We start from the raw sequence: 56,438 nt of genomic DNA, 5'->3' as shown, positions 1-56,438 counted from the left end.
CCCGACATCGGCGCCAGCACGGCACGCGAAATCAGCCCCGGCAGAACCGAAACGGCCAGGTCGGTGCCTGAATTTGCAGCAGTCTCCATTATGCATATTTATTGGACATGACGGGTCGAACGCAAGTGCATTGCAGCAATATTGCAGCGCAACATCGTCGCACCCAGCAGCGGCTCGGGCTTGGCGATCCGGGCGCCGGCGACTATCACCGGGGCCTGCTCCAGGAACCCTTGCCGTGCCCGCTCTCCCAGACGCTCCCTTGCCCGTAGCCGCGCTCCTCGTTGCCGCCGGCCGAGGCCTGCGCGCCGGAAGCGATGCGCCTAAGCAGTATCGCCTTCTGGACGGGCAGCCGGTGCTGGCCCGCGCGCTCTGGACTTTCCTGGCGCTGCCGGCGGTTTCGCATGTGATGGTGGTCATCGGCGCGGGCGACGAGGCCCGTTACGCCGACGCGACCGCGACCCTCCGCGACGCCCGTCTCCACCCGCCGACGCCGGGAGGGCAGACGCGGCAGGACTCCGTCAGGCTCGGCCTCGAGGCGCTCGCGGCCTCCGGCTTCGACGGCGTCGTGCTGGTGCACGACGCGGCCCGCCCCTTCGCGAGCACGGCCCTCATCGAGGCGGCAGCCGGCGCAGTCGGCCCCGAGAGCATCGCGGCGATCCCAGTGCTGCCGGTGACCGACACGATCAAGCGCATCGATGCCACGGGCACCATCGCCGAGACGCCGCCGCGGGACCGCCTCGTCAGCGTGCAGACGCCGCAGACCTTCCGCTTCGGCGCCCTGCTCGCCGCGCATCGCGCTGCCCTCGCAGCCGGTCAGGCCGGCTTCACCGACGATGCCGCGCTGATGGAATGGGCCGGGCATCCCGTCATGACATTTCCCGGGGAGCCGGCCAATTTGAAGCTCACCTATCCCGAGGACTTCGCCCGTACAGGCGCCGCCACGGCGCCGCTCACGGTGCGCGTCGGCACCGGCTACGACGTCCACGCTTTCACGGGGGGCGATCATGTCTGGCTCGGCGGCGTCAGGATCGCGCATGAACGGGGCGTCCTGGCGCATTCGGACGGAGACGTGGCGCTGCATGCCCTCACCGACGCTCTGCTCGGCGCGCTGGCCGAAGGCGACATCGGCACGCATTTCCCGCCGAGCGACCCGCAATGGAAGGGCGCCTCCTCCGACCGCTTCCTGAGCTTCGCCGCGAGCCGCGTCCGCGAGCGCGGTGGGCGCATCGATTTCCTCGACCTGACCATCGTCTGCGAGGCCCCCAAGATCGGGCCGCATCGCGAGGCCATCCGCCAGGTGATCGCGGGCGCAGCCGGAGTTCGGGTGGGCCAGGTTGCGATCAAGGCCACCACCTCGGAACGGATGGGCTTCACCGGACGTAAAGAGGGGCTGGCGGCACTCGCCACCGCGACGATCCGGCTGCCGGAACAGGAGTAGCTGCCATGTTCGATGCCGAAATCCGCGCGGCCGCCGTAGACGTGCTGACAATCGGCGGCGAGCGCGGCCTGACGGTCGCGACCGTCGAATCCTGCACCGGCGGCCTCGTCAGCGGCGCGCTGACGGCGATTGCGGGATCGTCCAGCGTGGTGCTCGGCGGCCTCGTCACCTATTCCAACGAGGCCAAGACCGCGCTGGCCGGCGTGCCGAAGGCCTTGCTCGACGCCCATGGCGCCGTCAGCGAACCCGTGGCCCGCGCCATGGCCGAGGGCGGGCGCCAAAAGCTCGGCGCCGATCTGGCGGTGTCGATCACCGGGGTGGCCGGGCCGGGCGGCGGCAGCGAGGCCAAGCCGGTCGGGCTCGTCCATTTCGCCTGCGCCGGGCCTTCCGGCACGCTGCATCGCGAGAAGCGCTTCGGCGACCCGGGTCGCGACGAGATTCGCCGCCTCAGCGTTCTGGAAGCGCTCGACCTGCTACGGCACGCCGCGCTGGCGCCGGTTTAAGGCGTCGGCCCGAAAGGCGACGCGCGGTTTTCCGGAAAAGCCGATGCATGCTGCTCAGCGCGGCAGCAGATTGGTGCGCGCGAGATCGACGACCTCGTCGCCGCGTCCGGTCATGACCGCGCGCAGCATCCAGAGCCCGAAGCCTTTGGCCTGTTCGAGTTCGATCGTCGGCGGCATCGACAGTTCCTGCGTCGCGGTGACGACGTCGAGGACGGCAGGCCCGTCATGCGCAAGCACCCGCCGGATCGCGTCCGGAAGATCGCCCGGGTCCTCGACCCGCACCCCCAAAATGCCCATGGCACTGGCCATCGCGGCGAAATCGGGGTTCTGAAGGTTCGTGCCCAGCTCGACGAAGCCGGCAGCCTTCATTTCCAGAGCGACGAAACCGAGAACGCCATTGTTGAAGATCACGGTTTTCACCGGCAGCTTCTCCTGCGTCAGCGTGATCAGGTCACCCATCAGCATGGTGAAGCCGCCATCGCCGGAGAGCGAAACGACCTGCCGTCCGGGCTGCGCGGCCTGGATGCCGATCGCCTGCGGCAGCGCATTGGCCATCGAGCCGTGGACGAGCGAGCCGACGAGGCGACGCCTGCCATTCATCGCCAGATAGCGCGCAGCCCAGATCGTCGGCGTGCCGACATCGAAGGTGAACGCTGCATCCTCGGTCGCGAGATCGCTGACCAGCTTGGCGAGGTATTGCGGATGGATCGGCTTGCGGCCCGGCGTGCCCTTGGCGAGCGCGTCGAGCCCCTGCCGCGATTGCACATGCCGTTCGAGGCAGTCATCGAGATGCGACCTGTCCGACTTCACCGCCAGGCGTGGCAGCAGCGCGTCGATCGTGGCTCGCACGTCGCCCACGATGCCCAGATCGAGCTTGCATCGCCGGCCAAGATTGGCTGGCCGGATATCGACCTGAGCAATGCGGATGCCCGTCGGCAGGAATTGCTTGTAGGGGAAATCCGTCCCGAGCATCAGCAGCGTGTCGCAGGCATGCATGGCCTCGTAGCCAGAGGCAAAGCCGATGAATCCTGTCATGCCGACATCGTAGGGATTGTCGTACTCGACGTATTCCTTGCCGCCGAGGGCATGGACGATCGGGCTCTTGAGCGCCTCCGCCAATGCCATGAGTTGCCCATGCGCCCCCGCGCAGCCGCGTCCGCAGAACAAGGTGACACGCTGGGCCTCGTTGAGAAATTCCGACAGTGCGCCGAGTTCGGTCTCTGCCGGCGTCACCACAGGCACAGGCGGAAGCAGCCCCTTCAAGGGTGAGACCTCGCGCTGCGGGGCCGGGCTGAGGCCGACATTGCCGGGAACGACGATGACCGCGACGCCGCGCTGGCCGACGGCCGCCCGGATCGCATTCTCCAGGACGTAGGGCATCTGCTGCGGGTCGGAGACGAGCTCGCAATAGACGCTGCATTCCTGAAAGAGGTTCTGCGGGTGTGTCTCCTGGAAATAGCCGCCACCGATCTCCGCCGAGGGAATCTGAGCGGCAATGGCAAGCACCGGCGTGCGGCTGCGCTGGGCATCGTAGAGGCCGTTGATCAGGTGGAGATTGCCCGGCCCGCAGGATCCGGCGCAGACGGCGAGCTTGCCGGTGATCTGCGCCTCGCCGGCGGCGGCGAAGGCCGCCACCTCCTCGTGCCTGACATGCACCCAACGGATCGTGCCCGTTTTCCGCAACGCCTCGGTCAGGCCGTTAAGGCTGTCGCCGACCACGCCGTAGATGCGTTCCACGCCGGCGTGCCCGAGGGTCTCGACAATGAGTTCGGCGACGTTTCTGGACATGGCGGCCTCGCTACAAGGGGACTGACGCGAATTCTTCCGGCGGCGGATGATGACGATGACGTATCCATGATGCCGCCTTCAAGCCCGGCAGGCTGCAGCATCATGGTAATACCCGAAGCGGACAAGCGCGTTCGGCAAGGCCTTCAATCAGCATCTTCACCGGCCGCCAGATAGTCGAAGACCACCTCGCCGAGACCCAGCGTCAGGTCGGCGACATAGTGGCTGGCCGAAACGACCTCGCGGACCGGCAGCCGCGCCACGTCGCACATCGCGTGCTCGAAGAGCTGCAGGGCAGCCGGGCCGGACCAGGCGCCCTTCAGGGTCATGTCCTGCATGTAATAACGCACCAACTCGCAGATGCGCGGCGAGCCGTCGACATGCGGGATGATCTTGATCATGAAGGCAGGCTTGGCCATCGCTTTGGCCAGCGGCGCCAGATCGAGCTCACGATGCTTGTAGCCCATGGTGGCGGTGACGCAGAGGACGGAGCCGTAATGCAGGGTGCCGACGAGGGTCTCCTGCTCATGCGTCAACTTCGGCGTCGCCAGCTTCTTCGGAAAGCCCCAGATCTCGCGCCCACCGGCAATGGGTGAATTGTCGTCGAGATACATGGCGTGCACGTAGCCACCCTCCTGCACCTCGCCCGAAGTGGTGGTGAAGCGCACCGGGATGACCTGCCCGGTCTCGGTGTAGTCGCCGAATCCGGTGGAATCCGGCATGCGGATGAATTCATAGGCCACCGTATCGCCGATGACCTCCAGTGGCTCCGGAACCAGCGCCCGCAACCGCTCAGGGTCGGTCCGGTAATTGATGACGACGAATTCGCGGTTGTAGAACTTGTAGGGCGGCCTCGGATAGGCGGGATTGTTCAACGGCATCGCGAAAGCATTGGCCCGCACATCGGCGATCTTCATGAGCCTGTGTCCTCGTTGTTCGGCAGCTGTCGGGAGTATGTCGAGAGAGGGCGACCGGCCGCTACGGGCGGCTCCGCTGCACCAGTTCCGCCAGGTCGAACGTGGCGACGCCATCGGGAGCATCCGCCGGCTGCAGCACCTCGGGATGGCTCAGGGTCAGGGAGGCATCCGCGTAGCCCGATGCCCAGTGCTCCTCCATGGTCGCGCGTGAGAACTCGTAATCCTTGGAGGCGCCTTCATAGCTCTTCGAGCGGTAGATCAGATGGACGATGTTGTAGATCTTCTCGTCGGCCTCGGCGATCAGGCCGAGAATATCGGGATCGGCGGCGACGAGCGCCGATTTCGGGACATGTTTGATGAGATGGCCCAGCGCCCGCCTAAGGCTCTGGCTCTTCCGGAACTGGTCGGTCGCTGCGCGGGTCCGACTCGAGAAGCGAATGTCTTTCAGGCGCGAATCCTGGCCCGCCAGATCGTGGGGAAATGCGCCCTTCGCACTCCAGAGATCGACCTGGAAAGCCAGCGTGTCCTGACGGGGTCGGCTTTCCAGCACCCATTGCAGAGGGGTGTTCGAAACCAGCCCGCCATCCCAGTAGTGCTCGCCATCGATTTCGACCGCCGGGAAGCCCGGCGGCAGGGCGCCGCTGGCCATCACATGCTCCGGAGCGATGATGTGCGTCGTCGTGTCGAAATAGGCGAAATTTCCGGTCCTCACATTCACGGCCCCGACGCTGAAGCGCATTGGGCCGGCGTTGATGCGATCGAAGTCGACCAGCCGTTCGAGCGTCGCCCTGAGGGGGCGGACATCGTAGAAGCTTTCGGCGGATGGGGTGCCCGGCAGCGACAGGAAGGGCGGAACGAGGCGCGGGCTGAAGAAGTCGGGCGCGCCGCCCATCAGCGTGGCGAAGGCCTGCGTCTGGTTGAGCCAGCCATGGGCGAGATCGTTGCTCACGGGAACTGCGCCGATCATCGACGAGATCATGGCGGGGAGCCCCGGAGGTGGCGCGGTCACCGCTTCCCAGAAGGTCCGCAGCGCTTCCACCCGCTTCTCGGGCGGATTGCCGGCGATCAGGGCGGAGTTGATCGCGCCGATCGAAATGCCCGCCACCCAGTCGGGATGCAGGCCGGCCTCTGCCAGCGCCTGATAGACCCCGGCCTGATACGATCCGAGTGCTCCCCCGCCCTGCAGCAACAGCGCGATCCGTTCGAATGGCGGACGGTTGGTCATGGGAAACACCCTGTCGGTGAGAGGAGATGATAGGCTACCCTGTGGCGGAACTCTCAGGCCTGTAACCGTCCGCCACCCCCGTCAAAGACAGCTAAGGCCATCGACCGCCAAAAAGACATCGCTCATGACAGGGATCATGCCGCGGCGGCTGGCGGCGGAGCAAGATCGAGCGCGCCTTGACCGGATACGCGCGATCAAGACATCAGGGCATCGGCCCGAAAAGTGGCGTGCGGTTTTCGGAAAAAGCCGATGCGAGATCAAAGCCCTGGATCATCGGGCCGAATACGATCTTCGGTCCGATGATCTAGGGCCTGCGGGCCTTCAACGCCGCATCGGCCACGCCCAGCTCATTAAAATCTATGGCGCGTCACCATTCATCGTAGAGTTCCGGAGCCCTCCGAGGGATCCTGCGGCAAGCCGAATGTCGCTGCGTTTCCGAGGAAAATCGTACCGCGAGAGCGGGTTATCCCTCTGGCGCGGGTGCGCCCTGGCTCGTCAGAGCAACGAGCCAAGCAGGCTGCGGGCGCGACCGAGCCGATCCGGATCGCTCGCGCCGAGATTGTCGCGGAACTTCGCCAGGATGAAGCGCGGATCGACCGGGCGCTCGATCGCCCCGAGATTGACCTCGACGCGATGGCCAAGGCGCCGGCCGTCATGGCAGGTGACGCTGACCTCGCCGGAATAGACACGCGGAAAGTCCATGCCGGCATCGCCGCGGCAGACGACGCGTCGCGCGAGGTCGAGGGTGGCCGGATCCGCCAACGTCTCCGGATCGAGCTGCCCCAGGCCAAAGCGGCGCGCGACAAGCGCGCGCGCGACGAGGAAAGGCAGGGCGAACTGCGCCTCGCTGACGCTGGCCGGGGCGGCTTTCGCCGCAAACGGCTCCGCCAGCTTGGGCAGGACGGGCGGCGGCACGAGGACCTCGACCGATGCGATGTCCGACGGGCTCAACTCATGCGACGCGGCGAGATGGATCGCGGCCTCGATGCAGCCATGGCTGTAGAAGGCGGCCGGGTACGGCTTCACCGCGACGACCAGCGTCTCCCAATCCCGGCCGAGATTGCGGAGCTTCGCGTCGACCCTGTCGGCATCGGGCAAGCCGCGCGCAAAACTCTCGAACAGCCCGTGGCGCCCCGTCAGCGGTAGCCGGGCTCCCGCGAGACCTTCTGCTGCGAGCAACGCGGCGGTCAGCCCGCTCTGGGCTGCCCAGCCGGCGTGCAGGCTCTTGCCGATGCCGCCGCCCTGAAGGAACTGCATAGACCCCGACGCCGTCGACAGCGCGATCCCGATAGCGGAGAGCAGCCGCGCCCTGTCGAGGCCGAGCAGGCGCCCGGCGGCGATGGCGGCGGCAAAGCAGCCGATCACGCCAGTGGGATGGAAGCCGCTGGCCTGGAACCGTCCGGGCGCGAGCGCTCCGAGCCGGGCCGAAACCTCGACGCCGGCAATATAGGCGGCGAGCAATTCGTCGTCCGAGGCGCCGACATGCTCCGCCACCGCCAACGCCGCCGGCAGGGCCGTGGCGGTGGGATGCAGCACCGCTTCCATATGGGTGTCGTCGAATTCGATCGCATGGATCAGCACGCCGTTGAGGAAGGCGGCATCACGCATCGACCAGAGGTCGGATCGGCCGATGACGCGATGCGTTCCGCTCGCCGCGCCGGCCCGGATCGCCGCGGCGTAGGGGCGGTCCATCCCGCGCGCCACCGCCGCCAGCGCGACGCCGGCGCCGTCGAGAATGAGCAGCCTGGCGCGTTCGATCACCGGCTGCGGGATCGCCTCCGGCGTCAGCGCCAGTGCGAAATCGACCAGCGCGTCTGCGATGCTGTCGTTCCCGGATGACATCCTGCAGGCTCCGTTACGCGCCGCCGCTCATTCCTGGCGCAGGCGGGGGTCGGTCGCGTCGCGCAGCCCGTCGCCGATCATGTTGAGCGCGATCATCACGGCGAGAATGGCGAGGCTCGGCATCACGACGAGCCAGGGCGAATCGAGCATGTTCTCGAAGCCGTCGCGGATCATGCCGCCCCAGGTCGGCGTCGGCGGACGCACGCCCAGCCCGATAAAGCTCAGCGAGGCCTCGGTGCGCACCGCCGTCGCGAGCCAGAGCGTGCCGAGCACCACGACCTCGTCGGCGATGTTCGGCAGGATGTAGCGCAGCATGATGCGCCAGTCGGACATGCCGAAGGAGCGTGCCGCATCGACGAATTCGCGGTTACGGATCGAGAGCGTCGGCGCGCGGGCGATACGGGCGAAGGGCGCAACCGCCGTGAAGGCGATGGCAACGATCAGGTTCACCAGCGTCGGACCCAGCACCGCGACGACGAGCAGGCCCATGACGAGGCTGGGAAAGGAGAGCAGCACATCCATCACCGCCATGATGACGCGGTCGGTGCGGCCGCCGAAATAGCCGGCGATGACACCGAGCAGCCCGCCGACCACCATCGCCAGCAGTATCGAGGTGAAGGCGACGAAGAGCGAGACCCGTGCCCCCCAGATCACGCGCGAGAGCGTGTCGCGGCCGAAGGTATCGTTGCCGAACCAGTGCTCGGCCGAGGGCGCGGCGAGGTTCAGGATGATGTTCTGCTCGTTCGGATCGTAGGGCGAAATCCACGGCGCGAACACTGCGCACAAGATCATCGCGAAGAGGACGACGAGGCCGAAGCTCGCGGCCTTCTGCTTGCGGGCGAAGTGGCCTAGACGGCGCGGGAGCGACGGGCGTGTGGCGACGGTGGCGGCGTTCATTGGTTGCGCACCCTCGGGTCGATCAGGCCATAGGTCAGGTCGGTGATGATGTTGGCGAGCACGATGAACAGCGCATAGATCACCAGCATCGCCTGGAGCGTCGGGTAGTCGCGCTGGTTGAGCGCGGTGACGATCAGCTTGCCGAGGCCGGGACGGTTGAAGACGATCTCGGTCAGCACGGAGTTGCCGATCATCACGCCGAGATAGAGCCCGACCACGGTGACGATCGGCAGCAGCGCATTGCCGAGCGCGTGCACCCGCAGAACCTGGCCCGGCGCAGCGCCCTTGGCCTGGGCGGTGCGAATGTAATCCTGCCCGATCACGGAGAGCATGCTCGAGCGTGTGACGCGCGTGATGTAGGCGACCATGATCAAGCCGAGATTGAGCGCGGGCAGCACCAGCGCCCGCAGCCGCTGGACGGGATCGTCATAGGCGGCCTCGCCGATCACCGGGAAGAGCGGGATGGTGATCGCGAAGGCGAGCAGCAGCAGGATCGCCGAGATGAAGGCCGGGAAGGACAGGCCCAGCAGCGAGAAGAAGCGGACGACATAGTCGGCGGCGCCATTGCGATAGCGCGCCGAGAGCACGCCGAGCGGCACGCCGAAGACCACGCCGATCAGCATCGCGGCCGCGGTCAGCTCGATCGTGTAGGGCAGCACCCGCCAGACTTCGTTCAGCACCGGCTGGTTGCTGATCATCGAGCGGCCGAGATCGCCCTGCATCACCGACCAGAGGAACTCGACATACTGCAGATGCAGCGGCTTGTTCAGGCCTAGCTGCTCGCGCAGGGCCGCCAAGGCCTCCGCGCTCGCGGACTCGCCGAGGATCACATAAGCCGGATCGCCCGGCGCGATCCGCACGATGAAGAAGACGACCGTGAGCACGCCGAGCAGCGACGGGATCGCGAACAGCAGACGCTTCAGCGTGTAGCTCAGCATGGCTTGCCGCCATGGATGCCGGGGCAGCCGGCAAGGATCGCTGCAATCGTGGACATATCTCACCGCTCGCTGGAGAGCCCGAACGCTAGCGGTCCGATGATGTCATCGTCAATATGAAAATTTCACTTGTGTGATGCGATCAGGAATGCCAGCTTTTCTGCTCCGAGGGGCGATGGCTGGACGATGAACAAACCCGCGAGTTTCGAAGCGCGCAGCGTGGCCGATCTCTGGCTCGGCCAGCAGATCCGGCAGGCACGCAAGCGGCTGGGCATGCCGATCGCGAGCCTTGCCAAGCAGTGCGAGCTTTCCGTCGGGCTGATCAGCCAGATCGAGCGCGGCCTGAGCTCGCCCTCTGTGCGGGTGCTGCGGCTGATCGCCGATGCGCTGCAGGTGCCATCGGAGACGCTGCTGAAATTCGGCGAGGCTCCGGCGGCCGACGAGAAGGGCGTGGTCGCCCGCGCCGGCAGCCACCCTTCCCTCAACGCGCCTGAAAAGGGCATCGAGAAGGTGATCGTGACGCCCCAGCCGTCGGCCGGGATCAATGTCTACCGCGCCTTCATCGAGCCAGGCGGCTCGACCGGCGAAGAACTCTTCACGATCGAGCGCGGCGAGCAGGTCGGCCTCGTGTTGCAGGGCCAGCTCGAACTCTGGCTCGACGACAAGGCCTTCTTCCTGAATCCCGGCGACAGCTTCCGCTACCACAGCAAGGTGCCGCATCGCTGGCGCAATCCCGGCTCCGCACGAGCCGAGGTCATCTGGGTGGTGGCCGCCGTGCCGCTCGGCGAATGACGCTTGCAGGACATTTACAGCCCGACAATCAACAACAGGGGACACCACCGATGACTCTACGTTCCTCCCTCGCCGCGCTCGGTCTCGCCACGGCGCTGGCCGGTCTGCCGCTTTCGCAGGCCCTCGCGAACGGCCCTACCCTCAATGTCGGCATGGCCGCCTCCGATCTCGGCACGCTGGATCCGCATCGCGGCGCGGCGACCCAGGAAAAGATCGTGCTGGCCTGGATGTTCAACGGGCTGGTGCGCCTGAAGCCCGGCTCGGTCAGCCTCGACTCGATCGAGCCCGACCTGGCAGAGAGCTGGACCATCTCCGACGACAAGAAGACCTGGACTTTCAAGCTGCGCCAGGGCGTCAAGTTCCACGGCGATTTCGGCGAGATGACCGCCGACGACGTGGTATTCTCGCTCAAGCGCGCCGCCGATCCGAAGCAATCGGTCTTCTCGGCCGATTTCGCCAACATCGACACGGTCGAGGCGGTCGATCCTCAGACTGTAAAGATCACGCTGAAGAACCCTTCGGCCTCGTTGCTCTATGCGCTGGTCGATTTCCAGGGCGGCTACATCGTCAGCAAGAAGGCTGTCGAAGAGTACGGCGCCGACTTCAAGCTGAAGGCGGTCGGCACCGGCCCCTTCGCCTTCTCCGACTACAAGGCCAGCCAGTCGGTCACCCTCACGGCACATGAGGGCTATTTCCGCGGCACGCCGAAGATCGGCCAGATCGTCTATCGCTACATCCGCTCTGATGCGAGCCGCGACCTCGCCTACACCTCCGGCGAGATCGACCTCGTCTATGGCCGCCAGGACCAGAAATGGGCCGAGCGCATGCAGACGGTGAAGGACACGGTCCTCGACGTCATCGAGCCGGCCTATCAGGGCGCCGCCTATCTCAACATGTCGCAGAAGCCTCTGGACGACCTGCGCGTGCGCCAGGCCATCGCCCATGCGATCGACGTCAAGCAGGTCGTCGCCTACAAGGGCGCCCTCGTCTCGAACCCGCCGAAGACCATCTTCCCGGCCGCGACGCTGGGGGCGGATCTCGACGCCAAGCTGCCGGCCTATGATCCCGAGAAGGCCAAGGCGCTGCTGAAGGAGGCCGGCTTCGAGAAGGGCCTGAAGCTCAGGGTCATCGCCAGCCAGAACATCACCAGCCTCGGCCCGGCGCAGATCGTACAGGCCCAGCTCAAGAAGGTCGGCATCGAGATCGAAATGGATGTGGTCGAACACGCGACCTACCACCAGCAGATCCGCCAGAACCTCAGCGCCATCGTCGTCTATGGCGCGGCGCGCTTCCCGGTGGCCGGCAACTACCTAAAGGAGTTCTATCACTCCCGCAGCACGGTCGGCACGCCGACGGCCGTGACCAACTTCTCCCATTGCAATGCGGGCGACGCCGATATCGACGCCGCCGCCAACGAGGTCGACCAGGCGCGCCAGATCGCGCTCTGGAAGGCGGCGCAGGAGAAGATCGTGGCGCAGCTCTGCGCCGTGCCGCTCTTCGAGCAGAAGCTGATCTGGGGCCGCCGCAAGGGGCTGGACTACGGCTACAAGCTCGACGGCTCGCTCTCCTACGGCCCGCTCATCACCGAGCAGACCACGCTGACGAAGTAAGCCGCATGCGCAGCCCCCTCACCTCGCTCGAAGGCCGCAGCTTCGACATCGTCGTCGTGGGTGGTGGCATCAACGGTGCGGCCACCGCCCAGGCGGCCGCGGCCGAAGGCTACAGCGTCGCCTTGTTCGAGAAAGGCGATTTCGGCTCGGGCGCCACCGCGCGCTCGAGCCGGCTGCTGCATTGCGGGCTGCGCTACCTCGTGCCCGGCGGGCCACTGACCACCTTCCTGCGCCATCCCGATCGCCTCCTGAAAGCCGTCATGACGGTGCGCCGGTCGATGGCGGCGCGCAGCGACTTCGTGAAGACGCAACCGGAGCGGGTAAAGCCGATCCGGATGCACTATCCGATCTATGCCGACGGCCCCTATGCGCCTTGGCAGGTCGACAGCGCCTTCCTGCTGCTGCGCAGCCTCGGCGAAGGGGGCGTTCCGCTCGATTACGAGCGGGTTTCGGCCGCGCAGGCCCGCGCCGAACAGCCCTTCATTCCGTGGCTGCGCGACCAGGAGAAGCTGCGCGCAGTCGCTTGCTATACCGAATACCAGATCGACTGGCCCGAGCGGGTCGCGATCGACATGATGCTCGATCTCGAGCGCCTCGGCGGCTTCGCCCGCAACTATTCGCCCGTCATCGGGCTCGCCCGCGACACGGCTGGCTGGAACGTCACCGTGGCGGATGCCGAGACCGGCGAGAAGGCGCAGATTCGAGCCGCCGTCGTGCTCAACCTCGCCGGCGTCTGGGTCGATCGCGTCAATGCGCTGATGCCGCAGCCTGTGTCGCGGAAGATCACCGGCACCAAGGGCGCGCATATCGTGCTGCGCCTGCCGCCGGAGTGCCGCGGTCATGGTGTCGCCGGCGTCAACCGGGTCGGGCGCCCGTTCTACTGCATGCCTTGGCGCGACCTGCATTTCTTCGGGCCGACCGAGACGCTCTACGAGGGTGATCCGGACAACGTCTTCGTCGACGATGCGGATCTCGATTTCCTGCTGGCCGAGAGCAGCCACCTGCTGCCCGGCTTTGCCATCCGGCACAGCGACATCGTCTCGACCTGGGCCGGCATCCGGCCTCTAACCTTCGCGGCAGACCAGCCCATGGGCGCCCGCGCGCGCATGATCGGAGATGCGGCGAGCGAAGGCGCACCCGGGTTGGTGACGCTGTCGAACGGCTCGCTCGGCGCGCATCGCGCCACCGGCCGGGACGTGCTTGCGGCCGCAGCGCGCCATGTCCGGCCGTCGCATCCGCCCGCCCCGCTGTCACGCACCATGGCGCCTGCGCCCGACCGGCAGAACAGCCCGCGTCTCGACCCGGAGCACCCGGTGACCCGTGCCGACATCGTCGAGGCCGTGACCCGCGAACAGGCCCGCAATCTCGGCGATGTCCTGTCGCGCCGCACCGGCCTCGCCTGGTCGGGCGATCTCGGCCTCGCGGCGGCCCGCCCGGTCGCCCAGGCGATGGCGCCGCTGCTCGGCTGGGACGAGGCGCGCATCGCAAGCGAGGTCGCGGCCTATGAGGAAAGCATGGCCCATCTTCATGGCGTGCCGCCAGTCGCGCTGGCTCCCTCGGAGCCCGTGACGGGCTGACGCATGCCATGGTCATGGAGACGGATGTCGCGATCCTGGGCGCCGGCCTCGTCGGCGCCTCTGCCGCCCTCGCCATACGCCGCCGCGGCCTATCCGTCGCGCTGATCGAGCGCGACTATGGCGGCTCGCGCGCCAGCGGCGTGAATTTCGGCGGCGTGCGACGGCAGGGTCGCTCTGTGGCGCAGCTTCATCTTTCGGCGCGCGCGCATCCGGTCTGGACCGATCTTGAGCGCCATATCGGCATCGACGGCGAGTTCGTGCCTTCGGGCCATCTCAAGCTCGCCCGCAGCGCGGCCGACCTCGTCTCGCTCGCGGCGTATGCCCAGCGCGTCGAGGCCTTCGGGCTCGGACTCCAGATCCTCGAAGGTCCGGCGTTCCGCGCCCGCTTCCCCGATTTCGGCCCGGAGATCATCGGCGGTTCGCTCTGTCCCGGCGACGGCCACGCAAATCCGCGGCTCGTCGCGGCCGGCTATGCCACTGCTGCACGCATGGCGGGCGCGGAGCTCATCGAGCAATGCCGTATCTCGCAGTTCGCTCATTCCGGCAGCCGCTTTCGCCTGCACGCCGATGACGGGCGCGAGATCCGCGCCCCGGTCATGATCAACGCCGCAGGCGCATGGGGCAGCGAGGTCGCCGCCGCCTTCGACGACACGCTGCCGATGCGCATAGACTATCCGACCATTCTCGTCACCGAGCCCCTGCCGCCGCTGCTCTCGGTCAGCCTCGGCATCGAGGGCGGCGGCTTCTACGGCCGGCAGGTCGAACGCGGCAATCTCGTGATGGGTGGCGGTTTCGGCCACGACGGCGGCAATGACACGGCCAGGCCGGATGGCGAGGCGCTCGCGCGCATCGGCAGCCGTGGAGCCGCGATCCTGCCGGCGATGCGCGGTGCCCAGATCATTCGCGTCTGGGCCGGCATCGAGGGCTATACGCCAGACAAGAGCCCCTTCATCGGGGAGAGCTCGACGCTGCCCGGCCTCTTCCACGCCTTCGGCTTCAGCGGCGGCGGCTTCCAGATCGCCCCGGCCGTCGGGTTGATTCTCGCCGAGCTCGTCTGCGACGGCGCAAGCCCGACTCCACTCGACGCCTTCCGCCCCGACCGTTTCGCCAACACCGCCTTACCATGACGCAAAGGACCGATCCGTGAGCCTCGTCATCATTCGCAAATCCGCACCTGCCGAAATCTGGATCCAGGCACTGGCGGAGCGGGCGCCCGAACTCATCGTTCATGTCTGGCCGGAGACCGGCCCGGTCGACGAGGTGGAATACGTGCTGAGCTGGGCAGCGGACCCCGGCGTGATCGCCGGCTTCCCCAATCTGAAGGCGATCTTCTCGCTGGGCGCCGGCGTCGATCACGTCCTGAGCGATGCGACGGTGCCGTCCGATCTGCCCGTGATCCGCATGATCGACGAGTCGCTGACACGCCGGATGGTCCAGTACGTCGTCCATGCGGTGCTGAGCCGTCATCGCCGCGTCGAGGAGATGCGCGCCAACCAGGCGCAGGGGCTGTGGAAGCGCCCGGCCTTCCCCGATCTGCGCGTCGGCATCATGGGGCTAGGCGAGATCGGTCGCGCCTGCGCGCAGCAATGCCTGGCGCTCGGCTATCAGGTCAGCGGCTGGAGCCGGCGCGGCGAGCCGCTCGCCGGCGTCGAGGTCCATGGCGGCGAACAGGGCCTGCCGATGTTCCTCTCGCGCAGCGACGTGCTGGTCTGCCTGCTGCCGCAGACGCGTGAGACCGCCGGCATCCTCAGCCGCGACACGCTCGGTCAGCTGCCCAAGGGGGCCTATCTCGTCAATGCCGGGCGCGGCGAGCATCTGGTCGATGACGACCTTCTGGCCCTGATCGCCGAAGGCCACCTCTCCGGCGCCATGCTCGACGCCTTTCGCAAGGAGCCGCTGCCCTCGGATAATCCGTTCTGGACCGCGCCCGGAGTGACGGTCACGCCGCATATCGCCGGCTGGACCGAGCCGTCTACCGCCGCGCGGCATGTCGTCGAGGCGATCGCCGCCCTTCGCGCCGGCCAGCAGCCGCGCGGCGTCGTCCATCGCGCGCGCGGCTACTGAGGCGATGCCGGGCGACCCGATGGCGCTAGTAGACGTCGGCCTGGTAGCGCCCCGTTTTCCGAAGCAAGGCGACATAGGCAACGGCGTCCTCGCTGGAACGGCCGCCATGTTCTGCGATGACATCGACCAGCGCCCGTTCGACGTCCTTGGCCATGCGCCTGGCATCGCCGCAGACATAGAAATGCGCACCCTGTTCCAGCCATGCCCAGAGCTCGTTTCCGCGCTCGCGCATACGGTCCTGCACGTAGACCTTCTCCCCGGCATCGCGTGACCAGGCGAGCGTAAGGTTGCTGAGGAAGCCTGCGTCCTTCATCGCCTGCAGCTCCTCCTCGTAGAAGAAGTCGCTGGCGCGGCGCTGATGGCCGAAGAAGAGCCAGTTTTTGCCCGGCGCCTTCGTCGCTCTTCGATCGTGCAGGAAGGCGCGGAACGGGGCTATGCCGGTGCCGGGGCCGCACATGATGACCGGCGTCTCCGGTTTTTCCGGCAAGCCGAAGCCATGCGCGCGCTGGACATAGACCTTGACCTTGTCGCCGGGGTTGACGCGCTCGGCGAGATAAGTCGAGGCAACCCCCCAGCGTAGGCGCGAGCCGATCCTGTAGCGCACCGTGTCCACCGTCAGCGAGATCCGGCCGGGCATGGCATTGCAGGAAGACGAGATCGAATAGAGCCGTGGCTGCAGCTCGTCGAGCGCCTCGACGAAGGCCTCGGGCGAGAGCCGCGCACCGCCGAACTTGTGCAACGCGCCGAGCACGTCGAGCCGGTCGAGATCGCCATCCGGGTCCTCGCCCGCCGCGAGACGCTTGGCTTTCTGGCGTGTCTCCCCGCCCGTGACATAGGAGATGAGCTGGAACAGTGCATCCGGTGCCGGGCCGAGCGCGCGGTCGGCGAGCAGCGCCTCCCGCAGGGACTTGCCGCCAACATCGGCGTCGGGCCGCGCACCCAGCAGGGCGACGACGGCATCGACGAGGCGGGTATCGTTCTGCGCGACGATACCGAAGGCATCGCCGACGACATAGTCGAGCCCGCTTTCCGTCAGGTCGAACTCGACATGGTAGGTTTCCTTTTCCGAGCCCTCGCCGTTCAGTTTCCTACGCGAGAGGAAGGTGGCCAGCGCCGGATTCTCGCGCGACCGGCCGGCGGGGCCAGCCGGTGCAGGTGCCGTAACTTCGGGCGTTGCAGCCGCCGGCGCACTGCCGGCCTCCTCCGTCAGCGTCTTCAGCATGCGCAGCGTGTCCTTGCCGCCCGGCGCGCAAAGATTGAGCCTCGCTTCCCCGCCCTCGGCGATCGCGGCCGAATAGGTCTCGCAGACATAGCCACACTGGCCGCAATCCTGCTGCGCCATGGCGGCGAAGAGCTTTCGCTTCAGCGGCTTCCCCTCGGCGAGTCTCATGCGCTCGCCGATGTCCATCGCCGGATCGTGCCAGGGCGCGCCATCATCAGCCTCGCCCAGCATCGCGGCGCTTTCGGCGGGGGAGAGAGCGGTGACGCCGGCATTGTCGAGCGAGAGCAGCCCCGCGAAGAAGCCGTTGAGCCAGGAGCGCTGCTCCTCGCTGAAGGGCGCCGCCTCCGGCAGAACCTGGACGAGCGGGTTCGCGGTCTGGACGGTCATGCGGCCTCTCCGATGGCGTCGACCAAAGCCTTCAGCTCCGTGATCTCGTGCCGGCGGGCAAAGGCGGCGAACGTCTCCTCGGGGCTGTCGCGATGCGTCTGCCAGGTGCGCAGGATGGTCTCGACGAGCGCAGGCGCATCCTCCGCCTTCACATTGGCCTGGAAGTCCCGCGCCATCCCCCCGTCGACGCCGTAGCCGCCGCCGACCAGGAGATGATAGCCCGGCACGGTGTCGCCCTCCTCGTTGACCGGAACCTTGGCGCCGATCAGCCCGACATCGCCGATGTAATGCTGTGCGCAGGAGTGGTGGCAGCCTGTCAGGTGGATGTTGACCGGCGTCTCCAGCGTGAGCCGCCCGTCGCAATGGGCGGCAATGGCGAGCGCGTCTTCCTTGGTATGGGCCGCGGCGAACTTGCAGCCCGTCGCACCGGTGCAGGCGACCAGACCGGCACTCAGTACCGATGTCCGGGCCGAGAGGCCGCAAGCCTCCAGATTGGCCAGAACGTCGTCGACCTTTGCGTCGGGCACGCCGGAAACGAGCAGGTTCTGCCAGACGGTGAGGCGGATGTCGCCGTCGCCGCATTGGTTGGCGATCGCGGCCAGAACCCGCATCTGCGCGACCGTGAGCTTGCCGACCGGCAGCGCGACGCCGACCCAGTTCAGGCCCGGCTGCACCTGGGCATGCACGCCGATATGGGCAAGCCGGTCATAGCTTGGGCGCGGCTTGACGAAGGCTCCCTCGACGCGGACCAGCCGACGGCCGAGCTTCTCCTCGACGGCTGCGAGGAACTTATCGAAGCCCCAGGCGTCGAGCACGTATTTGAGCCGGGCCTTGCTGCGGCTGGTGCGGTCGCCGTTGGCGCTGAAGACGCGGACGATCGCATCGGCGACAGCGACCGCATCGCTCGGCGCGACGACGATCCCGGTGTCGCGGGCAAGGTCGCGGTGCCCTGTGATGCCGCCGAGCGCGAGCCGGTACCAGATGCCGGGCTCTATCGCAGCCCCTTCGAACGAAGCCCCCTCGCCGATCTCGACCGCCTGAAAGCCAATGTCGTTGGTATCCTCCAGGGTCGCGATCGAGCCGGCGCCGTCGAAGGCGACGTTGAACTTGCGCGGCAGGCCATAAAGCGAGCGGTCGTTGAGGATGTGGTGGTGCCAGGCCCGTGCGTGTGGCCGCGTGTCGAGCAGCTCGAGCGGGTCGATGCCGGCCGCGGCCGAGCCGGTGACGTTGCGGATGTTGTCGGCGCCGGAGCCCTTCGCGGTGAGGCCGAGATCGGCGAGGCCTTCGAGCAGGAGCGGCGCATTCTCGGCCGTGATCTCGCGGACCTGCAGGTTGGCGCGGGTGGTGACGTGGCTGTAGCCGCCAGCATACCGCTCGGCGAGATCGGCGACGCCCTCGAACTGCCAGGCCTTGAGGATGCCGTTCGGTATGCGCAGCCGGCACATGTAGCTGTCCTGCGCCGGGGCGACATAGAACAGGCCGTGATAGCGCCAGCGGAAATTGTCCTCGGGCTTGGGATAGATGCCCGATGAAGCCTGCTCCTTGAAGCGGGCATAGGCATCGAATGGGTGCTCCGCCTGCTTCCATTTCTCCTGGTCGACCAGCTTGCCGCCGCTGGCGACGGTACGCGCCTGCGCCTCGGCATGCTCCTTGTCCGGGCCGGAGGGCGCGGCGCTGCCATTGCCGCCGGGGTTGCCGAGCGGGCCCAGGCCGCGCGCGGCGCGAGCCGACTGCAGGCCGCTCATGAAGCCTTCCAGGTAGCGCTTCTGGTCGGGGGTGAAATCGCTGCTCATTGCCGCGCCCGCATCACGCTGCCTCGACGAAGCGGTGCCGCTCGTAGAGGAATTTCAGGACGGCTTCGCGCGCCGCGATATAGCTGCGGTCGGAGACCAGTTCGAGGCGCTTGCGCGGGCGCGCCAGTTTGAGATCCAGAACCTCGCCGATGCGGGCGGAGGGGCCATTGGTCATCATCACGATGCGGTCGGAGAGCAGCACCGCCTCGTCGACGTCATGGGTGATCATGATCATGGTGTTGCCCAGCGCGGCGTGGATCTGCATCACCGAGTCCTGCAGATGCGCACGGGTCAGCGCGTCGAGCGCTCCGAAAGGCTCGTCCAGCAGCAGGATTTTCGGTTCCATCGCGAGGCCGCGGGCGATGCCGACGCGCTGCTTCATGCCGCCCGATATCTCCGCGGGGCGCTTGTCCTTGGCGTGGCCCATCTGGACGAGGTCGAGGTTGTGCATGATCCAGTCATGCCGCTCGGCGCGCGACTTCGACCGGCCGAAAACCTTGTTCACGGCGAGCGCCACATTGTCGTAGACGGAGAGCCATGGCAGCAGCGAATGGTTCTGGAAGACCACGGCGCGGTCCGGCCCCGGCGAATTGACCTCCTTGCCCTCGAGCAGGATGCCGCCGGTGGTGGCTGGGGTGAGCCCCGCGATGATGTTGAGCAGGGTCGACTTGCCGCAGCCGGAATGGCCGATGATCGAGACGAATTCGCCCTTGTCGATCACGAGGCTGATGTCCTTGAGCACCTCCGTGCTCGCGCTGCCGCGCCGGAAGCGCTTGTCGACATGATCGATCTTGAGATAGCCCATCGCTCGCTCCTCAGCCTTGCGCCGTGCCACGGGTGACGACGCTGCCGATACCGGCGACGAGACGGTCGAGCACGAAGCCGACCACGCCGATATAGACGAGCGCCACGATGATGTCGGAGAGGCGCGAGGAGTTCCACGCGTCCCAGATGAAGAAGCCGATGCCGACGCCGCCGGTCAGCATCTCGGCCGCGACGATGGCGAGCCAGGACAGCCCGACGCCGATCCGAAGCCCCGTGAAGATGTAGGGTGCCGCGGAGGGCACCATGATCTTGAAGAAGAACTCGATCTGGTTGAGCCGCAGCACCTTGGCGACGTTGCGATAATCCTGCGGGATGTTGCGGATGCCGACCGCCGTGTTGATGATCACCGGCCAGATCGCGGTGATGAAGATCACGAAGATCGCCGAGGGCTGGCTGTCGCGGAAGGCGGCCAGCGAAAGCGGCAGCCAGGCCAGCGGCGGCACGGTGCGCAGCACCTGGAAGACCGGATCCAGCCCCCGCATCGCCCAGACCGACTGGCCGATCAGCGCACCGAGCAGGACGCCGACCACCGCCGCGAGGCTGAAGCCGATGGCGACGCGCTGGAGGGAGACCAGGATGCGCCAGCCGAGCCCGATATCCTGCGAGCCCGCCCAATAGAACGGTTCGACGATGAGGTCCTTCGCCTCTTCCCAGATTCTGGTTGGCGGCGGCAGCGACGACTGCGGCCCCGAGGCCGCGATCTGCCAGAACAGCAGGATCAGCGCGACCGTGATCAACGGCGGAACGACGTTCTGCAGCACCGGCTTCAGCCAGGCCGAGAGCAGCGCCGGAAGCGACTTGGCCTCCGCCTGCGGCAGGCTGACGACTTGCGCGGTCGCGGCCGGCAGTGCGACGACCTTCGCCTGGGCCTCCTTCAAGGCGGCCTGACCCATCCCGTTATTCCTTTCGATGGTTTCGATGCTGGTGATGCTCATGCCGCGGTCTCCTGGCGGGAGCCCAGTCCGATGCGCCGGATCTCCGGTAGGCAGGAACCGCAATTCGTGCCGGCCCTGAGCTGTCGGCCGATATCGTCGGTGCTGACCGCCTGGCCCGAGGCGAAGGCGGCGCGAATGGCGTTCAGGCCCACCCCGAAGCAGGCGCAAACCACCGGCCCTGCATCGGTCGCGCCGTCGAGCCGGTACCCTGCCAGCAGGGCGAGCCGGTTCTCGGGAGCGAAGTCGGGATCGGCGAAGGCGCGTTTGACGGTGTCCCAAAGCGGCGCTCGTTCGGCCGGACCGAAGAACAGCGCCGCGACCAGCTTGCCACCCTGCGTCGCGGCACAGCGATAGATGCCGCCTTCGCAGTCGATCATCTCGACCAGCCCGTCCTCGCCGAAGACTGTGCGGCAATGCGCCATCAGATGCTCGGCCGAGGCATTGCTCGCAAAGAGCTTGCCGTGCCCGCCCTCGACGGCCACGGAAGCCCACCAGCTCTCGACGGGAAGCGCGACCGCAGCGCGCGAGAGCACGAAGCCGCGCGACGCATATGCGACCGGGAGGATGCGCGAGGGCGTCGCCTTCATCTCGGGCTGGCCGGAATAGGGATCGCAGAGCGGCTGCACCGCCGCACCGATGCGAGCATGCGAGGCCGTCTCGCCCGACCAGTGGATCGGAGCGAAGAGAGCGCCCTCCTGGATGCCGGGATCGAGCGCGACCTTCAGCACGACCGCGCCATGGCCGTTCTCGACGCGGGCGAAACTGCCCTCGCTCAGGCCGTAACGGGTGGCGTCGGCCGGATTCACATAGACCGAGGGCTCGCTGACATGGGCGCCGAGCCTGGGGCTCAGGCCTGTACGGGTCATCGTGTGCCATTGGTCGCGGACGCGCCCGGTGTTGAGCAGCAGCGGAAACGTCTCGCTGACGGCCGCAGCGAGCGCCGGGATCGCCAGCGGCATCAAGGCCGCGCGGCGGTCCGCCGTGTAAAAGCCGCCATCGGCGAAAAGGCGCGGCGTGCCGAGCGGCCGCCCCGCCGGGACTGGCCATTGCACCGGACCCAGCGCGTCATATGCGGCGGGGCCGAGTGTGGAATGGCCGCCGATGTCGAAATCGCGGCTGCCCTCGTTCTCAAAGGCCGAGAGCGTGGCATGCTCGGCATAGATGTCGGCCGGGCCGGAATAGTCGAAGGCGGTGGTGAAGCCGAGACGCTTGGCGACCTCGCAGACGATCCACCAATCCGGCTTCACCTCGCCGGGCAGCGGCAGGAAGGCGCGCTGGCGCGAGATGCGGCGCTCGGAATTGGTGACCGTGCCGTCCTTCTCGCCCCAGGCTGCGGCTGGCAGGATGAAGTCCGGCTCACCTCGCAGCGTGTCGTTGGAGAGGACGTTCTCGGAAACGACGAAGAGGTCGAGCCTTTTCAATGCCGCCAGGACCTGATCGGCGCGCGGCAGCGACACGGCCGGGTTGGTCGCCATCACCCAGAGCGCGCGGATGGTCCTGCCGGCCACGGCATCGAGCATCGCGACCGCCTTCAGGCCCTCTTGCCTGGCCATGTTCGGTGCCTGCCAGAACCGCCCGACGCGGTCGATCTCGGCCGGCGAGTAGCCCATATGGGCGGCCAGCATGTTGGCGAGGCCACCGACCTCGCGCCCGCCCATGGCGTTGGGTTGGCCCGTCAGGGAGAAAGGCCCACCGCCGGGCCGGCCGATGCGGCCGGTAGCGAGATGGCAGTGCAGGATAGACGCGACCTTGTCCGTCCCCTGGGCCGACTGGTTTACGCCCTGGCTCCAGGCCGTGACCACGGCTGGCGTCGAGGCCCACAGCACGTAGAAGGCGGCTATAGCGGGCATGCTCAGGCCAGTGCGGATGGCGACGGTAGCAAGGTCCGGCGCTATGGCACGCGCATTGGCCAGCGTCTCCTCGAAGCCTGCCGTGTGGTTGGCGAGATAGCTCGCGTCGATCAGGTCGCGCTCGGCGAGGTCGACGAGCAGGCCGGCGAAGAGCGTGCTGTCCGAGCCCGGCTTCAGGGCCAAGACAAGATCGGCATCCTCGGCGGTCGCGGTGACGCGCGGGTCGATGACCACGACCTTGGCGCCACGCTCGGCCCGATTCTGCTGGATGCGGCGGAACAGGATCGGATGGCACCATGCAGTATTGGAGCCGACCAGCACGATCAGGTCGGCGCAGTCCAGATCCTCATAGCTCCCCGGCACTGTATCGGAACCGAAGACGCGGCGCTGGCCGGCGACGGTCGAGGACATGCAGAGCCGCGAATTGGTGTCGACATGGGCTGAGCCGATGAAGCCCTTCATCAGCTTGTTGGCGACGTAATAGTCCTCGGTCAGGAGCTGGCCGGAAAGGTAGAAGGCGACGGCGCCCGGGCCGTGCTCGCGGATCGTGCCTCTCAAACCCGCCGCGACCGCATTGAGCGCCACATCCCACGACACGCGGTCATAACCCCCTGCCGCGTTGCGCTTCATCGGATGGAGAACGCGGTTTCCCAAGCCCAGAGTCTCGCCGAGAGCCGAACCTTTCGAGCACAGGCGGCCGAGATTGGCAGGATGCGTCGGATCGCCCGCGATCGCCGCGCCACCTGCGCCGTCCGGCTTCGCCAGCACGCCGCAGCCCACCCCGCAATAGGGGCAGGTCGTGCGGACGGTGCCGGCGAGTGGGGAGTCGTGGCGCATGGTCAGGCGGCCTCCCTGACGCAATAGGCCTCGCCGAACGGCAGATCGGCGCGAATCGCGGTGATGTCCTGGCCGGAGCGGATCAGGCCGAGATAGAAAAGCGCCCCGCTCGTCTCACCGACGAGGATGCAGCCAGCGAGACGCCCCTCGCGCAGCACGAACTTTCGGTAGATGCCAGCGGCGCGATCGCGCAGTACGACGATTTCGTTCCCCGCGCCGGGCTCGAAATCGCCGGCTGAGAAGACACCGACGCCGGAAACCTTGAGGTTGGTCGAAAGCAACGAACCGACATAGCTCGCCTCCTTGCCGGCGAGCCGGGCAGCGAGCACGCGCGCCTGCTCATACGCGGGCTCGACCAACCCGTAGACCTGGCCGCGGTGCTCGGCGCATTCGCCGATGGCGAAGATCGAGGGATCGTCGCTCGCCATGCCGTCATCGACCAGGACACCGCGGTTGACCGCGACGCCGGCCGCCTTGGCGAGCCCGGCATTCGGGCGCACGCCCATGGCAATGACGACGAGATCGGCCGGCACCACGGAACGATCCGCGAGCTCGACGCCCTCGACCTTGCCGTTGCCGACGAAGCCCGTGGTCGCGGCGTTGAGCCGGATCGTGATGTTGCGCCTGCCCATCTCCGCAGCGAGCAGCGCCGCGCCTTCGGCGTCGACCTGGCGCTCCATCAGCCGGTCGACGAGATGCAGCACGGTGACCTTGCCGCCGGCCTTTGCGAGGCCATAGGCCGCCTCAAGCCCGAGCAGGCCGCCGCCGATCACCACGATCCTCGAACCGCGCTCGGCATGGGCGCGCAGCAGGTCGACATCGGCCGTATCGCGAAAGGTGGCGACGCCGGGGAGATCAATGCCGGGGAAAGGCGGCTTTAGAGGGCTCGAGCCGGTCGCAAGGATGAGCTTGGCGTAGGGCAGGCTCAGCCCGTCCTCCAACGTGATCGTCTTCGCCGCGCGGTCGATAGCGGAGACGGCGCGGCCATAGAGCGTCGAGACGCCGCGTGCCTGCCACCACGCGGCGGGCTTCAGCTCGATATCGGGCACGGCGATTTCGCCGGCGAGCAGCGGCGAGAGCAGCACGCGGTTATAGGCGAGCCTTGGCTCGGCGCCAATCACCGCGATGGAGTAACGCCCGAGGGCGCGCTGGCTGAGCTCGTCGACCAGCCGCGTCGCCGCCATTCCCTTTCCGACAATGATCAGCGGCTCGGCCATGGCTCAGGCGACCCGCTTGATCTTGAGGGCCTTGAGGTAGTCCAGCGGCGCGGCCGGGTCGAACTTCACGCCGTCGAAGAAGGTCTCGACGCCGCGGGAGTCGGCCGTCGGCGCGTTTGTGACGCCGAGCGTCTTGGCGGCCTCCCGCCAGAGGTCGGCGCGGTTGGTCTTGTCGACCAGCGCCTTGATGTCGATCGTCGGCTCGAACTTGCCCCAGCGGATGTTCTCGGTAACGAACCAGGTATCGAGCGACTTCCAGGGATAGGAGGATGAACCGCCCTCGCCCCAGAACTTCATCTGGAGATCGGTGCCCTTCGCCTCGCGGCCGTTGCCATAGTTGATGTCGCCGAGCAGGCGCTTGTTGATGTCGCCCACAGGCACGTTGAACCACTGCCGCCTGCCGACGATCTCGGCAAGCTCCTGGCGGTTCTCCCGCTTGTCGGCCCATGCCTGAGCTTCCATCACGGCCATCAGGATGGCCTGCGTCGCCTTGGGATTGGCATCGACGAAGTCGGCCCGCATGCCGAGGATCTTCTCGGGATGGCGTGACCAGAGTTCGCCCGTCGTCAGCGCGGTGTAGCCGATGTTCTGGTTGACGAGCTGCTCGTTCCAGGGCTCGCCGACACAGAAGCAGTCCATGTTGCCGACCTTCATGTTCGCCACCATCTGCGGCGGCGGCACGACGATGACCTTGATATCGGTGTCGGGATCGATTCCGCCGGCGGCAAGCCAATAGCGGATCCAGAGATCGTGGGTGCCGCCCGGGAAGGTCATGGCGGCGGTCAGTTCCTTGCCGGCGGCCTTCTTGCGTTCGAAGGCCTGCTTCAGCGGCGAGGCGTCCTTCTGGACGTTGAGGTCCTTGTACTCGTTCGAGACCGAGATCGCCTGCCCGTCCTCGTTGAGGTTGAGCAGCGTATACATCGGCAGAGGCTGGCTGTTCTGCATCACCTTGCCGGTGGTGTAGAGATGCGTCTTGGGTCGCAGGATGTGGCCGCCGTCGATGCCGTTGGCCTTGAAGCCGAGCGCCATGTTGTCGCGCGTCGCGCCCCAGCTCGCCTGCTTGGCAATATCCATGTCGGGCAGGCCATGCTTGGCGTAGAAGCCCTTCTCCTTGGCGATGATCAGCGGCGAGGCGTCCGTCAGTGCGATGTAGCCGAGGCGCGTGCCCTTGACCTCGGGGCCGGCGCCTTGCGCGAAGGCGCCGGAGGGCAAGGCAGCCTTCGCCGCGGCAAGCAGCGCAGCCGCACCGGACAATTGCAGGAGGTGTCGGCGGCTGGCAGCGGCCGGCGCGGATGCGGCCACCTTGATCCCGGTCTTGGAGGTATGCGTCATCGATCGCCTCTCGGTTACTGAAAAGCCACTCGCCTGGACCCAGACCCGAACGCAAAAAACGCCACGCGAAAGACGCCTTGGCAGGCGCATTCGACAGCGGCGTTGCTGTATCGTCCGGATCGGGGAGCACGCGGGCAGCGTTGGCCGCGTCACGGAATGCCTTACAAGGACTGTGCCAATCGCTTCGGGCGCGCGCCTTGCCTTGAATTGCAACAGATTACGAGTTGGAGACGATCCGACGGTGAGCGCAATCATCTTGCTGCAGTGCGCAATCTCGGCGCAGATGCCTAGTTTTTAATCTCCGCTTCGCTTGCGGCGAGAATGCCCTCGAAAGAGGCGGGCAGGAAAACGCCACGGGCGATGTCGCGCATAAGCGCGGTCGTGACGATCTGGCCGGCGCGTTCCATGCCGGCCAGCACCCAGTCGGCATCATCAGGGTCGGGGCGCAGGGCCTCCCGGTCGAACCGGATAAACCGCTCGATCGATCGAGGCGGCCGATCGGCGCCCTGGATCAGATCACCATGCAGGATGCGCTCGATGAGCCCTGCCGGGAGCGCCAGGCGGTCCGGCGCGGAGAGGTGATGCGCCATGCGCGAAAAATTCTCCGGACGGCAGGCCCAGGCGCTGGCCTTCAGGATCGCGGCGCCAAGCTTGGAGACGGCGGCCGGGCGCTTCTGCACATCGTCGGCCCGCCAGGCCAGGACCTTGTCATGGCAGTTGCGGCGCAGGTCGACGCTGGCATGGACCATTGCGCCGACGCCAGCCGCGACGGCGGCCGAATTCCAAGGCGCCCCCGCGCAGAAGCCGTCGATTCGCCCGCTGGCGAGCGCCTCGACAGTCTGGGGAGGCGGTACCACCTCGAACCGGATGTCCTCTCCGAGCTTGAGCCCCCCTTTCTCCAGCCATTCGGCAAGCATGTAGATATGCATCGAGAAGCCGAACACCGCGGCGAAGGTCAGCGGCGGCAGGCCGGCAGCCCTGCGGCGCGCGACCATGGCGGCAAGCGCGCGGCACGAGACCGCGGTATCGGCCAGGTCTCCCTCGGCCAGTCGCGACAGCTCCTCGAAGCGCCGCAGCGAGACGGTGATCGCGGCGCCATCCCGGTTGAGCGCCAGTGGCGCCGCCACGGGGGCTTTGACGCCGCCTATGCCCAGCGTCGCAGCGATGGCGGCCGGGCCGAGCATATGGGCGGCGTCGAACAGGCGCACGTTCAGCTTGTCGCGCAGGTTCGACCATGAAACCTCGCGAACCAGCTCCAGATCGAGCCCTTCGGCTTCGGCGAAGCCCTCGTCCTTTGCCAGCACGACCAGCGCGCAATCGACCAGCGGCATGAAGCCGACCCGCAGGTGCAGCGTCGTCATTCGAGCATCTCCGCGGCGGTGATGAGAGAGCGGGCGATGTCGACGAGCTTGCGCTTCTCGTTCATCGCCGTACGGCGCATCAATGCGTAGGCCTCGTCTTCGGAGAGACCTTTCAGCCGCATGACAATGCCCTTGGCGCGGTCGATCGTCTTGCGGTCCTCAAGCTGCGAGCGGGCCTCGTCGAGTTCCTCGCGCAGCTTCCGGAAGGCATTGAAGCGGCTGATGCAGGTCTGCAGGATCGCCTTCATCCTCTCCTTCTTCAGCCCGTCGACGATGTAGGCGGAGACACCCGCCTCGACCGCGGCCTCGATCGAGGCCGAGTCCGACTGGTCGACGAACATGGTGATCGGCCGGCGGACATGCCTGCTGACGAGGAACATGTCGGCCAGCGCGTCGCGACTGGGATCCTCGAGGTCGATCACCACGACGTCAGGGTCATGGGCCTCGATGGCGGCAACCAGGCCCGTCGTCGCGGAGACGCGGATCAGCTGCTGGTAGCCGGCCTCCCGCAGGCCTTCCTCGATGATCGCCGCCCGAACCTGGTTCGCGTCGACGATGAGGATCCGCAGATTTGGCACCATGCCGGTCAAGCGCTTTCCCGTGTGGGGTTGAGGAGCGCTAATTCACGAAGCGTGCCAAAGCGCGAACGACTTTGGACGGTGGCGTTGAAACGCCTTTGCCGTCTTTGCGAAGAGCGTCAACGGCGAAGCAATCCAGGGGCGGCAGCGGTCTACAGCCCCATGGTTGCTTCACGGAGCTCGCACAGCAAATGACGGCAACGCGATCCGGCTTGAAGGGCAAATGCTTTCGCGAGCGTCAGGTCTCTGCCAGCCGCGCCGTGCCGTAAATGCCGTCGGCACGGCGCTCGAAGGCTTCGGCGAACTTGCGGAAGGCTTTGTCGAACATCGTTCCCATCAGCAACCCGAGCATGCGGCTGGCAAACTCGTATGAAATGAAGAAGCCGATCTCGCAGCCGCCGCCCGGCAGCGCCTTGAAGGTCCAGCGGTTCTCGAGATAGCGGAACGGCCCGTCGACATACTCGACCAGGATCTTCAGGCTCTTCGGATCGAGCGTGACGCGGCTGCTGAAGGTCTCGCGGATCGCCTTGTAGCCGACCGTCATGTCCGCCAGCAGCACCTCGCCGCCCTCCTCGCGCGGTGTCCTGCGCCGCACGGTCAGCCCTTCGCAGAGCGGCAGGAACTGTGGGTACTTCTCGACATCGGCGACGAGGGCGAACATCTGCTCAGGGCTGTGCTTCACCCGGCGGGCATTGTTGAACATCGGCATGCGGGCGAGCGGCCTCAGTTGCCGGACTTTGCGGCCCGCGCCGCACGCAGCCGCGCGAAATCCTCGCCGGCATGATGCGAGGAGCGGGTCAGTGGCGTCGAGGACACCATCAGGAAGCCCTTCACATAGGCGATCTGCTCGAAGCCCTTGAACTCCTCGGGCGTGACGAAGCGGATCACCGCGTGGTGCTTGCGCGACGGCGCGAGATATTGGCCGATGGTGATGAAATCCACATCCGCCGAGCGCAGGTCGTCCATCAACTGCAGGATCTCGTTCCGCTCCTCGCCGAGCCCGACCATGATGCCCGACTTGGTGAAGATGGCCGGGTCGAGTTCCTTGACCCGCTGCAGCAGCCGCAACGAATGGAAGTAGCGCGCGCCGGGACGCACCTTGAGATATTTGCCGGGCACCGTCTCGAGATTGTGGTTGAAGACGTCGGGCTTGGCCGCGACCACCACCTCGAGCGCTCCGGGCTTGCGCAGGAAGTCCGGCGTCAGGATCTCGATCGTCGTCTTCGGCGAGGTGGCGCGGATGGCGCGGATCACCTGGGCGAAATGCTCGGCGCCGCCGTCCTTCAGATCGTCGCGGTCGACCGAGGTGATGACGACATGCTCGAGGCCGAGCTTGGCGACGGCATCCGCGATCTTGCGCGGCTCCTCATGGTCGAGCGGCTGCGGCACGCCGGTCTTCACGTTGCAGAAGGCGCAGGCCCGCGTGCAGGTATCGCCCATGATCATGAAGGTGGCGTGCTTCTTCTCCCAGCACTCGCCGAGATTCGGGCAGCCGGCCTCCTCGCAGACCGTGACCAGCTTCTCGGCCTTCACGATCTTCTGGGTCTCGGCCCATTTCGGCGAGCCCGGCGCCTTGACACGGATCCAGTCCGGCTTGCGCAGGATCGGGTTCTCCGGTCGCTTCTGCTTCTCGGGATGGCGCAGCTCGGCCGGCGCCGAGGAGCTTTGCGCCTTCGGGTTGCCGACATTGGGGCGCGGGTCGCGGTTGAGCAGATCGAGGACGAGGGCCATGGGTCTTTCCATCGCGGCGGCTCCAGGGCCGCCGCACGCTTCTAGCTAATCTCCCCGACGCAGCGGGGCAACCTCGGGCGCCGCTCCCTGCCGTCGCACGCGACATGCGTCCGGCTCAGGTCACGTCATTTGCGCCCGCGCGCGGCGTTCCAGATCACGATGACGATGACGGCGCCCGCTATCGCGGCCGCGAGCGTCCGCCAAAACCCGAATATCCGGATATCCAGCAGTTCCGCCACGCGGCTGCCCAGAAATGAGCCCGCGACGCCGACAAGCATGTTGGTGAAGAGACCATGGTCCGACGAGGTGATCTTCTCGGCGATCCAGCCGGCGAGCATGCCGATGAAGATCGTGGCGAAGAAGCCGTAGCCCGGCTGAGCCATGGTGGCGGCAAAGTTTTCCATCGTCATTCCCCCGAAGCCGGCGCGGATGCGCGCCGGCAAAACCGCCGATGCGCCTGGGAGGTTCCGCTTTCAGCACCCCAGCATCGCCCTAGGCTTTGACGCCCAGGATGGCCGGCGCCCTTACCACCTCAGGCGTTCAGAACCTTGCCATAGGCGTCGAGCACGCTCTCCTTCATCACCTCCGACAGGGTGGGATGCGGGAAGACCGTGTGCATCAGCTCTTCCTCGGTGGTCTCGAGGTTCATCGCCACGACGAAGCCCTGGATCAACTCGGTGACCTCGGGCCCGACCAGATGGGCGCCCAGCAGCTTGCCAGTCTTGGCATCGAAGATCGTCTTGGCCAGACCCTGGTCCTCGCCGAGCGCCACCGCCTTGCCGTTGGCGACGAAGGGGAAGCGGCCGACCTTGAGCTCGTGGCCCGCCGCCTTCGCCTTGGCCTCGGTCAGGCCGACGCTGGCGATCTGCGGGTGGCAATAGGTGCAGCCCGGGATCATGTTCTTGTCCATCGGGTGCGGATGCAGCCCCTTGATGGCCTCGACGCAGATCACGCCCTCATGCTCGGCCTTGTGGGCCAGCATCGGCGGGCCGGCGACGTCGCCGATGGCATAGATGCCCTTGACGTTGGTGCGGCAGAGCCCGTCGATCGCGATGAAGCCGCGATCGGTCTTCACACCGACCGCCTCGAGACCGATGTTCTCGACATTGGCGACGACGCCGACGGCCGAGATCATGCGATCGGCGGTGATCGTCTGCTTGGTGCCCTTCTCATCCTCGATATGGGCGGTGATCGAATCCGCCGATTTCTCGACCTTGGTGACCTTGGCGCCGGTCAGGATCTTCATGCCCTGCTTCTCGAAGGCCTTTCGCGCGAAGGCGCCGATCTCGGCGTCCTCGACCGGGACGACCTGCGGCAGCACCTCGACCACGGTGACCTCGACGCCCATCGTCCGGTAGAAAGACGCAAATTCGATACCGATGGCGCCCGAGCCCATGACGAGCAGGGACTTCGGCATCTTCTCGGGCTTCATCGCCTCGAAATAGGTCCAGATCAGCTTGCCGTCCGGCTCCAGCCCCGGCAGCGCGCGCGGCCGGGCGCCTGTCGCGACCATGATGTGGTCGGCGGTATAGGTGCCCTCGCCCTTGGCGGTCTTCGGCGGCGGCACCTGCGGCTGCTGGGCCGGCTTCTTCGTCGGCGCGACCTTGATCGTGCCGGGCTTGGTCAGCACCGCCTCGCCCCAGATCACGTCGACCTTGTTCTTCTTCATCAGGAACTGGACGCCGTTGTTCATCCGCGCCGCGATGCCGCGCGAGCGCTTCACGATGGCTTCCAGATCGGCCTTGAACGAGCCTTCCAGCACCAGCCCGTAATCCTTGGCGTGCTGGCCGTAATGCAGGATCTCGGCCGACCGCAGGAGCGCCTTGGTCGGTATGCAGCCCCAGTTCGAGCAGATGCCGGCGAGATGCTCGCGCTCGACGATGGCGGTCTTGAAACCGAGCTGCGCTGCACGGATCGCCGCAACGTAGCCGCCGGGGCCGGAGCCGATGACGATGATGTCGTAGTCAGCCATGATCGCCTCCTCAGACCAGCATTGCCATGGGCTTCTCGATATAGCCCTTGAAGGCCGCGAGCAGTTCGGCACCGAGCGCGCCGTCAACGGCACGGTGGTCGGTGGAGAGCGTCACCGACATCACCGTGGCGATCGCCAGCGCGCCGTTCTTGACGACCGGGCGCTGCTCGCCCGCGCCGACGGCCAGGATCGTCGCATGCGGCGGATTGATGATCGCAGCGAAGTCCTTGACGCCGAACATGCCGAGATTGGAGACGGCTGTCGTGCCGCCCTGATACTCCTCGGGCTTCAGCTTGCGGGCCTTGGCGCGGGCGGCCATGTCCTTCATCTCATTGGAGATCTGGCTCAGCGTCTTGTGGCAGGCGTCGCGCACGATCGGCGTGATCAGCCCGCCCGGGATCGACACCGCGACGCCGACATCGGCGTGCTTGTGCTTCAGCATCGCGCCGTCGGTCCAGGAGACGTTGGCGTCCGGCACGGCCTTCAGCGCCAGGGCCAGCGCCTTGATCACCATGTCGTTGACCGAAAGCTTGTAGGCCGGCTTGCCGTCCTTCTCGGGAGCCGCGGCATTGAGCTCGGCGCGCAGCTTGAGCAGCGCATCGAGCTCGCAATCCACCGTGACGTAGAAATGCGGGACGCTCTGCTTGGCCTCGGTCAGGCGGCGCGCGATGGTCTTGCGCATGCCGTCATGCGGGATCTCCTCATAGGAGCCCGGCTCGAACAGCTTCTTGACCTGCTCGTCCGACGGGCCCGAGGCCAGCGGCGCGCCGGCGGGCTTGGCAACGGCGGGGCCGCTCGCAACAGGCGCCGGGGCGGCCTTGGCGCCGCCGCCGGCCTTCGCGGTCTCGATATCCTTCTCGACGATGCGGCCATGCGGGCCGGAACCCTTGATTGCGGAGAGATCGAGCCCGGCCTCCTTGGCGAGGCGACGGGCCAGCGGCGAGGCGAAGGGGCGGTCCCCGGAAGCCTCCGCAGCCCTCGGCGCAGCAGCGGGAGCGCTCTCCTGCTTGGGCGTCTCGGCCTTGGGAGCGTCGGACTTCGTGGCCTCGGCCTTGGGAGCGGCCGCCGCCTTCGGAGTGGCTGCGGCGGGGGCGGAGACGCTCTTAGCATCCTCCCCTTCGGCCGCGATCACGCCGATCACCTCGTTCACAGCGACATCCGCCGTGCCCTCGGGCACGACGATCTTGGCGAGGATGCCCTCGTCGACGGCCTCGACCTCCATCGTCGCCTTGTCGGTCTCGATCTCGGCGATGACGTCGCCCGCCTTGACGGCGTCACCCTCCTTCTTGAGCCACTTGGCCAGGTTGCCCTTTTCCATGGTGGGCGAGAGCGCGGGCATCAGGATGTTCACGGGCATGGGTGGAGGCTCGCTTTTTCAAGGGCGATGAGCAGCGCGCGGCGGGCGATGCCCATGCCGAAGCTGATAGAGACGAAGACGAAGGCGACGTAGTCGAGACGGTCGAGCGCGGAGCCGGCCAGCGTGGTGCCGTACATCAGTTCCGGCGCGAAGGCCTGCATGGTTTCGGGCACCAGCGATAGCACGCCGCTGCCGGCCAGCACGAAGGCGGTCAGGTCGATGCGGTGCAGACGCAGGCGTGCCCGCGCCAGATGCCTGGGCGTCAGTGGCCGGGGCGCGAGACGCTCCCGCGGCCGAAAATAGCGGACGGCGCCAAACGCTCCGGCGCTGGCCAGACCAACCGAAGCGACCATGGCTCCGATCGTCATCGCCGCCATGGCGTCAGGCCTTGTAGCAAACGGCCTTGGCCGCCGCGACGACCTCGCCGATATTCGGCAGGGCGAGCTTCTCGAGGTTGGCCGCGTAGGGCATCGGCACGTCCTTGCCGGTGACGCGGGCCACCGGCGCGTCGAGATAGTCGAACGCCGCTTCCATGATGCGCATACCGATCTCGGCAGTGATGCCGGACTGCGGGAAGCCTTCCTCCACAGCGACGCAGCGATGCGTCTTCTGCACCGAGGCGACGACCGTCTCGATGTCCATCGGCCGGATCGTCCGCAGGTCGATGACCTCGGCCTCGATGCCCTCCTTGGCCAGCGCCTCGGCAGCGCCGAGCGCATAGGTCATGCCGATGCCGAAGGAGACGATGGTGACGTCGGTCCCCGGCCGGACGACCTTGGCCTTGCCGATCGGGATCAGGAAATCGTCGCCCTTCGGCACGTCGAAGGAGCGGCCGTAGAGGATCTCGTTCTCGAGGAAGATCACCGGATTGGGGTCGCGGATCGCGCTCTTCAAGAGCCCCTTCGCGTCGGAGGCGCTGTAGGGCATCACCACCTTGAGGCCGGGCACGTTCGAGTACCAGGCGGCATAGTCGTGGCTGTGCTGGGCACCGACGCGGGCGGCGGCACCGTTCGGGCCGCGGAACACGATCGGGCAGCCCATCTGGCCGCCGGACATGTAGAGCGTCTTGGCGGCGGAGTTGATGATCTGGTCGATCGCCTGCATGGCGAAGTTGAAGGTCATGAACTCGACGATGGGCTTGAGCCCCGCCAGCGCCGCGCCGACGCCGATGCCGGCGAAGCCGTGCTCGGTGATCGGGGTGTCGATGACGCGCTTGGGCCCGAATTCCTGCAGCAGGCCCTGCGTGACCTTGTAGGCGCCCTGGTATTCAGCCACCTCTTCACCCATCACGAAGACATCGCCGCTGCGCCGCATCTCCTCGGCCATCGCGTCGCGCAGCGCCTCGCGAACCGTCATCTGGACGACCTCGGCACCAGCCGGGAATTCGGAGGAGGCGTCATAGGCCTTCGGCTGCGGCGGCGCAGCGACGGCCGATTCCGCCTTCGGAGCGGCCGCGACCTTGGGTGCCTCGCCGACGGCGGCGGGCGGCGCCGACTGTGCGACCTTGGGGTCGCTCTCTGCCGGCTTCGCCTCGGCAGGAGCCTTGCCACCGCCGCTCGCCGCAGCGGAGACGTCCTCACCCTCAGCCGCAATCACGCCGATCGGCGTATTGACCGCGACGTTCTCGGTGCCGTCGGCGACCAGGATCTTGGCGAGCACGCCCTCGTCCACCGCCTCGACCTCCATCGTCGCCTTGTCGGTCTCGATCTCGGCGATGATGTCGCCGGCCTTGACCTGATCGCCTTCCTTCTTCAGCCACTTGGCCAGTTTTCCTTCCTCCATGGTCGGAGAAAGGGCAGGCATGAGAATGTCGATCGGCATGAACGCACCCGGATTCTGAGACGCGGGGAAAGGACGAGGCGGCAGGCGCGGGCGTCAGCCCTGCGCCGGCTCCAGCAGAATGTCGGTGAACAGTTCGGACGGATCCGGCTCGGGATCATGCGTCGCGAATTCGGCCGCATCGTTGACGATCTCGCGGACCTTGGCGTCGATCGCCTTGAGTTCCTCTTCGCCGATCTTGAAGTCGCGGGTCAGGCGGCCCCTCACCTGCTCGATCGGATCGTGCTCCTCGCGCATGCGCTGAACCTCGTCCTTGGAGCGGTACTTCGCCGGGTCGGACATCGAATGGCCGCGATAGCGATAGGTCTGCATCTCGAGGATGTAAGGCCCCTTGCCGGAGCGCGCGTGCTCGATCGCGCGGGCGCCGGCATCGCGCACGGCGCGGACATCCATGCCGTCGACCTGCTCGCCCGGAATCCCGAAGGAGACGCCACGGCGCGAGAAATCGGTCTGCGCCGAGGCGCGGTTCACCGCCGTGCCCATGGCGTAGCGGTTGTTCTCGATCACGAACACGACCGGCAGCTTCCAGAGCTGGGCCATGTTGAAGCTCTCATAGACCTGGCCCTGATTGGCTGCGCCGTCGCCGAAATAGGCGAGCGAGACCCGCCCATCCTCGCGGTACCAGTTGGCGAAGCCGAGCCCCGTGCCGAGCGAAACCTGGGCGCCGACGATGCCGTGGCCGCCATAGAAGTTCTTCTCGCGGGAGAACATGTGCATCGACCCGCCCTTGCCGCGGGAATAGCCGCCCTGCCGGCCGGTCAGTTCCGCCATCACGCCGCGCGATTCCATCCCGCAGGCGAGCATGTGGCCGTGGTCGCGATAGCCGGTGATGACCTGATCGCCGTCCTTCGACGCCATCTGCATGCCGACGACGACGGCTTCCTGCCCGATATAGAGGTGGCAGAACCCGCCGATCAGGCCCATGCCGTACATCTGGCCCGCCTTCTCCTCGAAGCGCCGGATCAGCAGCATCTCGCGATAAGCTTGGAGATCCTCGTCCTTGCTGAAGACCGGAATGTTGCTGGGCGCAGGCCCCGCCGCCTTCTCTGCCCCGGCCTTTGCGGAGCGTGGCTTTGCCGGCTTGGCAGCAGCCTTGGCTTGAGCGGGAGCTTTCGTCTTGCGCGCGGCAACGGCCATCGGCTGTCCTCCAAGATCATTCGACCTTGGTTGTAGAGGATCGCAAAACCCTTGGCGAGGCAGCTATCTCGCATTGCAACATGATTTAAGATGCTGACAATGCTGACATTTATCAAATCAACTGAATTCCAGTTAATCGATACGTCCGTGACTATTTCGGGGTATTTTTCAGCCCTTCAGCGCCCCATCAGAATGAGGTCGTTGCGGTGCAGCCGGCCCAGGCTGTGGCGCGCGCGCTCCTCGAGCACGTCGCGGTCGACGGCCTCGTCGCGCACCAACGAGAGCCGCTGCTCCCAGACCTTGCGCTCGGCGGTCAGCTCCGCCAGCTCAACCTCCATCTCGCGCAGAGAGTCCTGCAGGGTGTCGCGCGCCTCAAGCCCCCGCGCGCCGTGCTGCGCGTGGAACATGAAATAGCTCACGGCCGCGCCCGACACGAGGTAGAGCGCAAGCGCGATGAGGACGGATCTGACGCCGCGGCGGATGACCATGGCCGAACGCTATGACGGCTTGGTTTATCGTCGGTTAACGTCCGCAGCCGACCGCCGCTTCCTCAGCTTTCCCCACGCACACGCGTGGCAACGGTTGACCGCCACGCGGCACCTCCTTATTCAGCGCGGCAGTGAGGGCGGGTAGCTCAGTGGTAGAGCACGTGACTTTTAATCATGTGGTCGTGGGTTCGATCCCCACCCCGCTCACCAGAAATCCCCGAAAAATCACAGCCTGAAGCAACAAGCCGCATTCGCGGCGCTCTTCGTCGCTGACGACGCGGAGGCCCGGCCATCTCCGGTCGCCAAGAGTCCGCCGGACGCACCATCAATGCGCCGGAAGAATCGGGACGGCGCGGGATCAGCCGAGACGGCGCACGGGCGCGCGCCCGGCTGGCGGATAGGCAGACGCCGGCGCCCGGTACTTTCGGACGCCATAGAAGCCCATCTCACCGACACCGACCACCGGCCAGCCGGGGTCGGCATAGGCTCGAAGCTCCTCGCAGCGGTGGCGGGCACGCTCGGCCGGAGTCGTGGCGTCCGCGCAATGCGAGACCTGAGAGCGCTGCCAGAAAGCCTCCGCAGGCGATGACAAGGCTGCGGCCGCGACCGCGAAGACCAGCACGGACAGGGATTTTGCGACGCAGCCGGGCTTCACCGAAAACTCCCTTGCCTCGGACGGACCTTTCGCAGAATCGCGCAGCAAACACTTGAGGAAGCCTTAAGTCACACTCGCGTCCCGCGCATCGCGGAACCGAACGGCGCGCCGTGGGTAGTTATTTCGGGCGCATGGCGGGGAGGATTAGCGATGCGGACGACGATCGAACACGCAGGTCGCGCCGGCGAGCGCGACCACGCGCATATCGTCATCGAGACCGTCGAGGATTATGAACTCGCTACACGGCGGATCGCAGCCCTCGACAAGTCGATACGGGGCACATCCGAGGACTGCGAACTCGAGGCCCTGCTGGAAGCCGTGAAGCAATGGGATCGCAGGCACGACGACGCCACCGGCTGGAAGGATCGACCGTGAAGGAACCGATCATCGTCCACTCCGAAGAGGATTACGAGCGCGCCCAGCGGCGGGTCCGGGAACTGGAAGCAGCCGAGGCAACCGCCGACAAGGAGCGGGAGTTGCAGGCGCTGGCCGAGGCGATGCTTGCCTTCGAACTCCGACGCGACAGCGCCGAGGAATGAGCGACGAGGTCGGCAACGCCGCATAGGTGCGAGACCGGCCTCACATGTCGTTGCTGGCGTTGAGCTGTTCCGGTCGCATACCCTCGTCGGCCGGCGGACGAACCGCGCCCGGCTGGGCTGCTGCCCAGGCCGCTACGATCTCGGACAAGGCCTGCTCGCGGGTCAGGCCGGGGCTGGCGTCGCGGCGGTGTCGGTCGAGCGCGGCGAGTTCCGTTTCGGGAAGGACGATCGTGATGGTGGTTCCAGGCATTGGCGCGCTCCTTTGGCGGCGCGGCTGCACGCGATGATAGCGCAGATCGGCGGCCCTGCGAAGAAACACCGCGGGTCAGGCGCCCGTTCCATGCGATGTCGCGGCGGCAGCACCCTGTCGCGCAAGACGACGGGCATGCTGCCGCCGCGGAAGTCGCCTCGGCGCACTGGCGTTCCGGCATCGGACTATGGATCGCGCGTGTTTTCGCCGCGCAACGTGAAACAAATGCGGCAGTTCGACGTTTAGCCTCCAAGCCGCTGTGATGCGGATACTTTAGGAGGACATCATGTTCAAACGTCATATTGCAGCGACAACGCTTGGCTTTGCTCTACTGACCGCGACCGCCATCGCCCAGACCGCGCCTTCCCCGACGGCGCCTGCTGCGCCGGCAGCTCCCGCCTCTCCCACCGTGACCCCGGCTCCGGCGCCGGCCAAGGCTCCCGAGAACAACCTGGCCGGCCAGGGCAAGTGGCGCGCCTCGAAGCTGATGGGCGTCGATATCTACGGTCCCGACGACAAGAAGGTCGGAGACGTGACCGAGGTGCTATTCGACAAGACCGGCAAGGTCGAAATGGTGACCGTCGGCGTCGGCGGCTTCCTCGGCATCGGCTCGAAGGATGTCGCGATCCCCTTTGAGCAAGTGACCTGGAGTGACCAGCCGATGGCAGCAGCCGCTCCCGCCCCGGCGACCACGGGCACCGGCACATCGGGAACGAGCGGCGGCATGGCCACCGCTCCGGCCGCGTCGGCGCCCAAGGCCCCGGCGATGTATCCGGACCACGGCAAGATCACGATGACGAAGGACCAGCTGACTGCCGCGCCGGCGGTGACCTATTCGGGCAGCTGATCGCCTTATACCGCATCGAGTGCGTAGCGCAACGTTGCGTCGATAGCGGTGCGGCCCGCCCTTCCGGGGCGGGCCGTTCCACATTCGGGGCCGAGACCTATTCCACCCCGGAAGCTTCCACCAGAAGGCGCGGCACGATTTCCGGCAGGTCGTCGGCTATCAGGCCGGCGCCGGCCTCCTCTCCGGCCCGGCCGTGCAGCCAGACGGCGGCGCAAGCGGCCTCGAGGGCTGGAACTCCCTGCGCCATCAAACCAGCGATCAGCCCGCCGAGCACGTCGCCGGAGCCGGCGGTCGCGAGTGCGGCCGAGCCGGTGGTGTTGATGGCCGCGCGGCCCTGCGGCGAGGCGATGACGCTGTCCGCCCCCTTGAGCACGACGACCGCCCCGGAACGAATCGCGGCGCGGCGCGCCCGCTCAAGCTTAGACGGCGCATCCATGATCGTCGCCATGCCACTGAAAAGGCGCGCGAACTCGCCTTCATGCGGGGTCAAAACGAGCGCCGCGCCGCGCTGCGCCACGCGGCGCCGCAATCCGCTGACGCGCGCACCCAGCAAGGTCAGCGCATCCGCATCGAGCACGGCCGGGACGCTGGTGCGCAGCACCGCCCTCACCGCCTCGCCCGCCGCACCATCCAGCCCGAGCGCCGGGCCGATCAGCACGCTAGACAGCCTTGGCTCCGCCAGCAGACGCGCCAGCGCCTCCGGATCGGCGACTGCCCGCTGCATCAGCGCATCGGGGCCGCGTGCGGCATGAGCCGCCAGCGCTTCCGGCCGGCAGGCGATGGTGACCAGCCCCGCGCCGATCCGAAGCGCGGCTCGCGCACCGAGCCGCGGCGCACCGACCCCAGCCAGCCCACCCGCGACCACGAGTACGGCACCGCGCCGGTATTTGTGGGCATCGACGGCATGGGCCGGCCAGTGCCCGCGCCAGAGCGCCGGCGCGTTGCGAAAGCTCGTCGGCGGATGCTCCCCGGTAAAGATGAGTTCCGGCGCGATGCCGATATCGGCAAGCGTGATGACGCCGCACAGGCTGCGTCCAGGCTGAAGCAGGTGTCCTGGCTTCAGCCGGAAGAAGGTAACGGTTTCGGCCGCGCGCACGACCTCGCCCACAGCCTGACCGCTATCGCCGCTGAGACCGCTCGGGACGTCGACCGCGACGACCGGCCTGCCGGCGGCGTTGACCGCGGCGGCCATCGCCGCGGCCGCGCCGTCCAGCGGCCGGCTCAGCCCGGCACCGAACAGCGCATCGACCACGATGTCCTGTGCTTCCGGCCGCGCATCAACTAAAGGGGCGATCGGGCCGGTCCAGAGCTGCGCCATCGCGGCCGCATCGCCGGCAAGGCTGGAGCGCTCGCCTGCCAGCGCCAGGGTGACCCGCAGGCCCCGCCGCGCAAGCAGGCGCGCCGCGACGAAGCCATCACCGCCATTGTTCCCCGGGCCGCAGAGCACGAGGACGCTGGCGCCGGAGGGCGCTCGCCGGCAGACGGCATCCGCCACCGCCCGGCCGGCCCGCTCCATCAGGAGGTTGCCCGGCGTGCCTGCCGCAATCGCCGCCTGGTCCGCCGCCGCCATGCCGCTAACGTCGAGCAAGGCGAGATCGGTGTGTGCTGTTCCGCTCATCCGCTCATCATCGGAGAGCCGTCGCATCCCGGCAAGCGCCCTGCCTGAATGCGGAAATGATCGATATTTAGGCAGATGATTATTTTATGATCTGTTTCTTGCCTTATGATCAGGCGGCCGGCACGGTGCTGCCGCATAGCGGGCGGAATGCGCCGATGCTATGAGCAGTCCAAGGATGTTGAGTGCTGCTCCAAGAGGCTGCCCTGGCCCCAGGCCTAGCAGGCCGGGAGGGGCGGCATGTCGGGTCCCGGTGGTGGTCCGGAACCCGGTTAGCACGCAAAGGAGGCCGGTCGGCGCATGAAGAAGATCGAAGCGATCATCAAGCCGTTCAAGCTGGACGAGGTGAAGGAGGCGCTTCAGGAGGTCGGCCTGCAAGGCATCACCGTTCTCGAAGCCAAGGGCTTCGGGCGGCAGAAGGGCCACACCGAGCTCTATCGCGGCGCTGAATACGTCGTCGACTTCCTGCCGAAGGTGAAGATCGAGATCGTGCTCGCCGACGAGATGGTCGACAGCGCCATCGAGGCGATCATGAAGGCGGCCCAGACCGGGCGCATCGGCGATGGCAAGATTTTTGTATCGAGTGTCGAGGGGGCGATCCGCATCCGCACCGGGGAAACCGGCGCGGACGCGATCTGAGGGCGCAATCCCGACCCGCGAGTTCAGCGGCCCGGCGGCCATGAGGGCCGCCCGGACCGCGAAAGTTTGAGAAACGACCTTTAGAGGAATGCTGAGATGAAGAACGCCAAGGATGTTCTGCAGGCGATCAAGGACAACGACGTCAAGTATGTCGACTTCCGCTTCACCGACCCGCGCGGCAAGTGGCAGCATGTGACGTTCGACATTACGATGATCGATGAGGACATCTTCGCCGAGGGCACGATGTTCGACGGCTCCTCGATCGCCGGCTGGAAGGCGATCAACGAGTCCGACATGCTGCTGATGCCCGACCCGACCACGGCCGTGATGGACCCGTTCTTCTCGGCCGCGACGATGGTCATCACCTGCGACGTGCTCGAGCCAGCCACAGGCGAGCCCTACAACCGCGACCCGCGCGGCATCGCCAAGAAGGCCGAGGCCTATCTCAAGTCGACCGGCATCGGCGACACCTGCTATGTCGGCCCGGAAGCAGAGTTCTTCGTCTTCGACGACGTGAAGATCGCGGCCGACCCGTACCACACCGCCTTCAAGCTCGATAACGTCGAGCTGCCGACCAACGGCTACGCCGATTACGAGGGCGGCAACCTCGGCCACCGCATCGCGACCAAGGGCGGCTATTTCCCGGTCCCGCCGCAGGACTCGGCGCAGGACATGCGCGGCGAGATGCTGGCTGCCATGGCCGCCATGGGCGCCAAGGTCGAGAAGCACCACCACGAGGTCGCTTCCGCCCAGCACGAGCTCGGCCTGAAGTTCGACACCCTGACCCACATGGCCGACACCATGCAGGTCTACAAGTACGCGATCCACAACGTCGCCCAGAGCTACGGCAAGACCGCGACCTTCATGCCGAAGCCGATCTATGGCGACAACGGCTCGGGCATGCACGTCCACCAGTCGATCTGGAAGGGCGGCAAGCCGATCATGGCCGGCAACAAGTATGCCGACCTGTCGCAGGAGTGCCTGTGGTACATTGGCGGCATCATCAAGCACGCCAAGGCCCTGAACGCCTTCACCAACCCGTCGACGAACTCCTACAAGCGCCTCGTCCCGGGCTATGAGGCTCCGGTGCTTCTGGCCTATTCGGCCCGCAACCGCTCGGCCTCCTGCCGTATTCCGTGGACGACCTCGCCCAAGGCCAAGCGCGTCGAGGTCCGCTTCCCCGATCCGATGGCGAACCCCTATCTCGCCTTCTCGGCCCTGCTGATGGCCGGCCTCGACGGCATCGTGAACAAGATCGATCCGGGCCCGGCGATGGACAAGGATCTCTACGACCTGCCGCCGCGCGAACTGAAGAAGATCCCGACCGTCTGCGGCTCGCTTCGCGAGGCCCTGGACGCCCTCAAGAAGGACAACGCCTTCCTCAAGGCCGGGGGCGTCTTCAACGACGATTTCATCGAGAGCTATATCGAGCTCAAGATGCAGGATGTGGCGCGCTTCGAAATGACGCCGCACCCGGTCGAGTTCGCGATGTACTACTCCTACTGAGGGTTTGTGGCCGGCCCGCAAAGGACCGGCCACGAGCTTCCTCCCGACCGCAAGCTGGCGGTCCACCTGAAACACCGGGGCGGAAACGCCCCGGTTTTTTGTTGGACGCAGCTCGGCTCAGACGAAACGATTGTGGCCGAACGTCACGCTGCCCGCAGTGGTCGCCAGCACGTTTCCATACTCGGTCGTGCCGACGCGGTTGAAGGTCGTGCCCGTGAAGGCACTGGGCACGATGCCGCCGACGCTGCAGGCGCGGACAACATTGCCCGAAACGACGATGGACCGGTCCGAGCCCATCACGGCATCATTCGACACGCCGATGCCGATGGCCGCGCCGCGGACGAGGTTGCCGGTCAGCACGAGATCGCGCGCTCCCGTATTCACGCCGGCCTGGATGCCCACGCGGGCGACACCTTCGATCAGGTTGCCGGATACGACGCAGTCCTGCTCGACGGTGATGCCGTTGCCGATCGTCGAGGGCGGATAGTAGCCCGCGTCCGGAATCGGATTGTTCAGGACATTCGAGATTCTGTTGCCTTCGATGACCACGCTTCGAGCGGTTCCGTCGCTGAACTGGCCGGAATTGGCGACGTTGATGCCGTTTCCAACCGTATCGAGGCAATTGTTCGAGACGACGCAGCCGGTCAGATCAATCCCAGCCCCCGGCGCCTCGACGAAGATGGCGACCTCGCGGGTATTATAGATGTTGTTGTTGCAGATATTGTAGAGTCCGCCGCCATTGCAGCGCACGGCCGAATACTTGGTGGCGAAGATCTTGTTGTCAGTCACCGTCACCCCGATCGCCCGGAAGATCGCGACGCCGTTGCCGTTCTGACCGGTTCCTCCTGCGGCGCTCTCGATGCCGTTGATCAGATTGCCGGAGATCGTCGAGCTGTCGCCGGTGACGGAATCGCGCCAGACCGCTATGCCGTTGTTCGACATGTTCGCGAGCGAACTCGCGAGGACGCTGATCTTCGCATTTTCACTCCAGATGCCGACCGAGTGCGCGGAGAGGCTGCTACCGCGAACGAGCACTTCGGCACCGCTGGAGACATAGATCCCGATCCCCGGGGAATTGACGATGGCGCAGTTCTCGAACGCCACGTTCTTTGCGCCCGAGGCGACTGCGATGAAAGCCGGCCTCTGCGAGACATAGTCGGTCAGAGGACGATTCTGGCCGTCGAAGATCAGGCCGTCGAAACGCACGTCGGTCTGCCCCTCGATCCTGAAGAAGATATCGGAGCCAGTGAACCGCAGGATGACAGAGCCCGGCACCGCGCGGGCCTGAAGCGGCCTGCCGCCTCCATTGGTCGTGAGGATGGTCGTCGTTCCGGAATCATAGGTTCCAGGCTGAAAGAACAACGGGCGCCCCTGACTGCGGGCTGCGTCCAGCACTGTCTGAAGGCCGGTGAAAGCCGTCCACCCGGCACTCGCGGCAGCGGTGCGGGCGACGACGACATCATCGAAAACGGCATAGGAAGGCATCAGCTCATTCTCCGTGAGAACATAACACGAACATTCCTATGTTAGGTTTTTAATCCTGTCAATGCCTTTACCTCCCTTCACCGATTGCTGAGGTTTGGCGATTAGCGTCCGCGCCGCGCACACAAGGAGCAGACCGTGGACCTGCAAGCGAGCCGACAGCCGTCGCTCTTGATCGACCGCGTGACGGGGCGCGTCGAAGCGAGGCGCACCATCGACAGGGCGTTGATCGCCCTTCTGAATCTCTATGCGACCGCGTCTCAACCGATGCGGCAACGGGGCCTCTACAAGCTCTGTCGCCTGATCGGATCGACGGCATGGCAGGGGGCGATGGCGCGGATCGACATCGACCCCGATGCGGCGGTGACCTTCCCGGCCGACGACCCCTACTGGAATCGGATGCTACTGACGCAGTACGATCACGAGCCTGAGCTCGCTCGCTTCTTGCGCGGCATCGCGGATCTGGACTACGGTTTCGTCGATTGCGGGGCCAATATCGGCTACTGGTCGGTCTTTGCTGCGTCCGACCGCGGAGGCCGCAAGCCGGTTCTCGCAATCGAGGCGTCCAGGCCCACCTACGACATTCTGGCGCGCAACATCGCACCCCAGGCGGATCGCGTCATCTCCCTGCACCGCGCCGTTCTCGATCGTTCGGGAATCGACGTCGTCCTGACGGATGCCGCTCACGAGGCACGCGGCATCGCCGAGGACGGGGCGCCCTCTTCAGGCGCGACCGTGGAATCGATCGCGATCGACGACCTGCTGGCCAGGCATGGCTGGTCGGAGCGCCGGCTCGTGGTCAAGCTCGATGTAGAGGGTGTAGAGCGTCAGGCCCTCTCCGGAATGGAGCGGGCCCTGAACAATGATGCTCTCGTGATCTATGAAGATCACGGAGCGGATGAGTCCCATGCGCTCACGCGGCACGTGCTCGTCGATCGGGAGCTCCAGGTCCACCTGCTGCTGGATGACGGGACGGTACCGATCACGGGCGTCGAACAGCTGATTGAGTACAAGCGCGATCGGACCAAAGGCTACAACCTGACCGCCATGAGAAACAATTCTCAATGGCAGGGCACCTTCAGGGCCTGACCTCACCGACGCGCACCGACTTTTCGAGCAGGCTCCGATAGGCGGCGATGCTGCGCTCGATGTGCCGACCGGTGGTCAGCGGATCGGCCCAGTAGCGACGGTACGCGGCAGCCCCCATCGTGCCAGCCACGGCATCGTTCTTGAGATGGCGGAGCGCCGCGGTCAGCCCCGCGGTGTCGCCGCCTTCGACCAGGATCCCGTCCTCTCCATCGACGATCCAGCTCGCCGGACCGGTGGTGCGCGAGAGGATGACCGGCACGCCGAGCGAACGCGCCTCCGCGATGACGAGAGGGCCCGGCTCATACCAGAGCGAGGGCAGCACGAGGCAGCGAGCCTGCGCGATCTCCTCGAAAACGCGCTCGGCCGGAACCCAATCGCGGACCTCCGCCTGTGGGTTGATATGCGCGATCTCCGCAGCCAGCGGCCCTTCACCGACGAAGCGCACCGGCATGTCGGCATCGCGCGCCGCCCTGGCCAGAACATCGCCGGCTTTCTCCTGTGTGAACCGGCCCAGGAACAACGCATGCCGGTTCTTCGCGACATCCGTCGGCGCGCGCTTCTGCGCCTCCATCATGTTCTCGACCACCACATGGCGCGCCTGCTTCGGCAGGAAGGGCTCGGCGAAGCGGCGGGCAAAATCGCTGACATGAAGGAAGAGCGGCGCCTTGAGCTTGCTCATCGCGTCGTCGGAGCGCCATTGCCGGGCGACGCGGACGAGCTTGTGAACGTAGGAGGTGCGGTCGCAATTGGCGGCGATACAGCCGACCGACATCGGCGTCTGCCGGCAGGGCGCATTGCTTTTGAAGTCGAAATACCCGCCCGTCGGACAGAACGAGAAATAGTCGTGCATCGTGATCGCCACAGGCAAGCCGCTTTCGCCGGCGGCTGCGATCGCGGCCGGGCTGAAGGCCTTGGTCCACTGATGCAGATGCACGATCGTTTCCGCTCGTGGCTGCCGCGCCAGCAGCGCGGCCAGGAAGGCATGGGCCGCAGCATTCCAAACACCCTGTCGGGCGGCCGCAAGCTTGCCCCCGACCTTCCAGATTTCTTCTCCGGCGAACAGTTCCACGCTGATGCGGGGATGCTCCAGTCGTTCCGAAACAGGCCCGATGGCGCAGGCGAAGACGACGTCGATGCCCGCTTCCGCGAGGCCGCGCGCGCTTTCGATCGCCACCTTGGCCGCCCCGCCATTCACGGAACCGAAATCACTGATGATGATGCAGCGCATCGCAAGAAACCCTTCCGCAGGTCTCTGCGTAGGGCAAAAAGGTTGATATTCTCCGAGATGAGGCCGGGCGCCGGCCGTCGCCGCAGTTCGCCTCAAGTCAGCACAGCGCCTTGCCGGATGGCGATTCTGTGCGCCCGCGTTCCACCACCGATTTTTCAGCGAGTGACCGCGCCGGGCAAACCCTTCAGCGCGTGCTCAGCACCAGGAGGCCCGCGGCCGCGGTCAGGCCGGCCAGGAGCCACAAGAGCCAACGCGAAGGCTGCAGCAGGGACGCATCGAGGCGCTGGCGCGGTGCCAGTTCCTCATGCCCGAATGCCTCGCCCGCAAGCCGGGCGGTACGCTCCAGGCTCGCAGCCCTCACTCTCGGTACGGAACGTATGGAAGTCACGGCGCCCTCCCCCCATTTGCGGTGATCCTAGCAGGCTGCAGCGCGCTGCCCAGCCCCTCCGAATCGCCAATTCCAGCCTCGATCCAGCCTTGTTAATGCCGCCTGAACGATCCGGTTCCCTCTCTCCTTTTCATCCCTTCGGGTGACGGCGGAATGACGCAAGGCGCAGGAGCCGGTTTCCTCCCGGCATCCGGGCCTGTAGGAAGGGGCGCAACGCGCAGGGACTTGCCTTCTGCGCTATCATCTGCAGTCGCGAATCATGGGACGCACGGACACGATGTCGGACAGCGGCGATCTATTTGGGACGGAACCGGAGCGGCCAGTGTCGACCGCCGCTCGGCCCGCCGTGCCGCGCCCGGCGCTCGGCGCTGCCGAGGCTCCCGGCAGCGTCCGTCCGGCCCAGTCCGCGGCGCCGACGCCCCCGCGCAACGGCACGCTGTCGGAGGCCGGCTACGATGCCTCGGCCATCGAGGTACTGGAGGGGCTGGAGCCGGTCCGGCGCCGTCCCGGCATGTATATCGGCGGCACCGACGAGCGCGCGCTGCACCACCTCTTCGCCGAGGTGATCGACAACGCCATGGACGAGGCCGTCGCCGGCCATGCGAGCTTCATCGATGTCGAGCTGCTGGAAGACGGCTCGATCGCGGTGACCGACAATGGCCGCGGCATCCCGGTGGATCCTCATCCGAAATTCCCCGGCAAATCGGCGCTCGAAGTCATCATGACGACGTTGCATGCCGGCGGAAAATTCGACTCGAAGGCCTATGAGACTTCGGGCGGCCTGCACGGCGTCGGCGTCTCCGTCGTGAACGCGCTGTCGGACCGGCTCGAGGTCGAGGTCGCGCGGGGCAAGACGCTCTACCGCCAGGTTTTTTCGCGCGGCCTGCCACAGGGCCCGTTGGAGACGGTCGGCCCGGTGGCCAACCGGCGCGGCACTCGCGTTCGCTTCCACCCTGACGCGCAGATCTTTGGCGAGGGCGCGCATTTCATCCCGGCGCGCCTGTTCCGCATGGCCCGCTCGAAGGCCTATCTCTTCGGCGGCGTCGAGATCCGCTGGCATTGCGCCCCATCGCTGCTGAAGCCCGAGGGCGACGTCGCGGCCGAGGCCGTGTTCCGCTTCCCTGGTGGTCTGCGCGACTATCTCGGCCGCGAGATCGAGGGCAAGGACCTCGTCGCCGAGCCGATCTTCGCCGGCAAAATCACCAGGGACGGCAGCCACGGCTCGCTGGAATGGGCAATCGCCTGGCTTGCGACCGGCGAGGACGGCTTCGCCTCCTCCTACTGCAACACGATCCCGACGCCGGAAGGCGGCACGCACGAGCAGGGGCTGCGCATCGCCCTGCTCAGGGGCCTGCGTGACCATGCCGAGCGCATCGGCCAGTCGAAGCGCATGGCGCAGGTCACCTCCGACGACGTGATGGCGACCTGCGCGGCCATGCTCTCCGTCTTCATCCGCGAGCCGGAGTTCCAGGGGCAGACCAAGGACAAGCTCGCGACCCAGGAGGCCTCGCGCATCGTCGAGAACGCTGTGCGCGACGCCTTCGACCACTGGCTCGCACAGGCGCCGCAGCAGGCACTGAAGCTGCTCGACTGGTCGGTGGACCGCGCGGAGGAGCGCCTACGCCGCCGTCTTGAAAAGGAAGTCTCGCGCAAGACCGCGACGCGCAAGCTGAGGCTGCCCGGCAAGCTCGCCGACTGCAGCTCGGCCGGCGCCGCCGGCTCGGAGCTCTTCATCGTCGAGGGCGATTCGGCCGGCGGCTCGGCCAAGCAGGCGCGCAACCGCCAGACGCAGGCCATCCTCCCCTTACGCGGCAAGATTCTCAATGTCGCCAATGCGACCCGCGAGAAGCTGAATGCCAACCAGCAGCTTGCCGACCTGATCCTGGCGCTGGGCTGCGGCATCGGCAGCCAGTTCCGCGAGGATGACCTGCGCTACGAGAAGGTCATCGTGATGACCGACGCCGATGTCGACGGCGCCCATATCGCCTCGCTGCTGGTGACCTTCTTCTGGCGGCAGATGCCGCGCCTGATCGAGAAGGGCCATCTCTATCTCGCCGTGCCCCCGCTCTACCGGCTCCAGCACGGTGGCAAGTCGGTCTACGCCCGCAACGACGCCCATAAGGACGAGCTTATCGCCAGCATCTTCAAGGGCAAGAAGCCGGAGATCAGCCGCTTCAAGGGCCTGGGAGAAATGATGCCGGCCCAGCTCAAGGAAACCACGATGGACCCGAGCAAGCGCATTCTGCTCAAGGTCATGGTCGACCACGAGACGCGCGAGGAAACCGCCGACACCGTCGAACGCCTGATGGGCAACAAGCCGGAAGCGCGCTTCATCTTCATCCAGGAGCGCGCCGCCTTCGCGGGCGAGCTGATCGACCTGTGAGGCGACGCGGCCGCCGGGCAGTGACGGCGGAGCCCCGCATCTTTGGGGGGTTGGACGCCAAAGATGCCGGGCTGCCAGCGAACCGGGCCACAGGCATGGTCGATCCATGCCACACGCACCTCACCATTCCGAGCACCGGTCCCGCCTGCATGACTACTCTCCCTGCCCCGGCAGCCTTTTCCGCTCCGGGCCGCTGATCGCATGGGGCAGCCTGCTCCCCCTCCATCTCGACGCGACGGCGATCTGGCGGCGCCCGGCTGGGACGATATCGGGATCTTCCACGCCATCGCCGAAAGCGGGTCGCTGGCCTTGGCAGCGCTCCGGCTCGGCCTGAGCGAGGCGACGATCGCGCGCCGTCTCAAGGCCTTCGAGCGCGCACTCGGCGTGTTGCTGTTCCGGCGCGGCGCCAATCGCCTCGTGCTGACGGCGACCGGGGCCGAGCTCGCGCAGGAGGCCGGCAGGGTCGCGGCCGCAGCCGAGCGTTTCGCCAGCCGGGCGAAGTCGGCGCGCACGGCCGCCGACGCGCCGGTCAGGATCACGGCGACGACATCGATCAGCCTGTTCCTCACCAAATATGCCGCCACGATCTCAGCCGATGCGGGCGGCGTCGAGATCGTCATCATCAGCACGCGCGACCGGCTCGATCTCGGAAGGGGCGACGCCGACATCGCCCTGCGCATGTCGAGAATCCCGGATGAGCCGGGCTATTTCGGCCAGAAGGTCGGGCGGCTCGTCCAGGCGCTCTATGCCCGCCGCGACGTCGACCCCGCGACCGCGCCGGTCATTTCGGTCAGCCGCGAGACCTCCTCGCGCATCGACGAGCATATACTCGCCTATGCCGCCGGCCGGCCGATCGCGGCCCGCGTCGGCGATTCAGCCGCGCGCTACGAGAGCATCCGCTCGGCGGGCACGGTCTCGATGGCGCCCTGCTTCATGGCCGATGCCGACGGGACGCTGCTTCGGCTGCAGCCGCCGCCGGACAGGACGGCGGACGAGATCTTCCTGGTGACGCATGAGGTGTCGCGCCAGCGGCCGGCCGTCATCGCCGTCATGGCGGCGCTTCGGAAGGTGTTTCGCGAGAACCGCGCCAAGCTCGAAGGGCAATCCGCTTGACGGGTTGGCGGCAAGATCGGCCCGTCGACCCCAAAAGGTCTGGCCTGCGCTGATTTTGCGGATACGTTCACCGTCATCCTGAACCAGCCGCTCACCGGCGCAGTTCCGGGATGACAGCGTGATCGCGGCGGAATCATCGCGATCCGGTGCCTGGCCGCAACGCTTCGCTAACCATCTTTTTACGGATATGGCCGCATCTTGTCGGGGGTGGGGCGACGGCGCCCCTTCTGATGCGGGAACGCCCGATGCGGCTCATCGATCTGTTCTGGAAGAGCAACCGCGGCAGCATGGTGGCCGGCATCGCCAAGGCCGGCGCGGCGATCGCGCTGCTTTCAGTCGTCGCCGCAAACCTTATCTCGAACCAGCTTGACCGAGACCGCCTGGCCGAAGTTGCCTCGGCGGCGGCAACGGGCAAGGCCGTCGATCCGATGGTGACCGGTTCGCTGCGCAAGGCCGCGAGCGAGACGAAGCTCGACCCCTGCGCCCTGCCCCGCTAGCGATTGGTTCATCCGGCCTCAGCTCAACCAGGCCAGCAATTCGCGCGTGACAGCCTCCGGCGCTTCGAGCGTCGAGAGATGGCCGCAGCCGGGGATGGTGACGAGCCGCGCCTGCGCCCCGATGCCCCGGGCGATCTCCTGCGCCTCCGCCGGCGGCGTGATCTCATCCTCCTCGCCGACCAGCACCAGCGTCGGAACAGCTATGCCGGCCAGCCCCTGCCGCGAATCCGGGCGCCCCATGATCGCGTGCTGCTGGCGCACGAATCCGTCCGCGCCGATCCGCTCCGCCATGGCGCGCACGCAAAGCCGCAGTGGCTCGTCGGCGAGCCGCTGTGGAGCGACGAGCTTCTGCCAGAGCAGCGTGGTCACATTATCGAAGGCGCCCTTCTGCGCCAGCGCGATCATCTGCTCGCGCGGGGCGTTCGTCTCCGCCGTCGCGGGCTTTGCGCTGGTGTCGAGCAGGGCGAGACGCGTCACGCGCTCCGGCGCCTGCCGCATCACCTCGAAGGCGACATAGCCCCCCATCGACAAGCCGCAGAGCGCAAAACGATCTGGCGCGGCCGCGAGCAGGCGCCGGACGATGGCCGGGAGGCTCTCGTCGCGATCGTGCTCGGCTACCAGGATAGGGCGGCCGGAGGCGAGTGCCGGCCATTGCGGAGCGTAAAGCGCGGCGTCGCAGCTTAGCCCCGGAAGCAGGACAAGGGGTTCATGCATGAGGCGGATGGCTCCTGAAGGCCCTAGTTTATTGACTTTGCCGTGCTTTTTCTGCAATGCACACGGGTCCGAAGGCGCGCAGGAATGAGAAGTCGCGCCAGCGTCGCGGTTGAGTAGGTCATCCCGCCACGTGTCACCGACCCAGAAGAAGCGCAACCATCGATGTCATTCGCCGAACTCGGCCTGAGTGAAAAGGTTCTGACAGCCGTCACGACCGCAGGCTACAACAACCCCACGCCGATCCAGGCACAGGCCATTCCGCATGTGCTCGCCCGTAAGGACGTCCTGGGCATCGCCCAGACCGGAACAGGCAAGACCGCGGCCTTTACGCTGCCGATGCTGACGATCCTCGAGACCGGCCGCGCCAGGGCCCGGATGCCGCGCACACTGATCCTGGAGCCGACGCGCGAACTCGCGGCCCAGGTCGAGGAGAACTTCACCCGCTACGGCGTCAACCAGAAGCTCTCGGTCGCTCTGCTGATCGGCGGCGTCTCCTTCGGCGACCAGGATGCCAAGATCACCCGCGGCGTCGATGTGCTGATCGCCACGCCCGGCCGCCTGCTCGACCATGTCGAGCGCGGCAAGCTGCTGCTCACCGGCGTCGAGCTACTCGTCATCGACGAGGCCGACCGCATGCTGGACATGGGCTTCATCCCGGACATCGAGCGGGTCTGCAAGCTCGTCCCCTTCACCCGCCAGACGCTGTTCTTCACCGCGACGATGCCGCCCGAGATCACGCGCATCAGCGAGCAGTTCCTGCACAATCCGGTCCGCGTCGAGGTTTCGCGCCCGGCCACCGCCGCGACGACCATCACGCAGCGGCTGATCGCCTCCAACAGCCAGGACTTCGAGAAGCGCGACACGCTGCGCCGGCTGATCAAGGAGGCCAAGGACCTGCAGAACGCGATCGTCTTCTGCAACCGCAAGCGCGACGTCGCGACGCTGCACAAATCCCTGCAGAAGCACGGCTTCCCGGCGGTCTCGCTGCATGGCGACATGGACCAGTACGCCCGTATGGCGGCGCTGGAATCCTTCCGCACCGGCGAGAACCCGATCCTGGTCGCCAGCGACGTGGCGGCGCGCGGGCTCGACATTCCCGCCGTCAGCCACGTCTTCAACTACGATGTACCGACCCATGCCGAGGATTACGTCCACCGCATCGGCCGCACCGGCCGCGCCGGCCGCGAGGGCGCATCCTTCACCATCGTGACGCGCCATGACGAGAAGCTCGTCGCGGCGATCGAGAAGCTGACCGGCCAGGCCATCACCTGGCAGGAAGGCAGCGGCCTCGATGATCTCCCCCCCGGCGCGCCGCGCGAGGAACGTTCGGGTGGCCGTGGGCGTGGCGACGACCGACGCTCCGGCCGCGCAGGCGGCCGAGGCCGCCCCGAGCGTGGCCCGCGCTCCGAGCCGGAGACGGCGCCGCGCCCGATCCGGGTCGAACGACCGGCCTCGGAAGATGATTCCGCACAGCGCCGGCGTCGTCCCGCTGCGGACGGCCCGACGCGCACGAAGATCCGTGGCGAGGCGACTCCCGCCGCCGGGGCCGCACCGGTCACACAGGCTCCAAAGCCGGAGCGTACGCCGGAACCGCGCACCGCCAGGCCGGAACCGAGGCGCCGGGACGATGATGACGGGCCGAAGGTCAAGGGGCTCGGCGACCATGTGCCCGCCTTCCTGCTCCGCCCTGTACGCGTTGGATAAGCGCGCATTATCAACGGCATTTTAACCAGCATGGCCTAGGGTCAGCAGCGCGGGCGGGGTGAGCGAACCTCGGCCGTGGAGGGGCGCATGCCGCCGTCGAGACGGACAGGATGTCCCGCTTCGATTTTTAATCGGAGCTATCATGGCCGGCGGCCGTGAGGATGCTCGCGTTCGGACTATCGATGGCATGAGCGAGCACGAGGCGCCCACCCTTCCATCAGGCGATCTCGCCGAACGCGTGGTCGCAGCCATGCGCGAGCATGGCTCGCCGAGTTATCCGCGTGCCTTCGAGGTCTGGTACGCCCATCTGAGCGGCGAAATGCCGGCCGTCAGCATGGCGATGAACGCCATCATCACGGGGGGCGACGGCAAGATCGACGCTGCCGACATCGACAGCCTCTACGATCGCTTCATCGGAACCGAGCGCCTCGCGCGCCATGCCGAGCGCACGAGCCTGCAGGTGTTGGGCGAGATCGACGGGCTCATGGCGCTCGTCGACAAGGCGCTCGATTCGAGCGAGCGCTATCATGGTCGCCTCAGCGCGATGTCCGAGGACGTGCCGCCGCCGGCCGACCGGCAGAAACTGCGCGAATGGGTCGAGGCACTGGTGCTGTCGACTCGCGAGGAAGTGACGCGCAAGACCAAGCTCGAGGCGCAGCTCCGCGACAGCTCCAACGAGATCCGCAACCTGCGCGAGGCGCTGGAATCGACGCGCGCCGAGGCTCTCACCGATCCGCTGACCGGTCTCGCCAATCGCCGCCATTTCGAGGAGATGCTGCAGAAATCGATCGATCAGGCGACGCTCCGGCGCGAGCCCTTCGCGTTGGTCATGGCGGATATCGACTTCTTTAAGCAGTTCAACGACGCCCATGGCCATCTCACGGGCGACCAGGTGCTGCGCCTCGTCGCGCGCACCATGAAGGACAAGTTCAAGGACAAGGCCATCATCACCCGCTTCGGCGGCGAGGAATTCGCGATCATCCTGCCCGATGCCGATCTGATTGCCGGCAAGTTCGGCGCCGAGACGGTTCGACAGGCTCTGCTGACGCGCGAATTGGTCAAGCGCTCGACCAACGAGAATCTCGGCCGCATCACCATTTCGCTCGGCGTCGCGAGCTACGCGCGCGGCGATACGGCTGCCTCGATGACGGACCGCGCCGACCAGGCGCTGATGCTGGCCAAGCGTACCGGCCGCAACCGAACCGTCACCGAGGACGCAATCGAGACGACGACCCGCGTCGCCTGAGCGCTCGCCGTCGTTGCGAGAAGCGCAAGCGACGAAGCAATCCAGCGCGCCGAACGGTTCAACCCGGTCCTACCTGGATTGCTTCGCTGCGCTCGCAATGACGTTTTTGTCCAGCCACGCCGGACGGCCGCCTCAATGCGCCGCCACCGCTTCCGCATGCGGCTTGATCTCGACCGATTCGCCGCAGCCGCAGGCCGAGACCTGGTTCGGGTTGTTGAAGACGAAAGTTGAGGAGAAGCGGTCGCTCTTGAAGTCGAGCTCGGTCCCGAGCAGGAACAGCACCGCCTTGGCGTCGACGATCACCGTCGCATCCTTCTCGGTGACGACCTCGTCGCCCTTGCGGACCTCGCGCGCGATCTCGAAAGTGTATTCCATCCCGGCGCAGCCGCCCTTCTTGACGCCGACGCGCAGGCCCAGCGCAGGCTCCAGCCCCGCCGACTTCGCGATGATCTCGTGAATGCGGGCCGCGGCCGCGTCCGTGAGCGAGACGACCTTCAGGCCGGGTATCGAAAACATGTCCGTCCCTCCTCGATCGGGTTCAAGGCCCGATGAAGCAAGATTGCAGAGCACAACATAGGGATTGCCGACCGAAACGTCGAGATGTCGGGGCGCAGGCTGCCCCTTCCGCGTCGCAGGTTGCATGCGCTGCCGGCTCATGCACTGTGATGTTCCGGCAAACAAGCACTTCTGGCGAAGCTCCCATCATGGCCTATCGCACCCACAGCCCCCACTCGCTCGACGCGCTTGTCCGGGACATGATCGTCAAGGCGGGCTGGTCCCCGCAGGAAGCGCACGAGACCGCGCATCACCTGGTCCTCGCCAATCTCAGCGGTCACGACAGCCACGGCGTCGGCATGCTGCCGCTCTATTTTCAGGCGCTGAAGGACGGCAATCTCTCTCCGGCCTCGCGGCCGACCACGCGCCTCGATGCGGCGCCCTTCCTGATCGTCGATGCCGGCGTCTCGCTCGGCCAGCCCGCCGCCCGCAACGCAGTCGAGCAGGCGGCCGCGATGGCGAAGACGGGCGGCGTCGCGATCCTCAACCTGCTCGACGCCCACCATATCGGCCGCATCGGCCATTATGCCGAGGCCGCCGCAGAACACGGCCTGATCTCGCTGTTCTGGGTCAATGTCGCCGGCCGCCCGCCGATCGTCGCGCCGCATGCGGCGAAGGAAGCGCGCTTCGGCACCAACCCGCATGCGATCGGCATTCCTGTACCGGACGGCGATCCGATCATCCTCGATTTCGCCACCAGCCGCATGGCCCATGGCAAGGCCCGCGTCGCCTTCAACAAGGGCGAGCAGGTGCAGCCCGGCTACATCATCGACGGCGAGGGACGCCCGACGACCGAGCCGAAGCACGTCTTCCCCTTTGCGATTCCCGACCTGCCGCTCGGCGCGCTGCTGCCCTTCGGCGACCACAAGGGCGCCGGCCTCTCGCTGATCGCGGAGCTGCTCTCGGCCGGGCTGATGGGGGCCGCCCGCATCGACGAGAAGCCGGCGAAGAGCTGGATCATCAACTCGCTCTTCGGCATCCTCATCGACCCCGCCCGGCTCGAGCCGGATGCCGAACTCCGCAAGAGCCGCATCGAGAGCTACCTCGCCTTCGTACGCGCTGCCAAGCCGCAGGACACCTCCAATCCCGTGCTGGCACCGGGCGACAAGGAACGCGCGCTACGGGTCGAGCGGGCGGCCAGCGGCATTCCGCTCGACAACGAGACCTGGTCCCAGATCAAGGCGGCCGCCGCCGATCACGGCATCGACGCCGACAGCTATTGAGGGCGCTTGCCGGCGAGGCCTGCCATGACGCTCGACGAGTACAACGCCTTCTGCGCCGCCTTGCCCGCGACCCATGCGGTGGTGCAATGGGGCGGCGCCCATGTCTGGAAGATCGGCGACAAGGTCTTCGCCATCGCCCGCACGGATGACGGCGTGGCGCTATCGGTGACCTTCAAATGCTCCTGGACGAGCTTCGACATCCTGAAGGAGCAGCCGGGCCTGCGCCCCGCCCCCTATCTCGCCTCGCGCGGCATGAGCTGGATCCAGCGCCTGAGCGACGAGGCCATGCCGGACGATGCGCTCCAGGATTATCTGCGCG

Annotated in this window: 53 protein-coding genes and 1 tRNA gene (2 of these 54 only partly in view); 21 read left to right on the top strand and 33 right to left on the bottom strand. The window is 66.8% G+C overall.

What is annotated here, in order from left to right:
* Positions 1-89, bottom strand: partial view of a tRNA dihydrouridine synthase DusB gene (gene dusB, locus ASE63_RS18255; protein ID WP_056804416.1) — the start only. It extends 934 nt beyond the left edge of the window; the window shows 89 of its 1,023 coding nt (coding positions 1-89); the start codon lies at positions 87-89; its stop codon lies off the left edge, out of view.
* Positions 90-235: 146 nt separating this feature from the next.
* Between dusB and ASE63_RS18250 the strand changes: the two genes are divergently transcribed.
* A complete protein-coding gene (locus ASE63_RS18250) occupies positions 236-1,438 on the top strand; it encodes a bifunctional 2-C-methyl-D-erythritol 4-phosphate cytidylyltransferase/2-C-methyl-D-erythritol 2,4-cyclodiphosphate synthase (protein WP_244491443.1) in 1,203 nt (400 codons plus the stop codon).
* Between the two features lie 5 nt (positions 1,439-1,443).
* Positions 1,444-1,941 (top strand): nicotinamide-nucleotide amidohydrolase family protein, encoded by a 498-nt coding sequence (locus ASE63_RS18245; RefSeq protein WP_056804410.1) that lies wholly within the window; start codon positions 1,444-1,446, stop codon positions 1,939-1,941.
* Between the two features lie 54 nt (positions 1,942-1,995).
* Here the strand turns inward: ASE63_RS18245 and poxB are convergent, their stop codons facing one another.
* The 6 genes from poxB to ASE63_RS18215 all read right to left on the bottom strand — a co-directional run bounded on the left by poxB (position 1,996) and on the right by ASE63_RS18215 (position 9,545).
* On the bottom strand, positions 1,996-3,729 hold the full coding sequence (gene poxB, locus ASE63_RS18240) for a ubiquinone-dependent pyruvate dehydrogenase (protein WP_056804407.1): 1,734 nt from the start codon (positions 3,727-3,729) through the stop codon (positions 1,996-1,998).
* Positions 3,730-3,872: 143 nt separating this feature from the next.
* On the bottom strand, positions 3,873-4,643 hold the full coding sequence (locus ASE63_RS18235; protein ID WP_056804404.1) for an acetoacetate decarboxylase: 771 nt from the start codon (positions 4,641-4,643) through the stop codon (positions 3,873-3,875).
* Between the two features lie 61 nt (positions 4,644-4,704).
* Positions 4,705-5,868, bottom strand: coding sequence for a patatin-like phospholipase family protein (locus ASE63_RS18230; RefSeq protein WP_056804402.1), 1,164 nt, complete (start codon positions 5,866-5,868; stop codon positions 4,705-4,707).
* Positions 5,869-6,363: 495 nt separating this feature from the next.
* Positions 6,364-7,710 carry an MmgE/PrpD family protein gene (locus ASE63_RS18225; protein ID WP_056804399.1) on the bottom strand — a complete coding sequence of 449 codons (1,347 nt, stop codon included), beginning with the start codon at positions 7,708-7,710 and terminating at the stop codon, positions 6,364-6,366.
* Positions 7,711-7,737: 27 nt separating this feature from the next.
* Positions 7,738-8,607 carry an ABC transporter permease gene (locus ASE63_RS18220; protein ID WP_056804396.1) on the bottom strand — a complete coding sequence of 290 codons (870 nt, stop codon included), beginning with the start codon at positions 8,605-8,607 and terminating at the stop codon, positions 7,738-7,740.
* Positions 8,604-9,545 (bottom strand): ABC transporter permease, encoded by a 942-nt coding sequence (locus ASE63_RS18215; RefSeq protein WP_056804393.1) that lies wholly within the window; start codon positions 9,543-9,545, stop codon positions 8,604-8,606. Before ASE63_RS18215 ends, ASE63_RS18220 begins: the two co-directional genes overlap by 4 nt.
* 183 nt (positions 9,546-9,728) lie before the next feature.
* On the opposite strand from ASE63_RS18215, the gene ASE63_RS18210 reads away from it, so the two are divergent.
* Genes ASE63_RS18210 through ASE63_RS18190 form a run of 5 tightly spaced genes read left to right on the top strand, consistent with a single transcriptional unit; the run spans position 9,729 to position 15,585 of the window.
* Complete coding sequence (locus tag ASE63_RS18210; RefSeq protein WP_056804390.1) at positions 9,729-10,334, top strand: cupin domain-containing protein; 606 nt, start codon at positions 9,729-9,731, stop codon at positions 10,332-10,334.
* A gap of 50 nt (positions 10,335-10,384) precedes the next feature.
* Complete coding sequence (locus ASE63_RS18205; protein WP_056804387.1) at positions 10,385-11,944, top strand: ABC transporter substrate-binding protein; 1,560 nt, start codon at positions 10,385-10,387, stop codon at positions 11,942-11,944.
* Positions 11,945-11,949: 5 nt separating this feature from the next.
* Complete coding sequence (locus ASE63_RS18200; protein ID WP_056804383.1) at positions 11,950-13,521, top strand: FAD-dependent oxidoreductase; 1,572 nt, start codon at positions 11,950-11,952, stop codon at positions 13,519-13,521.
* Positions 13,522-13,529: 8 nt separating this feature from the next.
* Positions 13,530-14,648, top strand: coding sequence for an FAD-dependent oxidoreductase (locus ASE63_RS18195; protein WP_056804379.1), 1,119 nt, complete (start codon positions 13,530-13,532; stop codon positions 14,646-14,648).
* 16 nt (positions 14,649-14,664) lie between these two features.
* Positions 14,665-15,585, top strand: coding sequence for a glyoxylate/hydroxypyruvate reductase A (locus ASE63_RS18190; RefSeq protein WP_056804375.1), 921 nt, complete (start codon positions 14,665-14,667; stop codon positions 15,583-15,585).
* A 25-nt stretch (positions 15,586-15,610) separates the two neighbouring features.
* Here ASE63_RS18190 and ASE63_RS18185 read toward each other — a convergent pair whose 3' ends face one another.
* From ASE63_RS18185 to ASE63_RS18100, 18 genes are all read right to left on the bottom strand, one after another.
* Positions 15,611-17,194, bottom strand: a complete 1,584-nt coding sequence (locus ASE63_RS18185; protein WP_056804372.1) for a sulfite reductase subunit alpha — start codon at positions 17,192-17,194, stop codon at positions 15,611-15,613.
* Positions 17,191-18,987 carry a NirA family protein gene (locus ASE63_RS18180; protein ID WP_056804369.1) on the bottom strand — a complete coding sequence of 599 codons (1,797 nt, stop codon included), beginning with the start codon at positions 18,985-18,987 and terminating at the stop codon, positions 17,191-17,193. Before ASE63_RS18180 ends, ASE63_RS18185 begins: the two co-directional genes overlap by 4 nt.
* A 13-nt stretch (positions 18,988-19,000) precedes the next feature.
* Complete coding sequence (locus ASE63_RS18175; RefSeq protein WP_056804595.1) at positions 19,001-19,792, bottom strand: ABC transporter ATP-binding protein; 792 nt, start codon at positions 19,790-19,792, stop codon at positions 19,001-19,003.
* Positions 19,793-19,802: 10 nt separating this feature from the next.
* Positions 19,803-20,705 carry a nitrate ABC transporter permease gene (gene ntrB / locus ASE63_RS18170; protein ID WP_056804591.1) on the bottom strand — a complete coding sequence of 301 codons (903 nt, stop codon included), beginning with the start codon at positions 20,703-20,705 and terminating at the stop codon, positions 19,803-19,805.
* Between the two features lie 38 nt (positions 20,706-20,743).
* The gene (locus ASE63_RS18165) at positions 20,744-23,434 is read right to left on the bottom strand and encodes a molybdopterin-dependent oxidoreductase (RefSeq protein ID WP_056804366.1); all 2,691 of its coding nucleotides are present in this window, start codon (positions 23,432-23,434) and stop codon (positions 20,744-20,746) included.
* 2 nt (positions 23,435-23,436) lie between these two features.
* Positions 23,437-24,651, bottom strand: coding sequence for an FAD-dependent oxidoreductase (locus ASE63_RS18160; RefSeq protein WP_056804364.1), 1,215 nt, complete (start codon positions 24,649-24,651; stop codon positions 23,437-23,439).
* 3 nt (positions 24,652-24,654) lie between these two features.
* Positions 24,655-25,983: a CmpA/NrtA family ABC transporter substrate-binding protein gene (locus ASE63_RS18155; protein ID WP_056804361.1), complete on the bottom strand. Its 1,329-nt coding sequence runs from the start codon at positions 25,981-25,983 to the stop codon at positions 24,655-24,657.
* A 287-nt stretch (positions 25,984-26,270) separates the two neighbouring features.
* On the bottom strand, positions 26,271-27,344 hold the full coding sequence (locus tag ASE63_RS18150; protein ID WP_056804359.1) for an ABC transporter substrate-binding protein: 1,074 nt from the start codon (positions 27,342-27,344) through the stop codon (positions 26,271-26,273).
* A complete protein-coding gene (locus tag ASE63_RS18145) occupies positions 27,341-27,925 on the bottom strand; it encodes an ANTAR domain-containing protein (RefSeq protein ID WP_056804587.1) in 585 nt (194 codons plus the stop codon). Before ASE63_RS18145 ends, ASE63_RS18150 begins: the two co-directional genes overlap by 4 nt.
* Before the next feature lie 235 nt (positions 27,926-28,160).
* Positions 28,161-28,631, bottom strand: a complete 471-nt coding sequence (locus tag ASE63_RS18140; protein ID WP_056804355.1) for a type II toxin-antitoxin system RatA family toxin — start codon at positions 28,629-28,631, stop codon at positions 28,161-28,163.
* Between the two features lie 14 nt (positions 28,632-28,645).
* Positions 28,646-29,653 (bottom strand): lipoyl synthase, encoded by a 1,008-nt coding sequence (gene lipA, locus ASE63_RS18135; protein ID WP_056804352.1) that lies wholly within the window; start codon positions 29,651-29,653, stop codon positions 28,646-28,648.
* 125 nt (positions 29,654-29,778) lie between these two features.
* The gene (locus ASE63_RS18130) at positions 29,779-30,057 is read right to left on the bottom strand and encodes a GlsB/YeaQ/YmgE family stress response membrane protein (protein WP_348271360.1); all 279 of its coding nucleotides are present in this window, start codon (positions 30,055-30,057) and stop codon (positions 29,779-29,781) included.
* A 128-nt stretch (positions 30,058-30,185) separates the two neighbouring features.
* Positions 30,186-31,628, bottom strand: coding sequence for a dihydrolipoyl dehydrogenase (lpdA, locus tag ASE63_RS18125; RefSeq protein WP_200962588.1), 1,443 nt, complete (start codon positions 31,626-31,628; stop codon positions 30,186-30,188).
* 7 nt (positions 31,629-31,635) lie between these two features.
* Entirely contained in the window at positions 31,636-32,982 is a 1,347-nt protein-coding gene (locus ASE63_RS18120) for a pyruvate dehydrogenase complex dihydrolipoamide acetyltransferase (RefSeq protein ID WP_056804347.1), read from the bottom strand.
* The gene (locus ASE63_RS18115; RefSeq protein WP_056804344.1) at positions 32,973-33,359 is read right to left on the bottom strand and encodes a hypothetical protein; all 387 of its coding nucleotides are present in this window, start codon (positions 33,357-33,359) and stop codon (positions 32,973-32,975) included. The genes ASE63_RS18120 and ASE63_RS18115 overlap by 10 nt, the downstream gene beginning before the upstream one ends.
* A 4-nt stretch (positions 33,360-33,363) precedes the next feature.
* Positions 33,364-34,803 carry a pyruvate dehydrogenase complex E1 component subunit beta gene (locus ASE63_RS18110; protein WP_056804341.1) on the bottom strand — a complete coding sequence of 480 codons (1,440 nt, stop codon included), beginning with the start codon at positions 34,801-34,803 and terminating at the stop codon, positions 33,364-33,366.
* A 54-nt stretch (positions 34,804-34,857) separates the two neighbouring features.
* Positions 34,858-35,958 carry a pyruvate dehydrogenase (acetyl-transferring) E1 component subunit alpha gene (gene pdhA / locus ASE63_RS18105; protein ID WP_082610076.1) on the bottom strand — a complete coding sequence of 367 codons (1,101 nt, stop codon included), beginning with the start codon at positions 35,956-35,958 and terminating at the stop codon, positions 34,858-34,860.
* A gap of 176 nt (positions 35,959-36,134) precedes the next feature.
* Positions 36,135-36,446 (bottom strand): septum formation initiator family protein, encoded by a 312-nt coding sequence (locus ASE63_RS18100; RefSeq protein WP_056804338.1) that lies wholly within the window; start codon positions 36,444-36,446, stop codon positions 36,135-36,137.
* Positions 36,447-36,581: 135 nt separating this feature from the next.
* Here ASE63_RS18100 and ASE63_RS18095 point away from each other — a divergent pair.
* Positions 36,582-36,656, top strand: a tRNA-Lys gene (locus ASE63_RS18095).
* A 148-nt stretch (positions 36,657-36,804) separates the two neighbouring features.
* On the opposite strand, the gene ASE63_RS18090 is transcribed toward ASE63_RS18095, so the two are convergent.
* Positions 36,805-37,101, bottom strand: coding sequence for a hypothetical protein (locus ASE63_RS18090; RefSeq protein ID WP_056804335.1), 297 nt, complete (start codon positions 37,099-37,101; stop codon positions 36,805-36,807).
* A gap of 150 nt (positions 37,102-37,251) precedes the next feature.
* Between ASE63_RS18090 and ASE63_RS18085 the strand changes: the two genes are divergently transcribed.
* Positions 37,252-37,476 (top strand): hypothetical protein, encoded by a 225-nt coding sequence (locus ASE63_RS18085; protein ID WP_056804332.1) that lies wholly within the window; start codon positions 37,252-37,254, stop codon positions 37,474-37,476.
* The gene (locus ASE63_RS27380) at positions 37,473-37,640 is read left to right on the top strand and encodes a hypothetical protein (RefSeq protein ID WP_156410451.1); all 168 of its coding nucleotides are present in this window, start codon (positions 37,473-37,475) and stop codon (positions 37,638-37,640) included. Before ASE63_RS18085 ends, ASE63_RS27380 begins: the two co-directional genes overlap by 4 nt.
* Positions 37,641-37,680: 40 nt before the next feature.
* Here ASE63_RS27380 and ASE63_RS18080 read toward each other — a convergent pair whose 3' ends face one another.
* Positions 37,681-37,890, bottom strand: a complete 210-nt coding sequence (locus ASE63_RS18080; RefSeq protein ID WP_056804329.1) for a hypothetical protein — start codon at positions 37,888-37,890, stop codon at positions 37,681-37,683.
* A gap of 286 nt (positions 37,891-38,176) precedes the next feature.
* Here ASE63_RS18080 and ASE63_RS18075 point away from each other — a divergent pair, with 286 nt between their 5' ends.
* Positions 38,177-38,737, top strand: coding sequence for a PRC-barrel domain-containing protein (locus ASE63_RS18075; protein WP_056804326.1), 561 nt, complete (start codon positions 38,177-38,179; stop codon positions 38,735-38,737).
* Between the two features lie 97 nt (positions 38,738-38,834).
* Here the strand turns inward: ASE63_RS18075 and ASE63_RS18070 are convergent, their stop codons facing one another.
* Complete coding sequence (locus ASE63_RS18070; RefSeq protein ID WP_056804576.1) at positions 38,835-40,355, bottom strand: bifunctional ADP-dependent NAD(P)H-hydrate dehydratase/NAD(P)H-hydrate epimerase; 1,521 nt, start codon at positions 40,353-40,355, stop codon at positions 38,835-38,837.
* A 297-nt stretch (positions 40,356-40,652) separates the two neighbouring features.
* On the opposite strand from ASE63_RS18070, the gene ASE63_RS18065 reads away from it, so the two are divergent.
* Both ASE63_RS18065 and glnA read left to right on the top strand, forming a co-directional pair.
* The gene (locus tag ASE63_RS18065) at positions 40,653-40,991 is read left to right on the top strand and encodes a P-II family nitrogen regulator (RefSeq protein ID WP_056804323.1); all 339 of its coding nucleotides are present in this window, start codon (positions 40,653-40,655) and stop codon (positions 40,989-40,991) included.
* A 96-nt stretch (positions 40,992-41,087) separates the two neighbouring features.
* Positions 41,088-42,497 (top strand): type I glutamate--ammonia ligase, encoded by a 1,410-nt coding sequence (gene glnA, locus ASE63_RS18060; protein WP_056804320.1) that lies wholly within the window; start codon positions 41,088-41,090, stop codon positions 42,495-42,497.
* 117 nt (positions 42,498-42,614) lie between these two features.
* On the opposite strand, the gene ASE63_RS18055 is transcribed toward glnA, so the two are convergent.
* Positions 42,615-43,982, bottom strand: a complete 1,368-nt coding sequence (locus ASE63_RS18055; protein WP_056804318.1) for a TIGR03808 family TAT-translocated repetitive protein — start codon at positions 43,980-43,982, stop codon at positions 42,615-42,617.
* A 135-nt stretch (positions 43,983-44,117) separates the two neighbouring features.
* On the opposite strand from ASE63_RS18055, the gene ASE63_RS18050 reads away from it, so the two are divergent.
* Positions 44,118-45,068 carry an FkbM family methyltransferase gene (locus ASE63_RS18050; RefSeq protein WP_056804315.1) on the top strand — a complete coding sequence of 317 codons (951 nt, stop codon included), beginning with the start codon at positions 44,118-44,120 and terminating at the stop codon, positions 45,066-45,068.
* Here ASE63_RS18050 and ASE63_RS18045 read toward each other — a convergent pair.
* A complete protein-coding gene (locus ASE63_RS18045; RefSeq protein ID WP_056804311.1) occupies positions 45,058-46,296 on the bottom strand; it encodes a glycosyltransferase family 4 protein in 1,239 nt (412 codons plus the stop codon). The genes ASE63_RS18050 and ASE63_RS18045 overlap by 11 nt on opposite strands.
* Positions 46,297-46,480: 184 nt before the next feature.
* Positions 46,481-46,684 (bottom strand): hypothetical protein, encoded by a 204-nt coding sequence (locus ASE63_RS27375; protein ID WP_156410450.1) that lies wholly within the window; start codon positions 46,682-46,684, stop codon positions 46,481-46,483.
* Between the two features lie 277 nt (positions 46,685-46,961).
* Here ASE63_RS27375 and parE point away from each other — a divergent pair, with 277 nt between their 5' ends.
* The 3 genes from parE (at position 46,962) to ASE63_RS18030 (ending at position 50,677) form a co-directional block, all read left to right on the top strand.
* Entirely contained in the window at positions 46,962-49,067 is a 2,106-nt protein-coding gene (gene parE / locus ASE63_RS18040) for a DNA topoisomerase IV subunit B (RefSeq protein ID WP_056804573.1), read from the top strand.
* Between the two features lie 201 nt (positions 49,068-49,268).
* The gene (locus ASE63_RS18035) at positions 49,269-50,180 is read left to right on the top strand and encodes a LysR family transcriptional regulator (RefSeq protein ID WP_056804308.1); all 912 of its coding nucleotides are present in this window, start codon (positions 49,269-49,271) and stop codon (positions 50,178-50,180) included.
* Positions 50,181-50,425: 245 nt separating this feature from the next.
* Positions 50,426-50,677 carry a hypothetical protein gene (locus ASE63_RS18030; protein ID WP_156410449.1) on the top strand — a complete coding sequence of 84 codons (252 nt, stop codon included), beginning with the start codon at positions 50,426-50,428 and terminating at the stop codon, positions 50,675-50,677.
* An 18-nt stretch (positions 50,678-50,695) separates the two neighbouring features.
* Here the strand turns inward: ASE63_RS18030 and ASE63_RS18025 are convergent, their stop codons facing one another.
* A complete protein-coding gene (locus ASE63_RS18025; RefSeq protein WP_056804301.1) occupies positions 50,696-51,391 on the bottom strand; it encodes an alpha/beta fold hydrolase in 696 nt (231 codons plus the stop codon).
* Between the two features lie 162 nt (positions 51,392-51,553).
* Between ASE63_RS18025 and ASE63_RS18020 the strand changes: the two genes are divergently transcribed.
* Together ASE63_RS18020 and ASE63_RS18015 are read left to right on the top strand one after the other, a co-directional pair.
* Entirely contained in the window at positions 51,554-53,095 is a 1,542-nt protein-coding gene (locus tag ASE63_RS18020) for a DEAD/DEAH box helicase (RefSeq protein ID WP_056804299.1), read from the top strand.
* Between the two features lie 187 nt (positions 53,096-53,282).
* Positions 53,283-54,341 carry a GGDEF domain-containing protein gene (locus ASE63_RS18015; RefSeq protein ID WP_162261799.1) on the top strand — a complete coding sequence of 353 codons (1,059 nt, stop codon included), beginning with the start codon at positions 53,283-53,285 and terminating at the stop codon, positions 54,339-54,341.
* 132 nt (positions 54,342-54,473) lie between these two features.
* Here the strand turns inward: ASE63_RS18015 and ASE63_RS18010 are convergent, their stop codons facing one another.
* On the bottom strand, positions 54,474-54,857 hold the full coding sequence (locus ASE63_RS18010; RefSeq protein ID WP_056804292.1) for an iron-sulfur cluster assembly accessory protein: 384 nt from the start codon (positions 54,855-54,857) through the stop codon (positions 54,474-54,476).
* Between the two features lie 188 nt (positions 54,858-55,045).
* Between ASE63_RS18010 and ASE63_RS18005 the strand changes: the two genes are divergently transcribed.
* A complete protein-coding gene (locus tag ASE63_RS18005) occupies positions 55,046-56,119 on the top strand; it encodes a malate/lactate/ureidoglycolate dehydrogenase (RefSeq protein WP_056804288.1) in 1,074 nt (357 codons plus the stop codon).
* 24 nt (positions 56,120-56,143) lie between these two features.
* Positions 56,144-56,438, top strand: the 5' portion of a protein-coding gene (locus ASE63_RS18000; protein ID WP_056804284.1) for an MmcQ/YjbR family DNA-binding protein. 83 nt of this gene lie beyond the right edge of the window; only the first 295 of its 378 coding nucleotides appear in the window; its start codon is at positions 56,144-56,146; its stop codon lies off the right edge, out of view.

Source organism: Allobosea sp. Root381, from assembly GCF_001429395.1.
Lineage (GTDB): Bacteria > Pseudomonadota > Alphaproteobacteria > Rhizobiales > Beijerinckiaceae > Allobosea.
This window is presented reverse-complemented; position numbering and strand designations above follow the sequence as displayed.

Coding starts and splice junctions, on each gene's coding strand:
- ASE63_RS18225 (WP_056804399.1), bottom strand. CDS start 7,710: ATGTCATCCGGGAACGACAGCATCGCAGACGCGCTGGTCGATTTCGCA.
- ASE63_RS18160 (WP_056804364.1), bottom strand. CDS start 24,651: ATGGCCGAGCCGCTGATCATTGTCGGAAAGGGAATGGCGGCGACGCGG.
- ASE63_RS18245 (WP_056804410.1), top strand. CDS start 1,444: ATGTTCGATGCCGAAATCCGCGCGGCCGCCGTAGACGTGCTGACAATC.
- ASE63_RS18155 (WP_056804361.1), bottom strand. CDS start 25,983: ATGACGCATACCTCCAAGACCGGGATCAAGGTGGCCGCATCCGCGCCG.
- ASE63_RS18045 (WP_056804311.1), bottom strand. CDS start 46,296: ATGCGCTGCATCATCATCAGTGATTTCGGTTCCGTGAATGGCGGGGCG.
- ASE63_RS18085 (WP_056804332.1), top strand. CDS start 37,252: ATGCGGACGACGATCGAACACGCAGGTCGCGCCGGCGAGCGCGACCAC.
- ASE63_RS18010 (WP_056804292.1), bottom strand. CDS start 54,857: ATGTTTTCGATACCCGGCCTGAAGGTCGTCTCGCTCACGGACGCGGCC.
- ASE63_RS18015 (WP_162261799.1), top strand. CDS start 53,283: ATGAGCGAGCACGAGGCGCCCACCCTTCCATCAGGCGATCTCGCCGAA.
- ASE63_RS18205 (WP_056804387.1), top strand. CDS start 10,385: ATGACTCTACGTTCCTCCCTCGCCGCGCTCGGTCTCGCCACGGCGCTG.
- ASE63_RS18005 (WP_056804288.1), top strand. CDS start 55,046: ATGGCCTATCGCACCCACAGCCCCCACTCGCTCGACGCGCTTGTCCGG.
- parE (WP_056804573.1), top strand. CDS start 46,962: ATGTCGGACAGCGGCGATCTATTTGGGACGGAACCGGAGCGGCCAGTG.
- ASE63_RS18210 (WP_056804390.1), top strand. CDS start 9,729: ATGAACAAACCCGCGAGTTTCGAAGCGCGCAGCGTGGCCGATCTCTGG.
- ASE63_RS18115 (WP_056804344.1), bottom strand. CDS start 33,359: ATGGCGGCGATGACGATCGGAGCCATGGTCGCTTCGGTTGGTCTGGCC.
- glnA (WP_056804320.1), top strand. CDS start 41,088: ATGAAGAACGCCAAGGATGTTCTGCAGGCGATCAAGGACAACGACGTC.
- ASE63_RS18145 (WP_056804587.1), bottom strand. CDS start 27,925: ATGGTGCCAAATCTGCGGATCCTCATCGTCGACGCGAACCAGGTTCGG.
- ASE63_RS18110 (WP_056804341.1), bottom strand. CDS start 34,803: ATGCCGATCGACATTCTCATGCCTGCCCTTTCTCCGACCATGGAGGAA.
- ASE63_RS18035 (WP_056804308.1), top strand. CDS start 49,269: ATGGGGCAGCCTGCTCCCCCTCCATCTCGACGCGACGGCGATCTGGCG.
- ASE63_RS18185 (WP_056804372.1), bottom strand. CDS start 17,194: ATGACCGTCCAGACCGCGAACCCGCTCGTCCAGGTTCTGCCGGAGGCG.
- ASE63_RS18195 (WP_056804379.1), top strand. CDS start 13,530: ATGGTCATGGAGACGGATGTCGCGATCCTGGGCGCCGGCCTCGTCGGC.
- ASE63_RS18175 (WP_056804595.1), bottom strand. CDS start 19,792: ATGGGCTATCTCAAGATCGATCATGTCGACAAGCGCTTCCGGCGCGGC.
- ASE63_RS18215 (WP_056804393.1), bottom strand. CDS start 9,545: ATGCTGAGCTACACGCTGAAGCGTCTGCTGTTCGCGATCCCGTCGCTG.
- ASE63_RS18080 (WP_056804329.1), bottom strand. CDS start 37,890: ATGCCTGGAACCACCATCACGATCGTCCTTCCCGAAACGGAACTCGCC.
- ASE63_RS18025 (WP_056804301.1), bottom strand. CDS start 51,391: ATGCATGAACCCCTTGTCCTGCTTCCGGGGCTAAGCTGCGACGCCGCG.
- ASE63_RS18230 (WP_056804402.1), bottom strand. CDS start 5,868: ATGACCAACCGTCCGCCATTCGAACGGATCGCGCTGTTGCTGCAGGGC.
- ntrB (WP_056804591.1), bottom strand. CDS start 20,705: ATGGGTCAGGCCGCCTTGAAGGAGGCCCAGGCGAAGGTCGTCGCACTG.
- ASE63_RS18030 (WP_156410449.1), top strand. CDS start 50,426: ATGCGGCTCATCGATCTGTTCTGGAAGAGCAACCGCGGCAGCATGGTG.
- ASE63_RS18055 (WP_056804318.1), bottom strand. CDS start 43,982: ATGCCTTCCTATGCCGTTTTCGATGATGTCGTCGTCGCCCGCACCGCT.
- ASE63_RS18120 (WP_056804347.1), bottom strand. CDS start 32,982: ATGCCCGTGAACATCCTGATGCCCGCGCTCTCGCCCACCATGGAAAAG.
- ASE63_RS18075 (WP_056804326.1), top strand. CDS start 38,177: ATGTTCAAACGTCATATTGCAGCGACAACGCTTGGCTTTGCTCTACTG.
- ASE63_RS18165 (WP_056804366.1), bottom strand. CDS start 23,434: ATGCGCCACGACTCCCCACTCGCCGGCACCGTCCGCACGACCTGCCCC.
- ASE63_RS18150 (WP_056804359.1), bottom strand. CDS start 27,344: ATGACGACGCTGCACCTGCGGGTCGGCTTCATGCCGCTGGTCGATTGC.
- ASE63_RS18235 (WP_056804404.1), bottom strand. CDS start 4,643: ATGAAGATCGCCGATGTGCGGGCCAATGCTTTCGCGATGCCGTTGAAC.
- ASE63_RS18130 (WP_348271360.1), bottom strand. CDS start 30,057: ATGGAAAACTTTGCCGCCACCATGGCTCAGCCGGGCTACGGCTTCTTC.
- ASE63_RS18220 (WP_056804396.1), bottom strand. CDS start 8,607: ATGAACGCCGCCACCGTCGCCACACGCCCGTCGCTCCCGCGCCGTCTA.
- pdhA (WP_082610076.1), bottom strand. CDS start 35,958: ATGGCCGTTGCCGCGCGCAAGACGAAAGCTCCCGCTCAAGCCAAGGCT.
- ASE63_RS18200 (WP_056804383.1), top strand. CDS start 11,950: ATGCGCAGCCCCCTCACCTCGCTCGAAGGCCGCAGCTTCGACATCGTC.
- ASE63_RS18100 (WP_056804338.1), bottom strand. CDS start 36,446: ATGGTCATCCGCCGCGGCGTCAGATCCGTCCTCATCGCGCTTGCGCTC.
- ASE63_RS18065 (WP_056804323.1), top strand. CDS start 40,653: ATGAAGAAGATCGAAGCGATCATCAAGCCGTTCAAGCTGGACGAGGTG.
- lipA (WP_056804352.1), bottom strand. CDS start 29,653: ATGGCCCTCGTCCTCGATCTGCTCAACCGCGACCCGCGCCCCAATGTC.
- ASE63_RS18180 (WP_056804369.1), bottom strand. CDS start 18,987: ATGAGCAGCGATTTCACCCCCGACCAGAAGCGCTACCTGGAAGGCTTC.
- poxB (WP_056804407.1), bottom strand. CDS start 3,729: ATGTCCAGAAACGTCGCCGAACTCATTGTCGAGACCCTCGGGCACGCC.
- ASE63_RS18070 (WP_056804576.1), bottom strand. CDS start 40,355: ATGAGCGGAACAGCACACACCGATCTCGCCTTGCTCGACGTTAGCGGC.
- ASE63_RS18020 (WP_056804299.1), top strand. CDS start 51,554: ATGTCATTCGCCGAACTCGGCCTGAGTGAAAAGGTTCTGACAGCCGTC.
- ASE63_RS18140 (WP_056804355.1), bottom strand. CDS start 28,631: ATGCCGATGTTCAACAATGCCCGCCGGGTGAAGCACAGCCCTGAGCAG.